Source organism: Streptomyces sp. NPDC044064, from assembly GCF_056434245.1.
The window spans coordinates 1-57,671 of sequence record NZ_JBWKFN010000012.1 but is presented as its reverse complement, the minus strand read 5'-3'; the positions used below and the strand labels follow the sequence as shown (position 1 = coordinate 57,671).

Annotated in this window: 49 protein-coding genes; 30 read left to right on the top strand and 19 right to left on the bottom strand. The window is 70.7% G+C overall.

All coding sequences use genetic code 11. The features are described from left to right. Positions 1-17: 17 nt before the first annotated feature. Positions 18-497, bottom strand: coding sequence for an anthrone oxygenase family protein (locus AC07DS_RS20510; RefSeq protein ID WP_479147516.1), 480 nt, complete (start codon positions 495-497; stop codon positions 18-20). 194 nt (positions 498-691) lie between these two features. Continuing rightward, complete coding sequence (locus AC07DS_RS20505) at positions 692-1,384, bottom strand: DUF2293 domain-containing protein (protein WP_479147216.1); 693 nt, start codon at positions 1,382-1,384, stop codon at positions 692-694. Between the two features lie 291 nt (positions 1,385-1,675). Between AC07DS_RS20505 and AC07DS_RS20500 the strand changes: the two genes are divergently transcribed. Both AC07DS_RS20500 and AC07DS_RS20495 read left to right on the top strand, forming a co-directional pair. Then, positions 1,676-2,308, top strand: coding sequence for a nucleoside/nucleotide kinase family protein (locus AC07DS_RS20500; RefSeq protein ID WP_479147214.1), 633 nt, complete (start codon positions 1,676-1,678; stop codon positions 2,306-2,308). Positions 2,309-2,364: 56 nt separating this feature from the next. After that, positions 2,365-2,778: a PPOX class F420-dependent oxidoreductase gene (locus AC07DS_RS20495; RefSeq protein ID WP_479147212.1), complete on the top strand. Its 414-nt coding sequence runs from the start codon at positions 2,365-2,367 to the stop codon at positions 2,776-2,778. 4 nt (positions 2,779-2,782) lie between these two features. Here the strand turns inward: AC07DS_RS20495 and corA are convergent, their stop codons facing one another. Beyond that, positions 2,783-3,910 carry a magnesium/cobalt transporter CorA gene (gene corA, locus AC07DS_RS20490; RefSeq protein WP_479147211.1) on the bottom strand — a complete coding sequence of 376 codons (1,128 nt, stop codon included), beginning with the start codon at positions 3,908-3,910 and terminating at the stop codon, positions 2,783-2,785. A 204-nt stretch (positions 3,911-4,114) separates the two neighbouring features. On the opposite strand from corA, the gene AC07DS_RS20485 reads away from it, so the two are divergent. Next, positions 4,115-4,909 (top strand): methyltransferase, encoded by a 795-nt coding sequence (locus tag AC07DS_RS20485; protein WP_479147209.1) that lies wholly within the window; start codon positions 4,115-4,117, stop codon positions 4,907-4,909. A 121-nt stretch (positions 4,910-5,030) separates the two neighbouring features. Here AC07DS_RS20485 and AC07DS_RS20480 read toward each other — a convergent pair whose 3' ends face one another. Both AC07DS_RS20480 and AC07DS_RS20475 read right to left on the bottom strand, forming a co-directional pair. Then, the gene (locus AC07DS_RS20480) at positions 5,031-5,966 is read right to left on the bottom strand and encodes a carbohydrate kinase family protein (RefSeq protein ID WP_479147208.1); all 936 of its coding nucleotides are present in this window, start codon (positions 5,964-5,966) and stop codon (positions 5,031-5,033) included. Beyond that, on the bottom strand, positions 5,954-6,859 hold the full coding sequence (locus AC07DS_RS20475; protein ID WP_479147206.1) for a pseudouridine-5'-phosphate glycosidase: 906 nt from the start codon (positions 6,857-6,859) through the stop codon (positions 5,954-5,956). Before AC07DS_RS20475 ends, AC07DS_RS20480 begins: the two co-directional genes overlap by 13 nt. Before the next feature lie 99 nt (positions 6,860-6,958). On the opposite strand from AC07DS_RS20475, the gene AC07DS_RS20470 reads away from it, so the two are divergent. Beyond that, positions 6,959-7,387 (top strand): VOC family protein, encoded by a 429-nt coding sequence (locus AC07DS_RS20470; protein WP_479147204.1) that lies wholly within the window; start codon positions 6,959-6,961, stop codon positions 7,385-7,387. A 29-nt stretch (positions 7,388-7,416) separates the two neighbouring features. Here the strand turns inward: AC07DS_RS20470 and AC07DS_RS20465 are convergent, their stop codons facing one another. Beyond that, complete coding sequence (locus AC07DS_RS20465; protein WP_479147203.1) at positions 7,417-7,971, bottom strand: methylated-DNA--[protein]-cysteine S-methyltransferase; 555 nt, start codon at positions 7,969-7,971, stop codon at positions 7,417-7,419. A gap of 53 nt (positions 7,972-8,024) precedes the next feature. Next, positions 8,025-8,894 (bottom strand): glycerophosphodiester phosphodiesterase, encoded by an 870-nt coding sequence (locus tag AC07DS_RS20460; protein WP_479147201.1) that lies wholly within the window; start codon positions 8,892-8,894, stop codon positions 8,025-8,027. Between the two features lie 278 nt (positions 8,895-9,172). Here AC07DS_RS20460 and AC07DS_RS20455 point away from each other — a divergent pair, with 278 nt between their 5' ends. From AC07DS_RS20455 to AC07DS_RS20430, 6 genes are all read left to right on the top strand, one after another. Beyond that, complete coding sequence (locus AC07DS_RS20455; protein ID WP_479147199.1) at positions 9,173-10,051, top strand: MHYT domain-containing protein; 879 nt, start codon at positions 9,173-9,175, stop codon at positions 10,049-10,051. A 40-nt stretch (positions 10,052-10,091) separates the two neighbouring features. Continuing rightward, a complete protein-coding gene (uvrB, locus tag AC07DS_RS20450; RefSeq protein ID WP_479147197.1) occupies positions 10,092-12,239 on the top strand; it encodes an excinuclease ABC subunit UvrB in 2,148 nt (715 codons plus the stop codon). 157 nt (positions 12,240-12,396) lie between these two features. Continuing rightward, entirely contained in the window at positions 12,397-12,975 is a 579-nt protein-coding gene (locus tag AC07DS_RS20445; protein ID WP_479147195.1) for a TerD family protein, read from the top strand. A 50-nt stretch (positions 12,976-13,025) separates the two neighbouring features. Then, the gene (locus tag AC07DS_RS20440; protein WP_479147193.1) at positions 13,026-14,963 is read left to right on the top strand and encodes a TerD family protein; all 1,938 of its coding nucleotides are present in this window, start codon (positions 13,026-13,028) and stop codon (positions 14,961-14,963) included. Positions 14,964-15,187: 224 nt separating this feature from the next. Next, positions 15,188-16,189: a TerC family protein gene (locus AC07DS_RS20435; protein WP_479147192.1), complete on the top strand. Its 1,002-nt coding sequence runs from the start codon at positions 15,188-15,190 to the stop codon at positions 16,187-16,189. A 157-nt stretch (positions 16,190-16,346) separates the two neighbouring features. Then, positions 16,347-17,447, top strand: coding sequence for a calcium:cation antiporter (locus tag AC07DS_RS20430; protein WP_479147190.1), 1,101 nt, complete (start codon positions 16,347-16,349; stop codon positions 17,445-17,447). 14 nt (positions 17,448-17,461) lie between these two features. On the opposite strand, the gene AC07DS_RS20425 is transcribed toward AC07DS_RS20430, so the two are convergent. Next, positions 17,462-18,733 carry an MFS transporter gene (locus AC07DS_RS20425; RefSeq protein ID WP_479147188.1) on the bottom strand — a complete coding sequence of 424 codons (1,272 nt, stop codon included), beginning with the start codon at positions 18,731-18,733 and terminating at the stop codon, positions 17,462-17,464. A 208-nt stretch (positions 18,734-18,941) separates the two neighbouring features. Here AC07DS_RS20425 and aroQ point away from each other — a divergent pair, with 208 nt between their 5' ends. Beyond that, positions 18,942-19,415, top strand: coding sequence for a type II 3-dehydroquinate dehydratase (gene aroQ / locus AC07DS_RS20420; protein WP_381657986.1), 474 nt, complete (start codon positions 18,942-18,944; stop codon positions 19,413-19,415). Positions 19,416-19,427: 12 nt separating this feature from the next. Here the strand turns inward: aroQ and AC07DS_RS20415 are convergent, their stop codons facing one another. The 5 genes from AC07DS_RS20415 to AC07DS_RS20395 form a co-directional block, all read right to left on the bottom strand. Next, positions 19,428-20,195 carry an amino acid ABC transporter ATP-binding protein gene (locus AC07DS_RS20415; RefSeq protein ID WP_479147187.1) on the bottom strand — a complete coding sequence of 256 codons (768 nt, stop codon included), beginning with the start codon at positions 20,193-20,195 and terminating at the stop codon, positions 19,428-19,430. Further along, positions 20,192-21,133, bottom strand: a complete 942-nt coding sequence (locus tag AC07DS_RS20410) for an amino acid ABC transporter permease (RefSeq protein ID WP_479147185.1) — start codon at positions 21,131-21,133, stop codon at positions 20,192-20,194. The genes AC07DS_RS20415 and AC07DS_RS20410 overlap by 4 nt, the downstream gene beginning before the upstream one ends. Then, positions 21,130-22,005, bottom strand: coding sequence for an ABC transporter substrate-binding protein (locus AC07DS_RS20405; RefSeq protein ID WP_479147183.1), 876 nt, complete (start codon positions 22,003-22,005; stop codon positions 21,130-21,132). Before AC07DS_RS20405 ends, AC07DS_RS20410 begins: the two co-directional genes overlap by 4 nt. Positions 22,006-22,397: 392 nt before the next feature. Beyond that, on the bottom strand, positions 22,398-23,054 hold the full coding sequence (locus tag AC07DS_RS20400; RefSeq protein ID WP_479147181.1) for an MBL fold metallo-hydrolase: 657 nt from the start codon (positions 23,052-23,054) through the stop codon (positions 22,398-22,400). A gap of 46 nt (positions 23,055-23,100) precedes the next feature. Beyond that, entirely contained in the window at positions 23,101-23,787 is a 687-nt protein-coding gene (locus AC07DS_RS20395) for a maleylpyruvate isomerase family mycothiol-dependent enzyme (RefSeq protein WP_479147179.1), read from the bottom strand. 225 nt (positions 23,788-24,012) lie between these two features. On the opposite strand from AC07DS_RS20395, the gene uvrA reads away from it, so the two are divergent. Next, complete coding sequence (gene uvrA, locus AC07DS_RS20390; protein WP_479147177.1) at positions 24,013-27,042, top strand: excinuclease ABC subunit UvrA; 3,030 nt, start codon at positions 24,013-24,015, stop codon at positions 27,040-27,042. A 170-nt stretch (positions 27,043-27,212) separates the two neighbouring features. Here the strand turns inward: uvrA and AC07DS_RS20385 are convergent, their stop codons facing one another. Both AC07DS_RS20385 and AC07DS_RS20380 read right to left on the bottom strand, forming a co-directional pair. Further along, entirely contained in the window at positions 27,213-28,124 is a 912-nt protein-coding gene (locus tag AC07DS_RS20385) for a carbohydrate kinase family protein (RefSeq protein WP_479147175.1), read from the bottom strand. Then, on the bottom strand, positions 28,121-29,257 hold the full coding sequence (locus tag AC07DS_RS20380) for a LacI family DNA-binding transcriptional regulator (protein WP_479147173.1): 1,137 nt from the start codon (positions 29,255-29,257) through the stop codon (positions 28,121-28,123). The genes AC07DS_RS20385 and AC07DS_RS20380 overlap by 4 nt, the downstream gene beginning before the upstream one ends. A gap of 251 nt (positions 29,258-29,508) precedes the next feature. On the opposite strand from AC07DS_RS20380, the gene AC07DS_RS20375 reads away from it, so the two are divergent. Further along, on the top strand, positions 29,509-29,943 hold the full coding sequence (locus AC07DS_RS20375; protein ID WP_479147171.1) for a Rieske (2Fe-2S) protein: 435 nt from the start codon (positions 29,509-29,511) through the stop codon (positions 29,941-29,943). 93 nt (positions 29,944-30,036) lie between these two features. Here AC07DS_RS20375 and AC07DS_RS20370 read toward each other — a convergent pair whose 3' ends face one another. Further along, positions 30,037-30,984 carry a hypothetical protein gene (locus AC07DS_RS20370; protein WP_479147169.1) on the bottom strand — a complete coding sequence of 316 codons (948 nt, stop codon included), beginning with the start codon at positions 30,982-30,984 and terminating at the stop codon, positions 30,037-30,039. Positions 30,985-31,419: 435 nt separating this feature from the next. On the opposite strand from AC07DS_RS20370, the gene uvrC reads away from it, so the two are divergent. The 12 genes from uvrC (at position 31,420) to pgi (ending at position 47,146) form a co-directional block, all read left to right on the top strand. Further along, positions 31,420-33,507 carry an excinuclease ABC subunit UvrC gene (uvrC, locus tag AC07DS_RS20365; protein ID WP_479147167.1) on the top strand — a complete coding sequence of 696 codons (2,088 nt, stop codon included), beginning with the start codon at positions 31,420-31,422 and terminating at the stop codon, positions 33,505-33,507. Beyond that, positions 33,504-34,493 (top strand): RNase adapter RapZ, encoded by a 990-nt coding sequence (rapZ, locus tag AC07DS_RS20360; protein ID WP_479147165.1) that lies wholly within the window; start codon positions 33,504-33,506, stop codon positions 34,491-34,493. The genes uvrC and rapZ overlap by 4 nt, the downstream gene beginning before the upstream one ends. Beyond that, entirely contained in the window at positions 34,490-35,584 is a 1,095-nt protein-coding gene (locus AC07DS_RS20355) for a gluconeogenesis factor YvcK family protein (protein WP_479147163.1), read from the top strand. The genes rapZ and AC07DS_RS20355 overlap by 4 nt, the downstream gene beginning before the upstream one ends. Further along, positions 35,575-36,564: a DNA-binding protein WhiA gene (gene whiA / locus AC07DS_RS20350; protein ID WP_145874946.1), complete on the top strand. Its 990-nt coding sequence runs from the start codon at positions 35,575-35,577 to the stop codon at positions 36,562-36,564. Before AC07DS_RS20355 ends, whiA begins: the two co-directional genes overlap by 10 nt. A 153-nt stretch (positions 36,565-36,717) precedes the next feature. Continuing rightward, entirely contained in the window at positions 36,718-39,672 is a 2,955-nt protein-coding gene (locus AC07DS_RS20345) for a M14 family metallopeptidase (RefSeq protein ID WP_479147161.1), read from the top strand. A gap of 319 nt (positions 39,673-39,991) precedes the next feature. Then, positions 39,992-40,999, top strand: a complete 1,008-nt coding sequence (gene gap / locus AC07DS_RS20340; protein ID WP_479147159.1) for a type I glyceraldehyde-3-phosphate dehydrogenase — start codon at positions 39,992-39,994, stop codon at positions 40,997-40,999. Between the two features lie 147 nt (positions 41,000-41,146). Then, positions 41,147-42,358: a phosphoglycerate kinase gene (locus AC07DS_RS20335; protein WP_479147158.1), complete on the top strand. Its 1,212-nt coding sequence runs from the start codon at positions 41,147-41,149 to the stop codon at positions 42,356-42,358. Between the two features lie 41 nt (positions 42,359-42,399). Further along, complete coding sequence (tpiA, locus tag AC07DS_RS20330) at positions 42,400-43,155, top strand: triose-phosphate isomerase (protein ID WP_479147514.1); 756 nt, start codon at positions 42,400-42,402, stop codon at positions 43,153-43,155. Between the two features lie 102 nt (positions 43,156-43,257). Continuing rightward, positions 43,258-43,488, top strand: a complete 231-nt coding sequence (gene secG / locus AC07DS_RS20325) for a preprotein translocase subunit SecG (protein ID WP_403955762.1) — start codon at positions 43,258-43,260, stop codon at positions 43,486-43,488. Positions 43,489-43,745: 257 nt separating this feature from the next. Then, a complete protein-coding gene (locus AC07DS_RS20320; RefSeq protein ID WP_007448238.1) occupies positions 43,746-44,033 on the top strand; it encodes an RNA polymerase-binding protein RbpA in 288 nt (95 codons plus the stop codon). 122 nt (positions 44,034-44,155) lie between these two features. Further along, positions 44,156-45,418: an MFS transporter gene (locus AC07DS_RS20315; RefSeq protein ID WP_479147156.1), complete on the top strand. Its 1,263-nt coding sequence runs from the start codon at positions 44,156-44,158 to the stop codon at positions 45,416-45,418. A gap of 75 nt (positions 45,419-45,493) precedes the next feature. Continuing rightward, a complete protein-coding gene (pgi, locus tag AC07DS_RS20310; protein ID WP_479147154.1) occupies positions 45,494-47,146 on the top strand; it encodes a glucose-6-phosphate isomerase in 1,653 nt (550 codons plus the stop codon). Between the two features lie 41 nt (positions 47,147-47,187). Here pgi and AC07DS_RS20305 read toward each other — a convergent pair whose 3' ends face one another. Genes AC07DS_RS20305 through AC07DS_RS20295 form a run of 3 tightly spaced genes read right to left on the bottom strand, consistent with a single transcriptional unit; the run spans position 47,188 to position 50,767 of the window. Beyond that, the gene (locus AC07DS_RS20305) at positions 47,188-49,470 is read right to left on the bottom strand and encodes an ABC transporter permease (RefSeq protein WP_479147153.1); all 2,283 of its coding nucleotides are present in this window, start codon (positions 49,468-49,470) and stop codon (positions 47,188-47,190) included. A gap of 35 nt (positions 49,471-49,505) precedes the next feature. Continuing rightward, complete coding sequence (locus AC07DS_RS20300; protein ID WP_145874937.1) at positions 49,506-50,255, bottom strand: ABC transporter ATP-binding protein; 750 nt, start codon at positions 50,253-50,255, stop codon at positions 49,506-49,508. Beyond that, positions 50,252-50,767: a PadR family transcriptional regulator gene (locus tag AC07DS_RS20295; protein ID WP_479147151.1), complete on the bottom strand. Its 516-nt coding sequence runs from the start codon at positions 50,765-50,767 to the stop codon at positions 50,252-50,254. Before AC07DS_RS20295 ends, AC07DS_RS20300 begins: the two co-directional genes overlap by 4 nt. Before the next feature lie 129 nt (positions 50,768-50,896). Between AC07DS_RS20295 and AC07DS_RS20290 the strand changes: the two genes are divergently transcribed. The 5 genes from AC07DS_RS20290 to AC07DS_RS20270 all read left to right on the top strand — a co-directional run bounded on the left by AC07DS_RS20290 (position 50,897) and on the right by AC07DS_RS20270 (position 57,543). After that, positions 50,897-52,162, top strand: a complete 1,266-nt coding sequence (locus AC07DS_RS20290; protein ID WP_479147149.1) for an ABC transporter substrate-binding protein — start codon at positions 50,897-50,899, stop codon at positions 52,160-52,162. A gap of 131 nt (positions 52,163-52,293) precedes the next feature. Then, complete coding sequence (locus AC07DS_RS20285; protein ID WP_479147148.1) at positions 52,294-53,961, top strand: glycoside hydrolase family 13 protein; 1,668 nt, start codon at positions 52,294-52,296, stop codon at positions 53,959-53,961. Between the two features lie 38 nt (positions 53,962-53,999). Then, the gene (locus tag AC07DS_RS20280) at positions 54,000-55,325 is read left to right on the top strand and encodes an ABC transporter substrate-binding protein (protein ID WP_479147146.1); all 1,326 of its coding nucleotides are present in this window, start codon (positions 54,000-54,002) and stop codon (positions 55,323-55,325) included. An 8-nt stretch (positions 55,326-55,333) separates the two neighbouring features. Continuing rightward, positions 55,334-56,695 carry an ABC transporter permease gene (locus AC07DS_RS20275; protein ID WP_479147144.1) on the top strand — a complete coding sequence of 454 codons (1,362 nt, stop codon included), beginning with the start codon at positions 55,334-55,336 and terminating at the stop codon, positions 56,693-56,695. A gap of 8 nt (positions 56,696-56,703) precedes the next feature. Beyond that, positions 56,704-57,543 (top strand): carbohydrate ABC transporter permease, encoded by an 840-nt coding sequence (locus tag AC07DS_RS20270; RefSeq protein ID WP_479147512.1) that lies wholly within the window; start codon positions 56,704-56,706, stop codon positions 57,541-57,543. Positions 57,544-57,671 lie beyond the last annotated feature (128 nt).

The window sequence follows — 57,671 nt, the reverse complement described above, 5'->3', positions numbered from 1 at the left end:
TCCCGTACGGGACAGGCTCAGGCGAGGGCCAGCACGTACACGACGGCGGCCGCGGCGGAGGCGACCGTGCGGACGTGGTTCCAGAACGTCCACTCGCGCACGTACTGCGGCCAGTACGCCGTGGCCTCGGGGCTGCCCGGGGCCATCCGGGCCAGCCTGTCGTTGCGGGGCACGTTCGCGACCATGGTCAGCCCGAAGGAGCCGAGCAGATACAGAGCGCTGCCCAGCAGCAGCTCCGCCTTGCCCTCGTCCGGCCACACCACGAACGTCACCACCGCGGTTGTCGCGCACAGCGCCGCCGAGCCCATGAACACCAGCATGAACGCGGGCCGCACGGCGGCCACGTTGATCGCCTTCATCGCGGCGACGCCCTGCGCCGCAGGCAGCGCGGCCAGCCCTCGCATCACGAAGGTCGAGAACCCGCAGAACACCCCGGCCACCAGCCCGGTCCCCAGCACGCCCAGTACGGCCAGCACGAAGAACGGCCCATCGATCACGGTCACACCCCACTTCCAGCTCGTCCCGGGCCGAGACCCGGCTTCAGTGCTCCTCTCCAGTCAAGGCGCAGCACGCCGAGGCGACCATGGCCGAGGGACGCGGTCGCATACGCGAGCGTCCAGCCCCGCCTCGCCCCGTGTCCGGGCCCGTCCTGCCTCGTGTCCGGCCCCGCCCCACCCTGTGTCCGGCCCCCTCAGCCGACGTCGGCCTCCTCTGCCCACCCCCGCAGCACGCTCTCCACGCCCGCCGCGATCCGCCGCCGCGCCTCGAACCTCGATGCCCCGCCCATGAGCAGCTGGTCGTACGGCGTGTCCACGTGCCGTACGGCCGCCACGACCGCCGAGATCACCGCCCCCTCCGTCAATGCCCGTCCTGCCGCACTGCGCCCGACCCGCCCGCTGCCCCGCGCCGACGCGTGCGCCGCGATCGCCCGGGCGCGGTCGGCCGGGCACCCCGGAAACAGCCGCAGGATCTCCGCCGCGAACGCCGCCGTGAACCGCTCGTCCTCCGCCGCCCTGCGCCGGGCGTCCCGGGCCCGCCGCCGACGCCTCGCCTCCGCGTCCGCCAGGCACCGTGCCTCGGCCCGGGCGAGTGCCGCCTCCTCCACGAGAACGCCCTGCCGTTCGTACCGGCTCCTGCGCCGGTTGAACCGCACGACCACCACCGACAGCGTGCTCTCCTCCCTCGCCCGGCGGGTCAGCGCGGTGTCGCCCCGCGGCAGGAACACCAGGTGCCCCAGGTCGGCGCAGTGGAGGCAGCGCGGTGCCCCGTCCTCCAGCACGAGCAGTGCGAGCGGACCACGCCGGCACCCCGCGCAGCGCTTGCTCCGCAGCGGTTGGACGGCGACAAGTCCACTGGGTACCCGAGGAGTTGAAGAAGGTGCCATACGCCCTTCTTTCCCCGTCTCCGCCCACCGCTCCCACGCCCGACCTGCCGCACCCGCTCCTCCTCCCCGACGCCGAAATCGACACCCGCGCACGGTGCCGCACCGGCGTGGCGACACTTCCGACCGGCGCGGTGTCCGTCGCCCGCCCGGCCGGCCTCGCCACCGGTTTTGGGTCCGCCGACGGCCAGTGGTGTGTGCCGGTGACCTGGGCCTGGGCTCGGAGGGCCGTCCCGGTGGCCGTCGCCGACCCTGCCGACCCTCCCCGCCGACCCCTCCCGGCATCATGGGGCTGTGCGACTCGAAGCGATCACCTGGGACCGGCTCGCCGAGCTGCTCGCCGACCGGCTGCTCGAGCTGGATCCGGCCGACGGGGGTGCCTGGCCGCGCGTCGGCTTCGACGGGGCGCCGGCCGCCAGTCCGGTGGACCTCGCCGAGCGCGTCGCCGAGGCGCTGCGCGTACGCGGCCGGCCGTCACTGGTCGTCGGCGCCGAGGGCTTTCTGCGCCCTGCGTCTCTCCGCCTGGAACACGGGCGACGGGACGCGGAGTCGTACTACGACGGCTGGTTCGACACGGGTGCGCTGTGGCGCGAGGTCTTCGGCCCACTCGACCCCGGTGGCAACGGCCGCGTGCTGCCCGACCTGTGGGACCCGGCAACCGACCGTGCCACCCGCAGCCCCTACGTCCAACTCCCGCCCGGCGGGATCCTGTTGCTCCATGGCCCCCTTCTCCTGCGGCACTGGTTCCCCTTCGATCTGACCGTCCACGTCCTCCTTTCCCAGGGCGCCCTGCGCCGTCGTACCCCGGAGGCCGACCACTGGACGCTCCCCGCCTTCGAGCGCTACGAGGGCGAGACCGACCCGGCCGGCACGGCCGACGTCCTCGTGCGTGCCGACGATCCTCGCCACCCCGCCTGGAGCGGCTGATCCAAGCGGTCCACCCAACCCCTTTACATGCACGCGCATGTAACTAGAGTGGGGTCATGACGATCTCCTCCGGCGCTCCCGTCGCCTTCGACGACTCCGTCCGTGCTCTCCTCGACGGCAAGAACTTCGCCGGCGTCGCCACCCTCGGCCCCGACGGTGCCCCGCAGAACTCGGTGGTCTGGATCAAGCGTGAGGGTGACACCGTGCTCTTCTCGTCCACCGAAGGCCGTCAGAAGGTGCGCAATCTCCGCCGTGACCCGCGCATCAGCCTGACTGTCTTCGACCTGGCCAACCCCTACCACTCCGCCGAGATCCGAGGCGTCGCCGAGATCCTGCCGGACGAGGGCAAGCGGCTCCCGCACGAGCTGTCGCACAAGTACCTCGGCATCGACCCGCCCGCCGAGAAGGACGACGAAGTCCGCGTGATCATCAAGATCGTCCCGCGGAAGGTCGTGGCCTTCTCGGCGTGAGAGGTCACAGCCAGCCGTTGCGCCGGAAGCCCCGGTAGAGCACGAGACAGGCCGCCGCCATCACGCCCATCACGAGCGGATAGCCGAACCGCCAGTGCAGCTCCGGCATGTGGTCGAAGTTCATGCCGTAGACCCCGCACACCATCGTCGGTACGGCGATCACCGCCGCCCAGGCCGTGATCTTCCGCATGTCCTCGTTCTGTGCGACCGTCACCTGCGCGAGGTGTGCCTGCAGGATGGAGTTGAGCAGTTCGTCGAACGCGGCTATCTGCTCCTTGGCCCGCATCAGGTGGTCGAACACGTCCCTGAAGTACGCCTGTATCTCCGCGTCGATCACACGGATCGGCCGGGTCGCCAGATCCTCCACCGGGCGGGCCAGCGGCACCACCGCCCGCTTCAGTTCGAGGAGTTCACGCTTCAGCTGATAGATGCGCCCCGGGTCGGCCCGCGCACCGTTCTCCGAGAACACGTCCGTCTCGACCTGGTCGATGTCGGCCTGCACCGCGTCCGTGACGGTCAGATAGTCGTCCACGACGTGGTCGGCGATCGCGTGCAGCACCGCCGCCGGCCCCTTGGCGAGCTGCTGCGGCTCCGCCTCCAGCTCCTCGCGCAGCGGGCCGAGCGAGCCGTGCCGCCCGTGCCGCACCGTGATGACGAAGTCCTCGCCGACGAACACCATGATCTCGCCTGTGTCGACCACCTCGCTCGTCGCTGTCAGCTGCTCGTGTTCCACGTAACAGACGGTCTTGAACACGGCGAAGAGCGTTTCCCCGTACCGCTCCAGCTTGGGGCGCTGATGGGCCTCCACCGCGTCCTCCACGGCCAGCGGGTGCAGGTCGAACAGCTCGGCGATACCCGCGAACTCGCTGTCCGTCGGCTCGTGCAGCCCCAGCCAGACGAACCCCTCGCCGCTTTTGCGCACCATCTCCACTGCATGCACCAGGTCGGTGCACCCGGGCACCCGGGTGCCGTCCTGGTACGTCACGCAGTTCACCACGGAGGAACCCAGCGGTGACCGGGCGGGGTGGCTCAGGTCCACGCGGGGCCGCCGCCGGGCCAGCCGCGCCACCTTGCGCAGGCTGCCGACCCGGCCCAGCCCCGTGACCTTCCGCAGATTCCCTGCCATGGACATCTGGATCTCCTCGCGTGGATCTCCTCGCACAACGCCTTCACGCCTTGCCCGGCCAGTGTGCCAGCCCGGTGCAAAGTGCGGGTAAGCCTGTGGGAACAGTCCGTTCCGCTTTGTTCCCGCCTGTGGACGGAGCGTCGGCCGGTGCAACCGGTTCGAGTGAGCCGTACAACTTCGAGTGAGCCGCACGACTGGGATGATCACGGTATGACGCCATCCGACGGGTACCTCCTGAACAACCGGCAGGACGAGGCGGGGGAGCGCTTCGACGCCTTCGCCTCCCTCTTCGATCCGGTGACGTTCCGGCACCTCGAAGGGCTCGGGCTCGGCCCCGGCCGCCGCTGCTGGGAAGTGGGGGCCGGCGGCACCTCCGTGGTGTCCTGGCTCGCCCGGCAGGTCGGACCCACCGGCCAGGTCCTGGCCACCGACATCGACACCTCGCGGCTCGCCGCCGTGGCCCGCCCTCCGGTCGAGGTCCGCGTCCACGACGTAGGCGCGGACGAGCCGCCGGGCGACGGCTTCGACCTGGTGCACGCCCGGCTGGTCCTCGTTCATGTCCCGGACCGGGAAAGGGCGTTGCGCTCCATGGTCAGCGCACTGCGGCCCGGCGGAATGCTGCTGATCGAGGACGCCGACCCGGCCCTTCAGCCCCTGATCTGCCCCGACGAGCACGGCCCCGAGCAGCGGCTCGCCAACCGCCTTCGGCAGGGCTTCCGCAAACTGCTCGCCGAGCGCGGCGCCGATCTGTCGTACGGCCGCAAGCTCCCGCGTCTGCTCCGCGAGGCCGGGCTGCGCGACGTCGTTGCGGACGCGTACTTCCCCGTCACCTCGCCCGCCTGCACAGCCCTGGAGTCCGCCACGGTCCGCCAGATCCGTGGCCGGCTCGTGGCCGCAGGCCTCGCCACCGACGAGGACATCGACCGCCACCTGGCCAACGTGGAAGCGGGCGGCATGGACCTGGCCACCGCACCGATGATCTCCGCGTGGGGGCGTAAGGGCTGAGTACCGACGAAGCCACCCGCGTCGCACGGTGGCCGCAATGGTCCAGAAGGCGATGGCCAGGTCAGAAGTCGGTATTTCGGGCAGAAGGTGCCTTCTGTGGCAGGTTGGTCAGAGGCATCCCCTAGCCGTCCTCGCCCCGGTGCGGTGGTCTGCCACCCACCCGTTCCACCGCTCGTGCTCCTGCCCGGCAGCCCTGTGACGCCGCCTCGTCCGGATCCATGCCCGTGAGCAGGGCGGCCAGGAACGCGCCGGTGAAGGCGTCGCCGGCGCCCGTGGTGTCCAGCGGGTTCGCCGGCACGGCCGGAACCCGGGCGGTCACGGCCCCGGAACGGGCCACCAGTGCCCCGGCCACACCCGACTTGGCCACCACCAGTGGGACCAGACGGCTCAACTTGGCCGCCGCGTCCGCCGGTTCGGGCAGCCCGGTCAGCAGACACGCCTCGTCCCGGCTGGGCAGCAGTACGTCCAGGCCCTCCGCGAACGCCAGGAAAGGGTCCACGCCGAACTCCAGCAGGAAGCCCGCCGACGCCGGGTCCAGGCTGACCGGCACCCCACGCCCGCGCGCCGCGGCAAGGGCAACCTCGGCGAGCGCCCGGCTCGGCTCGGAGAACAACAGGTAGCCGGACAGATGCAGCCGGGCGACCCCGTCGAGCAACGCGTCGGACCAGTCGGCGGGTTCGAGCCGCAGAGACGCCCCGCTGTCCGTGAGAAACGTGCGCTCGGCCGAGGCGCCGGTGTCGACGAGGCAGATCACCGTCCCGGTCGTCGCCTCCCGGTCGACCACCAGCCCGGGCCGCACCCCGGCCGCCAGCAGCTCCCGCTCGTGCCACTCCGCCGCGTCCGCGCCCACCCGTCCGAGCAGCCGCACGTCCGCACAGCCCGCATGGGCCGCCCAGCAGGCCACGTTGGCGCCCGCGCCGCCCGGCAGGGTCCGGATGGCGGCGGCCGTGTCGGTGCCGGTCGCGAGCGGCCCCCGGTGCCGGGCGACGACATCGGTGACGACGTCCCCGACGACCAGCAGCGCCCCGCCCCGGGGTGCGGGCACTACCTGGTCCACGCCGCCGCGATCCGCGCCGCCAGCCGCACATTGCCGCGCACCGCCGCCAGGTTGGCGTCCAGCGAAGCGCCGTCCGTGTGCCGGACCAGGAAGTCGAGCAGGAACGGCGTGACCGCCTGCCCGGTGACCCCCTCCTCGTCACAGGCGCGCAGCGCGTCGGCGAGCACGCGCGCGTGCAGCCCCGGATCGAGCTGCTCCTCCTCCGGGACAGGGTTGGCGACGATCAGCGCCGACTCCGGCGCGTTCAGCGCGTCCTGCGCCCGCATGACCTCGGCGACCTCTTCCGGGCTCTGCAGCGTCCAGTCGACCGGATGCCCGGAGTCGGACAGATAGAACCCGGGGAACCGGTCGGTGCGGTACCCGGCGACGGCCACGCCCAGCGTCTCCAGCCGCTGCAGGGTCGCCGGCACGTCCAGGATCGACTTCACGCCCGCGCACACCACCGTGATCCGGGTCCGCGCCAGCAGGCCCAGGTCGGCGGACTCGTCCTGGGTCACCGTCCACTCCCGGTGCACACCGCCCAGCCCGCCCGTGGCGAACACCCGGACGCCCGCCAGCGCGGCCAGTTGCGCCGTCGCCGACACGGTCGTCGCTCCGCTCGCCCTCGCCGCCACGGCAGGCGGCAGATCGCGGTGGCCCAGCTTGCGGATGCCGTCCTCGTTCGCGATCCGCTCCAGCTGCTCCTTGTCCAGGCCCACGTGCGGGCGCCCGTCCAGGACGGCGATGGTCGCGGGGACGGCGCCCTCCTGCCGCACCACGTGCTCCAGCTCCAGCGCCACCTGCAGATTGCGCGGACGCGGCAGCCCGTGCGCGATGATCGTGGACTCCAGGGCCACCACCGGCCGCCGCGCCCCGATCGCTTCCCGGACTTCTTCCGACACCACCAGCACCACGTGCCCGCCTCCTGTCCGTCGGTCCTTCCTCATCTCTGGCGGGCGCCACATCCCGCTAAACGCTTGCCGTCTGTGGGGGACACCACCAGCCTGGACCGCATGACTGACCACACCACGCGTTTCGACCATGTCGTCCTGTGGGTGGCCGACCCGGTCGCAGCCGCGGGCTTCTACGAGAACGCCGTCGGCCTGGAGCCGCTGAAGGTCGCCGAGTACACCGAGGGAAAGGTGTCGTTCGTCTCCGTACGCGTCAACGAGGAGACGATCCTGGACCTCGCGCCGCACAGCCTCGTGGAGCGCATGAACATGCTCCCCGGCTCCGTCGAGAGCGCGGGCCATCCCGTCAACCACGTCTGCCTGGCGCTGTCGTCCGCCGGCTTCGACGCCCTGCGCGCCCGCCTGGCCGAACACGGCGTCCCCGTGTCCGACATCGGCCACGACTCCTCCGGTGCCCGCGGGAACGCGAAGCGGAACTTCTATTTCCGGGACCCGGACGGCAACGTCTTCGAGGCCCGGCACTACGCGTAGCCGTGTTCCGGGCGTGCGGCCCGCCGCCGTCAGAACAGCGGCTCGGGCAGCACGCCCTCCAGTGCGAGCAGCTTCCGCTTGGTCTCCAGACCGCCACCGAAGCCGCCGATGCCGCCGTCGCTCTCCACCACCCGGTGGCACGGAACGACGACCGGCAGCGGATTGGCGCCCATCGCTGCACCCACGGCCTGCGCCCCGCCCGGCTGCCCGACCCGGCCGGCCAGATCGCCGTACCCCACCACCGTGCCGTACGGGACCCCGGAAGCCAGCTCGCGCAGCACCTGCCGGTTGAAGCCCGAGATGAGCGACCAGTCCAGGGGCAGGTCGAAGTCGTGACGCTCACCCGCGAAGTACGCCTCGAGCTGCCGTATCGCCTCGGCCAGCAGCGGCGAGTCCGGGTCCTCGACGGGTGGGGTGCCCAGCCGGGCCGCCAGCCGCTCCAGGGTCCGGTCGCGCACCGCGTCCGTGGCGTGGAAGACGACGTTGACGAGTCCCTCGCGTGTCGCCGCCAGCATCAGCGGGCCGATGCCGGTGCCCACGAGGGCCCATACGACCCGCTGCTCGTCCTGCCCATGGCTGTCCATGCGCCCACCGTACGACCCGCCACTGACAACGCCCGCCGCACCGCGGTCCCGGCTCAGCCCGTTCGCAGTGCCGTCCGGACGACGTCGGGCTTGTTGGTGATGAGCCCGTCGACGCCGTAGCCCGAAGCCTTCCAGGCGCCGGCCGCGTCGTCCACCGTCCAGGCGAACACCCTGAGCCGCCTGCCGTGCGGTCCGGTGACGGCATGCACCGCGGAGACGTAGCGGGCGGAGATCGACCCGTACGAGGGATTGATCAGGTCGCTGAAACGCGCGTACTGGCCCAGCTGCACCACGGGCGGCGTGCCGAGGTAGGCGGTGGTGAGCGCCGGCTTCAGCCTGTGCACGGTACGCACGCTGTCCGCGTCGAAACTCTGCACGATCAGCCGGCCGAGGTGCCGGCGGTCCAGCCAGCCCTCGTCGCCGAGCAGCCGCACGGTCTGCTGCTCGATGCCGGGATACAGCTCCGGGTTCTTCACCTCCAGGAGCAGCTTCTCGCGGTTGTGCTCGACCCGGCGCATGTACTGCTTCAGAGTGGGCACGCGCGTGCCCGCGTACGCCGGGGAGAACCAGCTGCCCGCGTCCAGCCGGGCGATCTCGGCGGCGGTGAAGTCCTTCACCTTCCAGGGCGCCCGGCCCGGGAAGACGTCCTCGACGTTGGTGGTGCGCCGCAGGCTGTCGTCGTGGATGACGACCAGCCGGCCGTCCTTGGTGCGCTGGACGTCGTTCTCGACCCAGGAGAAGCCCAGCTGGGCGGCCTTGTCGATGGAGGCCAGCGTGTTCTCGGGAGCGTAGGCGGAGGCACCGCGGTGGGCGATCACCGTGGGCTCGCCGGCCTCGCCCGCCAGGGCGTCGGAGGCGGGGCTCAGCAGGGCTGCCGTCCCCAGGATCGCGGTTGCCGTGGCGGCGACTGCGCGCGCGTACATGCGGACTCCTCGCGTCGAGCGATTACCGACAGCATCAGCTTGACAGCAGAGAGTCAACGTATGCGGGCGCAGGACGGCCACACGATGAATGGTGTCGCCCAAGTCCGCTCACGAGTGCCGCACAAGTGAGGCAAGGGCGTGTTTCTTTGCCGGAAAATCGTTCGACCATTCCGGTGCGGGTCATACTCTCTGCGTCAACCCTGACCGCCGGCGCGGTCCTGGGACGGGGGCGCATTTCAGAAATTCCGGGACGCAACAGGGCGGAAGGGCAGCCGCGCATGCAGGGCACGGTCGACGGATTCAGCTACGGGGTCGTCACCCCGTTGGTGGCCTTTCTGATGGCCTGCCTCGGTGGCGCCCTCGGCCTGCGCTGCACCACCCGGTCCCTGCTGGTCACGCACTCCTGGCGGCCCGCCTGGCTGGCCCTCGGCTCGGCCGCGATCGGCTCCGGCATATGGACCATGCACTTCGTCGCCATGATGGGCTTCACCATCGAAGAGACGCCGATCCACTACGACGGACCGATCACCTACGCGAGCCTCGGCCTCGCCATCGTCATGGTGGGCGTCGGGATCTTCATCGTCGGCTACCGGGGCGCCACCGGCGCCGCTCTGTTCACCGGCGGCACGATCACCGGTCTGGGCGTCGCCTCGATGCACTACCTCGGCATGGCGGGCATGCACTTCGACGGACGGTTCTCGTACAACACGCTCACCGTCGCCGCCTCCGTCGCCATAGCGGTCGTGGCCGCCACGGCCGCCCTTTGGGCGGCCGGACGCGTACGGGGGTTCCTGTGGAGCGTCGGGGCCAGCATGGTGATGGGCCTCGCCGTCACCGGCATGCACTACACCGGTATGGCCGCCCTCGACGTCCACCTCCACAACACCCCCGGCTCCGCCACCACGGGCTCACCGGCCACGGTGCTCGCGCCGATGCTGATCGGCCCGCTCGCCTTCCTGCTCCTCGCCGGCGTCGTCGTGATGTTCGACCCGCTGATGGTCATGGGCAGGCCCACCCGGCGGGACGTCGAGGACAAGCCGGGTGTCCCGGCCGCCGCCGTGCCCTCCCACCAGCACCGCCCCCCGGCGCTCCACGCCGGCCGCCGGCCGGTCCGCGACTCCCGGCTCCACGGCTCCCGCACCCCGCAGAACCGCTGACCGGGACCCGTTGTCAGTGCGGGGTCGTACGGTGGATCCCATGCGGCCCGTTTCCCACATCGAACGCACGGTGGCGCCCTTCGAGGTCGTCAGCCCCTACCAGCCCAGCGGAGACCAGCCGGCGGCCATCGCCGAGCTGGCCAAGCGCATCGAGGCCGGTGAGAAGGACGTCGTCCTGCTCGGCGCGACCGGCACCGGCAAGTCCGCCACCACCGCGTGGATGATCGAGAAGCTCCAGCGCCCCACCCTCGTGATGGCGCCGAACAAGACGCTGGCCGCCCAGCTGGCCAACGAGTTCCGCGAGCTCCTCCCGAACAACGCGGTCGAGTACTTCGTCTCGTACTACGACTACTACCAGCCCGAGGCCTACGTCCCGCAGTCGGACACCTACATCGAGAAGGACTCCTCGATCAACGAGGAGGTCGAGCGCCTGCGCCACTCGGCGACGAACTCGCTGCTCACCCGCCGCGACGTCATCGTGGTCGCCTCGGTGTCCTGCATCTACGGCCTCGGCACCCCGCAGGAGTACGTGGACCGGATGGTCCCCCTCCGCGTCGGCGACGAGATGGACCGCGACGAACTGCTGCGCCGCTTCGTCGACATCCAGTACACGCGCAACGACATGGCCTTCACCCGCGGCACCTTCCGGGTCCGCGGCGACACCATCGAGATCTTCCCGGTCTACGAGGAGCTGGCCGTCCGCATCGAGATGTTCGGCGACGAGATCGAGGCCCTGTCCACGCTCCACCCGCTCACCGGTGAGATCATCAGCGACGACCAGCAGCTGTACGTCTTCCCCGCCTCGCACTACGTCGCCGGCCCCGAACGCATGGAGCGGGCCGTCAACGACATCGAGAAGGAGCTCGGGGAGCGCCTGTCCGAGCTGGAGAAGCAGGGCAAGCTGCTGGAGGCCCAGCGTCTGCGGATGCGCACCACGTACGACATCGAGATGCTCCGCCAGATCGGCAGCTGTTCCGGTGTGGAGAACTACTCGATGCACTTCGACGGCCGCTTGCCCGGCTCCCCACCCAACACCCTGCTGGACTACTTCCCGGACGATTTCCTGCTCGTCATCGACGAGTCGCACGTCACGGTCCCGCAGATCGGCGCCATGTACGAGGGCGACGCCTCCCGCAAGCGGACCCTGGTCGACCACGGCTTCCGACTGCCCTCCGCCCTGGACAACCGCCCCCTGAAGTGGGAGGAGTTCCAGGAGCGCATCGACCAGACGGTCTACCTGTCGGCGACCCCGGGCACCTACGAACTGTCCCGCGGCGACGGCGTCGTCGAGCAGATCATCCGCCCCACCGGCCTCGTCGACCCGGAGGTCGTGGTCAAGCCCACCGAGGGGCAGATCGACGACCTGGTGCACGAGATCCGCAAGCGCACCGAGAAGGACGAGCGCGTCCTGGTCACCACGCTCACCAAGAAGATGGCCGAGGACCTCACGGACTACTTCCTGGAACTCGGCATCCAGGTGCGCTATCTGCACAGCGACGTCGACACCCTGCGCCGTGTCGAGCTGCTGCGTGAGCTGCGCTCCGGCGAGTTCGACGTCCTGGTCGGCATCAACCTGCTCCGTGAGGGTCTCGACCTGCCAGAGGTGTCCCTGGTGGCGATCCTCGACGCTGACAAGGAGGGCTTCCTGCGCTCCGGCACCTCGCTGATCCAGACCATCGGACGCGCGGCGCGCAACGTCTCCGGCCAGGTCCACATGTACGCCGACAAGATCACCCCGGCGATGGAGAGGGCCATCGAGGAGACCAACCGCCGCCGGGAGAAGCAGGTCGCCTACAACAAGGCCAACGGCATCGATCCGCAGCCGCTGCGCAAGAAGATCAACGACATCGTCGCGCAGATCGCCCGCGAGGAGGTCGACACCGAACAGCTGCTCGGCTCCGGCTACCGCAAGCAGAAGGACGGCAAGGGCGCCAAGGCCCCCGTCCCGTCGCTCGGCGACAAGGCGGCCAAGGGTGCGAAGGGCGGCAAGGCCGCCAAGGGCAAGGCGGGGGCCGCCGTGCCCACGGACCGCCCGGCGGCCGAACTCGCCGAGCAGATCGAGGAGATGACGGAGCGCATGCGCGCCGCCGCCGCCGAGCTGCAGTTCGAGATCGCGGCCCGGCTGCGCGACGAGGTCTCCGAGATGAAGAAGGAACTGCGCCAGATGCGGGAGGCGGGCCTCGCCTGACCCCTTGTGACCCTGCCGGACCTCGGCATACGCGCCTCGTGTTGCAACACCGACACAAAGCGCGAGCCGGGGTTCGGCACTGTCACTGCCCCTGCGTAGGGTTCTGGACAGCCGCCCACTGTGCGGCAACAGGGGACCATCGAGAGGGGAATCAGCCGTGACCGTCAATTTGACCAAGGGTCAGGCCATCAGCCTGGAGAAGAAGGACGGGGCCACCCTGACCGCGGTCCGCATGGGTCTCGGCTGGCAGGCGGCGAAGCGGCGCGGCCTGTTCGGCTCGCGCACCCGCGAGATCGACCTGGACGCCTCCGCGGTTCTCTTCGCCGACAAGGAGCCGGTCGACGTCGTCTTCTTCCGGCACCTGGTGAGCGACGACGGCTCCGTGCGCCACACCGGCGACAACCTCGTCGGCGGCGTCGGCCAGGGCGGTGACGACGAGGCCATCCTCGTGGACCTGCAGCGCGTTCCGGTCCACGTCGACCAGATCATCTTCACCGTGAACTCCTTCACGGGCCAGACCTTCCAGGAGGTGGAGAACGCGTTCTGCCGCCTCGTGGACGAGACCAACGGCCAGGAGCTGGCCCGTTACACGCTGGCGGGCGGCGGCGAGTACACCGCCCAGATCATGGCCAAGGTGCACCGCGTGGGCTCGGGCTGGACGATGACCGCCCTGGGCGAGCCGGCCAGGGGCCGCACCTTCCAGGACCTGATGCCGGCGATCCGGTCGTACCTGTAGGACCGCCTGACGCGGCGCGCACGACAACACGACACAGGGGGGCGTCGGCGATGACGGCCGAGCTGGTGCGGGGACAGAACCACCCGCTGTCGCAGGTCCGGCTGGAGATCCGGATCTCTGCCGGGGTGCCGGTCCTGGCGGGAGCCACGCTCGGCGACGAGCACGGCACGGTCCACGGTGCCGAGTGGGTGGCCCACCCCGGCGCCCCCACGCTGCCCGGGATCGAGGTCTCCCGGCAGGCCGCCGCCGACCACCGGCTCGCCGTCGACCTGGCCGCCCTGCCCGAGGCGATCCACCGCGTCACCGTGCTGCTGGCCCTGCCCACGCAGCCGGGAGGCGCGCTCCGGTTCGGCGCGGTCGCCGCCCCGCGCACGGCGGTCACCGGCCTCGACGGCGCCGAGATCGTCCGCTTCACCCTCACCGGCCTGGACGCCGAGTCGGCCGTCGTCGCCCTGGAGCTGTACCGGCGGCAGGACGCCTGGAAGGTACGTGCGGTCGGCCAGGGCTACGCAGGCGGCCTCGCCGCACTCTTCACCGACCAGGGCCTGCCCCGGCCCGAAGCACTCGCGGCGGGCATCCAGGAGGCGGTGTCCCGAAGCCTCGCCCGCGCGATACCGGTGCCACAGCCGCAGGACACCGTCGGCTCTCCGGCGTCACGGCCGACACAGCCGTACGACGCGCAGGGCGCGCAGGACGCGCACGATGCTCGGACTTCGGGCGGTGCGATCGACGCCCGGGCATCGGGCGGCGCGGTCGACGCCCGAACGCCGGGGGGCCCGATCGACTACACCCACCCCGGCCGCCGTACCCCCACGGCCCCGCCGCCCCCGGCGTCCCCGGTCCCGGACAGGCAGCCTCCCCAGCCCGTAGCCGGTGACGCGGTGGGCTGGTCGATGGAGGAGCGGCTGTACAACCAGGTCTGGGGCATGTTCGAGGACCTGGCCCGCACCACGGCCGCGTACCGCAGTGCCGTGGACTTCGCCGGTGCCCGTCTGGAGAAGGAACTCGACCAGGTCCTCGCCGATCCCCGCAGCCGACTCGGCGCGGCGGGCCAGGCCATGCGCGAGACGGCCCACGCCCGGCACTCCCAGCTGGTCGACCAGGCACGGGCGGTTTTCGACCGGGATCTCGCTCAGCTCACCGCCGAGTCCGAGGTCGTCGAGCCCGCGCTGCCGCCGGCGTACGCCGGCTGGGACAACCCCGTCTGGCACGGCTACCGGGTGCCGGACGAGCCGCCCATGGCCGTGCGGCTCGGCGATCTCCACCTGCCCGAGAGCGTGCCGCTGCGCATTCCCATGCTGGTCAGGCTGCCGCTGGAACGCGGGCTGTGGATCGACAGCGGCCCGGTGGAAGGACCCGATGACACCTTCCTGGACTCCGTCGAGGCCCGCCGGCTGGCCATGGACGCCGCGGTGGCGCTCGCGGTCCGGCTGCTCGCAGTCCACCCGGTGGGGGAGTTTGCCGTGCAGGTCGTCGACCCGGCCGGTGCAGGGGCTCAGGCGCTGCTGCCGTTGACGCGGGCGGGGGCTGTGGCGGTGCCCACCGCGAGCGGCGCGGCGGGCGTGACGGACATGCTGGGACGGCTCACCCGTCGTGTCGACCTGACGCAGATGGCGGTGCGCGGCGGCGCGGCCGAATCGCTGCCACCCGACGTCGACCCCGCCCAGCAGCTGCTGATCGTGAACGACTTCCCGCACGGCTTCGACGACCGGGCGGTGACCCAGCTGCGCTACCTCGCCGACGAGGGCCCGGCCGTCGGCGTGCATCTGCTGATGGTCGCGGACCGCGCGGACGCCGAGGCCTACGGCCCGTTGCTCGACCCGCTGTGGCGTTCGCTCATGCGACTCACCCCCGTACCGGACGATCATCTCGCCGACCCCTGGGTCGGCCACACCTGGACCTACGAACCCTCACTCGTGCCGCCCGGCAGCGAGATCCTCCAGCAGGTGCTCGCCGCGGTGGCGGCGGCCCGTACCAAGTATCAGTAAAGCGCCACTGAGCAGGGTATTTGGTCTTTCTTTTACTAATCACTTTACCTTTCTTTGGTGATTGGGGTACTGTCTTCCCAACGGAGGGGAGTACTCCCTGACTGCGACGCACCCGTCAGTACGGATCGATGTGGATCCCGGGGCGTCGGCCCATCGCGGGTGGAAGAGACCTCCGGCAGCGACAACGCTGAGAGTGTTTGCCGTTACGAAATGCCGGAGGTGCAGTGGAAGTCTCTGTGACCCTGTGGGTCCTGACCATCGCGGGTCTCGCCGCCCTGATCGCGGTCGATTTCTTCATCGGGCGCAAGCCCCATGACGTGTCGATCAAAGAAGCCGGCATCTGGACCGTCGTCTGGATCGCCCTCGCCGGACTCTTCGGCCTCGGTCTACTCGTCTTCGGTGGCGGTCAGCCGGCCGGTGAGTTCTTCGCGGGCTTCATCACCGAGAAGTCGCTGAGCGTCGACAACCTCTTCGTCTTCGTCCTGATCATGGCGAAGTTCGCGGTGCCCTCGCAGTACCAGCAGCGGGTCCTGCTCGTCGGTGTCCTCATAGCCCTGGTCCTCCGGGCCGTCTTCATCGCGGCCGGAGCCGCGATCATCGCCAGCTTCTCCTGGGTCTTCTTCCTCTTCGGTGCCTTCCTGATCTGGACCGCCTGGAAGCTCGTCCAGGAGGCCCGCGCCGACGAGGACGACGAGGAGTACGAGGAGAACAAGCTGCTGAAGGCCGCGGAGCGCCGGTTCGGAGTGGCCGACCGGTACCACGGCACCAAGCTCTGGATCCAGGAGAACGGCAAGCGGGTCATGACCCCGATGCTGGTCGTGATGCTCGCCATCGGCACCACCGACGTGCTGTTCGCGCTGGACTCCATCCCCGCGATCTTCGGCCTGACCCAGGACCCGTACATCGTCTTCACCGCCAACGCCTTCGCCCTGATGGGTCTGCGCCAGCTGTACTTCCTCATCGGCGGCCTGCTCAAGAAGCTGGTCCACCTGTCCTACGGACTGTCGATCATCCTCGGCTTCATCGGCGTCAAGCTGGTGCTGCACGCACTGCACGAGTCCGGCGTCCATGTCCCCGAGATCAGCATCCCGGTCTCGCTCGGCGTGATCTGTGCGGTCCTCGTCGTGACCACCGTCACCAGCCTCATGGCCACCAGGAAACAGGCGGCTGCCGAGGCGGCGCACGGCGAGAGCGAGGGTGCCGCGAAGGACAGCGTCGACGCCTGACGTAAGAGGGCGACGCCGGACCGCACGGGACGCGAGAACCATCGATCGACCCGCGGGGCACCAGCCGGATCGGCGCTGGTGCCCCGCACGGAAAGGATGAGAAGGGATCCGAAAAGAGCGGAATGCGAACCATGCACGTGTCTGTCACGATCGCTTCATGATCGCTAGGCTCAGGTCGCTCACCACCCAGTGGACGCTCCTCGTGCCGGTGCTCGCGGTCGTCCTCCTGATCTTCACCTGGGGCCGTCATCTGCCCGGCGCGGTCGTCGCGCTGGTGACCCTGGTCCTCGCCGGGTCCGTCCTCGCGGCGGTGCACCACGCGGAGGTGATCGCCCACCGCGTCGGTGAACCCTTCGGCTCCCTGGTGCTCGCCATCGCCGTCACCGTCATCGAGGTGGCCCTGATCGTCACCCTCATGGCCGACGGCGGCGACAAGACTTCCACGCTGGCCCGCGACACGGTCTTCGCCGCCGTGATGATCACCTGCAACGGCATCGTCGGGCTCTGCCTCCTCGTCGCCTCCCTGCGCCACGGGACCGCGGTCTTCAACCCCGAGGGCACCGGTGCCGCCCTGGCGACCGTCGCGACGCTGGCCACGCTCAGCCTGGTGCTGCCGACCTTCACCACCAGCAAGCCGGGCCCCGAGTTCTCCACCGTGCAGCTGACGTTCGCGGCGCTGTCCTCACTGATCCTCTACGGCCTGTTCGTCGCCACCCAGACCGTGCGGCACCGCGACTACTTCCTGCCGATCACCCGGCAGGGCGAGGTCATCACCGGCAACGACCATGCCACGCCTCCTTCCGCGCGCGCCGCCCGGACCAGCCTCGGCCTGCTCGGCCTCGCCCTGATCGGCGTGGTGGGCCTGGCCAAGGGCGTGTCGCCCACCATCGAGTCCGGCGTGGAGGCGGCCGGCCTCAATCAGGCGGTCGTCGGCGTGATCATCGCCCTGCTCGTCCTGCTGCCCGAGACGATCGCCGCGCTGCGCTCCGCCCGGCGCGACCGTGTGCAGACCAGCCTCAACCTCGCGCTCGGCTCGGCCATGGCCAGCATCGGTCTGACCATCCCGGCCGTCGCCCTCGCCTCCATCTGGCTGTCCGGGCCGCTCGTCCTCGGTCTTGGACCGACGCACATGCTGCTGCTCGCGCTGACCGTGATCGTCAGTTCCCTGACGGTCGTGCCGGGCCGGGCCACCCCCCTGCAGGGCGGCGTGCACCTGGTGGTGTTCGCGGCCTACCTGGAGCTGGCGATCAACCCGTAGCGCGGCCGTCCCCGTCAGCCTGTGACCGGCTCCACCGCCGGCACGGGCGCGGGCCGTGTCTCCGGCAGCAGCGCGAAGCAGGCCAGGCTCAGCAGGGCGATGCCCGTCAGATACACGCCTACGCCCCATGGAACGCGCCCGCCGTGCTCCGCCAGGGCCGTGGCCACGATCGGGGTGAGGGCGCCGCCCAGGACCCCGCCGAGGTTGTAGCCGACGGCGGCCCCCGTGCAGCGCACCCGCGCCTCGAACAGCTCCGGCAGATACGCGGCGATCACCGAGAACATGATGACGAAGGCGATCAGCGCGCCCAGGATGCCGAGGAACATCAGCAGCGGCTCGCCCGTCGCCAGCAGGGCGACCATCGGCAGCATCCACAGGGCGCATGCCGTGCACCCCACCAGGCACATCGGCCGGCGTCCGTAGCGGTCGCCCAGCAGTGCCATGAGGGGCGTGAGCGCGCCCTTCACCACCACGGCGGCCATGACGCACGTCAGCATGACAGTGCGGCTCACCCCGAGCCGTTCGGTCGCGTACGCCAGAGACCACGTCGTCACCGCGTAGAACACGGCGTACCCGACGGCCAGCGCCCCGGCCGTCAGCAGCACCAGCCGTCCGTGGTGCCGTACGACCTCCACGAGCGGCACGCGCGCGTGGTCGTCGATCTCCAGGAACCCGGGAGTCTCGGTGAGCGACGAGCGCAGCCACAGCCCGGCCAGGGCCAGCACACCGGCCGCCCAGAACGGAACCCGCCAGCCCCACTGCGCGAACTGCGCGTCGGACAGCGCCGCCGACAGCGCGAGCATCACCCCGTTGGCGAGCACGAAGCCGAACGCGGGCCCCACCTGCGGGAAGCTCGACCACAGGGCGCGCCGTCCCGCGGGCGCGTGCTCGGCGGTCAGCAGTACCGCCCCGCCCCATTCACCGCCGAGCCCGAGCCCCTGGAGGAAGCGCAGGACGAGCAGCAGCACGGGGGCGGCCGTGCCGATGGACCCGTACGTAGGCACGCACCCGACGGCGACCGTCGAAGCGCCCGTCAGCAGCAGGGAGATGACCAGCACCGGCCGCCGTCCGCGCCGGTCGCCGAGGTGCCCGAACAGCACCGAGCCCAGCGGCCGGGCCACGAACCCCACCCCGAACGTCACGAACGCCGCCAGGGTCCCCGCCACCGGCGAGAACGTCGGAAAGAACAGGGGCCCCAGGACCAGGGCCGCCGCGGTCCCGTAGACGAAGAAGTCGTAGAACTCGATCGCGGTCCCGGCGAGCGAGGCGGCCGCGAGCCGTGGCATGGAAGGGGCCCTTACGGCCTGTACATCGTGCACATCGCGTCAACTACCCACCGTGATCAAGGGTTACGGGGGCGCGTGGAGGTGATCAACAAGCCGCGGCGCGCGCCGAGGCGGCCGGAGCGGGCGCACCTCGCCCGCGCCACGCGCCGTGATAGACCGGGTTCGAGCGAGCGGTCATAGAAGCCGCCCCGAACGGACCGGAGGACCCGTGCCCCGCACCCTGGCCAACGCCCCGATCATGATCCTCAACGGGCCCAACCTGAACCTCCTCGGCCAGCGCCAGCCCGAGATCTACGGCAAGGACACGCTCGCCGACGTCGAGGCGATGTGCGCGAAGGCGGCGGCGGCACACGGCGGCACGGTGGACTTCCGGCAGTCCAACCACGAGGGCGAGCTGGTCGACTGGATCCACGAGGCGCGGCTCACCCACTGCGGGATCGTCATCAACCCCGGCGCCTACTCGCACACCTCGGTCGCGATCCTGGACGCACTCAACACCTGCGACGGCATGCCCGTGCTGGAGGTGCACATCTCCAACATCCACCAGCGCGAGTCGTTCCGGCACCACTCGTACGTCTCGCTGCGCGCCGACGGCGTGATCGCAGGCTGCGGCGTGCAGGGCTACGTGTTCGGCGTGGAGCGGGTCGCCGCCCTGGTGGGGGCGGCGCAGGCCGACGCGTAGCCTCCACCGGCCCTACAGGCGGCCGGACTCCACGATCCGCCGCAGGAAGCGCCGGGTGCGCTCCTGCTGCGGATCGCCGAACACCTGCTCGGCGGTGCCGCGCTCCAGCACGACCCCTCCGTCCAGAAAGCAAACCTGGTCGGCGACGTCCCGGGCGAAGCCCATCTCGTGCGTCGCCAGCACCATGGTCATGCCCTCGTCCTTCAGACCACGGACCACTTCCAGGACCTCACCGACGAGTTCGGGGTCCAGCGCGGCGGTGATCTCGTCGAGCAGCAGCAGCCGGGGCCGTGCGGCGAGGGCCCGTACGATCGCCACACGCTGCTGCTGGCCGCCGCTCAGCCGATCCGGGTAGTCGGCCGCCTTTTCGCCCAGTCCGAGGCGCTCGAGCAGCTCCCTGGCCCGCTCCTCGGCCTCCGCGCGAGAGACGCCGTGCACCCGGCGCGGGGCGAGCGTGATGTTGTCCAGCACGGTCATGTGCGGGAAGAGGTTGTACGCCTGGAAGACCACGCCGATACGGCGGCGTACCGCGTCCTGGTCGACGCGCGGGTCGGTGATCTCCTCGCCGTCCAGCCAGATCGCGCCGTCGTCGATCTCCTCCAGGAGGTTGGCGCAGCGCAGCAGCGTGGACTTGCCCGAGCCGGAGGCGCCGATCAGCGCGGTCACCGTGTGCGGGGCGACCTCCAGATCGACGTCCCGCAGCACGACGGAACCCCCGAAGGTCTTGCGGACGGACTCCATCCGCAGCACCGGCGAGCCGTCCTCGCGTGCCGTACTCATATCGATCCTCCCTGGGCCCGCTGCCGGTCCATCCTGGCCGTCACCCAGTCCGTGAAACGCGTCATCGGGATGGTCAGCGCGACGAAGACCAGGCCCGCGACGATGTACGGCGTGTAGTTGAGGCTCCGGCCCACGATGATGTCGGCGGCCCGAACCGCGTCCACCGCGCCGCCGATCGACACCAGGCCGGTGTCCTTCTGCAGCGACACCAGGTCGTTGAGCAGCGGCGGCACCTGACGGCGCACCGCCTGCGGCAGCACGACGTAGCGCAGGGCCTGCCGGTTGGTGAGGCCCAGCGAGCGGGCCGCGGCGCGCTGCGAGGGGTGGACGGACTCGATGCCGGCCCGGAACACCTCGGCCACGTACGCCGAGTACGTCAGCGTCAGCGCCGTACCGCCGAGCAGCACCGGATCCACCGTCACGCCCTGCAGTCGCAGCGCGGGCACGCCCAGCACCACGATCATCAGGTTGATGATGAGCGGCAGACCGCGGAAGAAGTCCGTGTAAGCCGCAGCCAGCACGCGCAGCGGGAAGAACACCGGGCCGCGCAGGGTGCGGGCCACGGCGATGAGCATGCCGAGGACCAGTACGGCGGCACCGCACACGATCAGGAGGCGGACGTTCAGCCACAGGCCCTCGATGACCTTGGGGAACGCCTCACGCGCGTACTGTGCGCTGAAGAACGTCTCCTTGGTGCGCGGCCAGCCGGGCGCGTTGACGACGACCAGGTAGAGCACGGCGGCCGTGACCAGGGTGGAGAGCGCCGCGACGGCCGTGGCGCGGCGGGCCCGCACCCGCTTGTGGCGCTCGCGCTCCAGCCGCCGTCCGGAGGGCACGTAGCCGTCACCGGCGCCGGGAACCGCGTCCCCGGCGCCGCCGGTCATGTCACCCTTGTCGTCCGCCCCCTCCGCCGCGGACTCGTCCTTGGCGACCGTCACTTGAGCACCGGAGCGTCGACGGCGTCGGAGAGCCACTGCTTCTCGATCCGCGCCAGCGTGCCGTCCTTGCGCAGCGCGTCGACGGCGCCGGTCACGCACGAGGTCAGCGCGCTGCCCTTGTCGAGCACGAGCCCGAACTGCTCGGGTGTGCCGCCCTGGTTCTCGAACTGGCCGACGATCTTCGCGTTCGTCACCTCGGCAGCGGTGATGTAGAACGCGGTCGGCAGGTCCGTGACGACCGCGTCGACCTGACCGTTCTTCAGCGCGGACTTGGCCTGGTCGTTCTTCGCGTACACGGCGGGCTCCTGCTTCGGCTTCACCACGTCGGTGATGTAGTCGAGGCTCGTGGTGCCCACCTGGGCGCCCAGCTTGAGGTTCTTCAGATCCGCGATGCTCGTCGCCTTGGCGGCCTTGCTGCCCTTGAGCGCGATGACGGCCTGGCGCACGTCGTAGTAACCGGAGGAGAAGTCCACGGCCTTCTTGCGCTCCGTGCTGATCGACACCTGGTTGATGTCGAAGTCGAAGGTCTTCACGCCGGGTGCGAACGCCTTGTTGAAGGGCACGCTCTGCCAGACCACGGCGCTCTTGCCGTAGCCCAACTGCTGTGCCACGGCGTAGGCCACCGCTGACTCGAAACCCTTGCCGTTCGCGGGCTTGTCGTCCTTGAACCATGGCTCGTACGCGGGCTCGTCCGTCGCGATCGTCAGCTTTCCGGACGTCTTGGTGGCCAACTTGCCCTTGGCGCAGCTCTTCCCGGCGGACCCGGACGACGCCTTGACCTCGGGCTGCGGAGCACAGCCGACAGCGGTGGCGAGCAGGGCTATGGTGGCGGCGGCTACCGCGCGGCGCAGTGCGCGAGGGGCAAGGTGCATGGCGGGAGATTGGCAGCGAACCCCATGTTTGTCCAGGTCACGGCGTTCATTGTCCGCATAGTGGGAACGGGTGTTGCGTTCGTGTGAACGGTGCCACCCGAGGTGGCCCTGGCCTGGGCCGCCGGCCGAGGGCGGGGTTGGAAGACCGGCGGCCCATCCGCGCAGGAGCCGTCATCCTGTGCGGGGCTGCCACCAGTTGACTGCGTGACACGGCGCGAAGGGAGCGCGCATGCGCGCCCGGCGTGTGCGAACAGTTCACACGGGGCGCGCGCCCGGCGCGCAGTCGGCGACTTCCCGGGCTACGCCCGCTTCACCATGCACCCGCACCCACACCCGCACGACCGCACCCGGACATGAACCAGGCGCCCTCAGCTGTCGGGCGCCCCGGCGATTCACCACCCGCGCGCGTGCCACTCCGGCAGATGCGGCCGTTCCGCCCCCAGCGTGGTGTCGTTGCCGTGCCCCGGGTACACCCAGGTCTCGTCCGGCAGCACATCGAAGATCTTGGTCTCCACGTCGCGGATCAGACTCGCGAACGCCTCAGGGTTCTTGCGCGTGTTACCGACACCGCCCGGGAAGAGGCAGTCACCGGTGAAGACGTGCGGGTGGCCGTGCGGGTCGTCGTAGACCAGCGCGATGGAGCCCGGAGTGTGCCCCACGAGGTGGCGTGCGGTGAGTTCCACGCGCCCCACCGTGATGACGTCACCGTCGTCGACCAGGACGTCTGTGGGCACCGGGATGCCCGTGGCGTCCTCCCGGCCGGCGTACGTACGGGCACCCGTGGCGGCGGCGACCTCGGCGAGTGCCTGCCAGTGGTCGCCGTGCTGATGCGTGGTGACCACGGACGCGATGCCGTCGTCGCCGATCATGGCGAGCAGGGTCTGTGCCTCGTTGGCGGCGTCGATCAGCAGTTGTTCGTCGGTGGCCCGGCAGCGCAGCAGATAGGCGTTGTTGTCCATCGGGCCGACCGCGATCTTCGTGATCATCAGGTCTTTCAGCTCGTGCACGTCCGCCGGGCCGCCGACCTTGACCTCTCCGCTGTACGTCATGGTGATCAGCCTATAGCGGGGGAGTGTCCGGCGGGCCGTCCTCGCGCTACAGCGGAGGCAGCTTCGGGAGCGCCCCGCCCACCGCCTCCAGTGCGGCGCCCTCGCGGCGTCCGGCGAGCCAGCCCAGCAGGTCCGCCGGAGACCCGGTGACCGTGATCTCGGGCTCGGCGGCCTCGCGTCCCGTGCTCCACGCGCGCGTGCCGTCCGTGACGCGGGTCGCCGGGACGTCGGGGTGCCCGGAGAACCGCTGTGCCAGGAACTCGATCTCCCGCTCGGTGAACTCCGCCGGCAGGTCCTCAAGCTCGTACCCGGTCCCGAGGTCCACATGGTGCAGGTCGACCTCGGCCCAGCGCCGGAACGGCACCCGGGACGCGGAGTCGGTGACCCCGTTGCGCAGCTCCACCGTGCGCGTCCAGTCCGCCGGCGCGGCCCCCGTCCCCTGGAACCGGGCCCCGCTCTCGCGCACGTCGGCGAGCTGGACGTCCAGGAGGCGCGGGGCGTCCCGCTCGATGTCGGTGTCACGGGCCTCGGCGCTCGCGTACATGGGACGGCCCTCGAGGACGTTCACGAGCGCGTCCGCGTTGCGGGCGAGGTGGGCGAGGACGTGTCCGCGGGTCCAGCCGGGCAGGCGTGACGGCTCGGCGAGAGACGCGTTGTCCAGCTTGGCGACAGCGGTGAGGAGCCGCTCGGTCGCTTCGTGTACACAGGCCAGGTCATGAGCGTGATCAATCATGGGCCTGACCTTAGCCCCGCCACACCTTTGGGTGAAGGTGGTGAACCTCCACCGAAAATCGAAAGCACGTGCTATATCGTCGGGGGTGGCGTCGGGCATGCTGGATGACCGGGGGTTGTTATGCAACCGGGAAATCCGACCGGCGTTGTCAGTGGCTCCCCCTAGTCTCGAAGAAGCACGGGGGCCCCGCCCCTGTCACTTCTCTCAAGAAAGGTGCGGACCGGCGTGGCCGACCGTCTTATCGTCCGTGGCGCGCGCGAGCACAACCTGAAGAATGTCTCGCTCGACCTGCCGCGTGACTCGCTCATCGTCTTCACGGGCCTGTCGGGGTCGGGCAAGTCCTCGCTGGCCTTCGACACAATCTTCGCCGAGGGCCAGCGTCGCTACGTGGAGTCGCTCTCCTCGTACGCCCGCCAGTTCCTCGGCCAGATGGACAAGCCGGACGTCGACTTCATCGAGGGTCTGTCCCCGGCGGTCTCCATCGACCAGAAGTCGACCTCGCGCAACCCGCGCTCGACGGTCGGCACCATCACCGAGGTCTACGACTACCTGCGTCTGCTCTTCGCGCGCATCGGCAAGCCGCACTGTCCCGAGTGCGGCCGCCCGATCTCGCGCCAGTCGCCGCAGGCCATCGTCGACAAGGTCCTGGAGCTGCCGGAGGGGAGCCGCTTCCAGGTGCTCTCGCCGCTGGTGCGCGAGCGCAAGGGCGAGTTCGTCGACCTCTTCGCCGACCTGCAGACCAAGGGCTACTCACGCGCGCGTGTGGACGGCGAGACCATCCAGCTGTCCGACCCGCCGACCCTGAAGAAGCAGGAGAAGCACACCATCGAGGTGGTCATCGACCGCCTCACGGTGAAGGACTCCGCCAAGCGCCGCCTCACCGACTCCGTCGAGACCGCCCTCGGCCTGTCCGGCGGCATGGTCGTGCTCGACTTCGTGGACCTCCCCGAGGACGACCCCGAGCGCGAGCGCATGTACTCGGAACACCTGTACTGCGCGTACGACGACCTGTCCTTCGAAGAGCTGGAGCCCCGCTCCTTCTCCTTCAACTCGCCGTTCGGCGCCTGCCCCGAGTGCACGGGCATCGGCACGCGCATGGAGGTCGACCCGGAGCTGATCGTCCCGGACGAGGACAAGTCCCTGGACGAGGGCGCCATCCACCCCTGGTCGCACGGACACACCAAGGACTATTTCGGCCGCCTGATCGGCGCCCTCGCGGACGCGCTCGGCTTCCGTACCGACATCCCCTTCGCCGGCCTGCCGCAGCGGGCGAAGAAGGCCCTGCTCTACGGCCACAAGACCCAGATCGAGGTCCGGTACCGCAACCGGTACGGCCGCGAGCGCGTGTACACCACGCCCTTCGAGGGCGCGGTGCCCTTCGTGAAGCGCCGGCACAGCGAGGCCGAGAGCGACGCCAGCCGCGAGCGCTTCGAGGGCTACATGCGCGAGGTGCCCTGCCCCTCCTGCGAGGGCACACGCCTGAAGCCGATCGTCCTCGCCGTCACGATCATGGAGAAGTCGATCGCCGAGGTCTCCGCGATGTCGATCAGCGACTGCGCGGACTTCCTGGGCCGGCTGACGCTGAGCGCCCGGGACAAGAAGATCGCCGAGCGCGTCCTGAAGGAGGTCAACGAGCGGCTGCGCTTCCTGGTCGACGTCGGCCTCGACTACCTCTCCCTCAACCGTGCGGCCGGCACCCTCTCCGGCGGCGAGGCCCAGCGCATCCGCCTGGCCACCCAGATCGGCTCCGGCCTCGTCGGTGTCCTGTACGTCCTGGACGAGCCGTCCATCGGCCTGCACCAGCGTGACAACCACCGGCTGATCGAGACCCTGGTCCGGCTGCGCGACATGGGCAACACGCTCATTGTCGTCGAGCACGACGAGGACACGATCAAGGTCGCCGACTGGATCGTCGACATCGGTCCGGGCGCCGGTGAGCACGGCGGCAAGGTCGTGCACAGCGGCTCCCTGAAGGAACTGCTCGCCAACACCGAGTCGCAGACCGGCCAGTACCTCTCGGGCCGCAAGTCCATCCCGCTGCCGGACGTACGGCGCCCGCAGGACCCGACCCGCCGGCTGACCGTGCACGGCGCCCGGGAGAACAACCTGCAGGACATCGACGTGTCCTTCCCGCTCGGCGTGTTCACGGCCGTCACGGGTGTGTCGGGGTCCGGCAAGTCGACGCTGGTCAACGACATCCTCTACACGCACCTGGCCCGCGAGCTGAACGGCGCGCGCAGCGTCCCCGGACGGCACACGCGCGTGGACGGCGACGACCTGGTCGACAAGGTCGTGCACGTCGACCAGTCGCCCATCGGCCGCACCCCGCGGTCCAACCCGGCGACGTACACCGGCGTCTTCGACCACATCCGCAAGCTGTTCGCGGAGACCACCGAGGCGAAGGTCCGCGGCTATCTGCCCGGGCGGTTCTCCTTCAACGTCAAGGGTGGCCGCTGCGAGAACTGCGCGGGCGACGGCACCATCAAGATCGAGATGAACTTCCTCCCGGACGTCTACGTCCCGTGCGAGGTCTGCCACGGCGCCCGGTACAACCGGGAGACCCTGGAGGTCCACTACAAGGGCAAGTCCATCGCCGACGTGCTGAACATGCCGATCGAGGAGGCGACCGAGTTCTTCGAGGCGGTCCCGGCCATCTCCCGGCACCTGCGGACGCTGAAGGACGTCGGCCTCGGGTACGTGCGGCTCGGTCAGTCCGCGACCACCCTGTCCGGCGGTGAGGCGCAGCGTGTGAAGCTCGCCAGCGAGCTGCAGAAGCGCTCCACCGGACGCACGGTCTACGTCCTGGACGAGCCGACCACCGGTCTGCACTTCGAGGACATCAGCAAGCTGCTGACGGTCCTCGCCGGCCTGGTGGACAAGGGCAACACGGTCATCGTCATCGAGCACAACCTCGACGTGATCAAGACCGCCGACTGGATTGTCGACATGGGTCCGGAAGGCGGGGCCGGAGGTGGCCTCGTGGTCGCCGAGGGCACGCCCGAGGAGGTTGCCGGAGTTCCGGCCAGCCACACCGGCAAGTTTCTGCGCGAGGTCCTCGGCGCCGACCGCATCAGCGACGCGGCACCGGTGAAGGCACCGCGCGGCGCTGCGGCAAAGAAGACGGCCGCGGCCAGGTCGACGGCGAAGAAGACGGTGACGGCCAAGGCCAACAACACGGCGGCCAAGAAGGCCGCCGCGGCCACGAAGAAGACGACACCGGCCAAGAAGACGACGACGCGGGCCCGCAAGGCCTGAGGCCGGTTCGGGGCATGCCCTGACATGTCATCAAAAAAGCGGCGCCCCGCGGGAACTCCTCGCGGGGCGCCGCTCGTTCCATCATCAGCCACCCCGGCTCCGCGGTTCGGCCGTCCCCCGAACCGCGAATCCGGCCGAACCTTGATACGAGCACAGTGGAAAGAGACCGCTCACAACTCACCCAGCTCGGCCGCGTACGGCGGCTCCGCACCCGCGCGTGAGCAGGTGATCGCCGCCGCGCGTGCCGCGAACCGCAGCAGTCGCCGCCAGCCGTCCCGTCCCAGGGCGGCGATTCCCTCCGGTGACAGCGCCTCCTGAGCGGACAGGCCGTGCAGCAGGGCCGCGTTCACCGTGTCACCGGCGCCGATGGTGTCCACGACCTCGACCTTCTCGCCCGGTACGGAGTACTCCGCGCCGTCCCGGGTGTGGACGGTCAGACCGTCGCCGCCCCGGGTCACCACGACGGCCGCCGGTCCCGCGGCCAGCCACTCGCGCGGGGTGCCGCCCAGCCACTCCGCGTCCTCTGCGGACAGCTTCAGCAGCGTCACCGAGGGCAGCCAGCTCTTGAAACGGGCCCGGTAGGCGTCCGCGTCCGGGATGAGACCCGCCCGGATGTTGGGGTCGAGGGCGGTGAACAGGCCCTGTGCGGCCGCCGTCCGCATCAGCTCCTCGTACGCGCTCGCCCCCGGTTCCAGGACGAGCGAGCATGTACCGAAGGACACCGCGCGCGTGCCGGCGGGGAGACCGGCGGGGGAGCTGAAGAGACGGTCGGCGGTGCCGTCGACATAGAAGGAATAGGCGGCCGAGCCGCCGCCATCGATCGTGGCGACCGCGAGCGTGGTCGGCTCGGGACCGCGCTGCACGCCGGACACATCCACCCCGGCCCGGCGCAGCCCGTCCAGCAGGGCCTCGCCGAAGGCGTCCTGCGAGGTGCGGGAGCAGAACGCCGTCGGCGAGCCGAGGCGGCCGAGGGCCACGGCGGTGTTGTACGGGCCGCCGCCGAGCGCCGGCTTCAGGTCCGCCAGGGCACCCGGGCCGTGCGGTACCAGGTCGATCAGTGCCTCACCGGCGACGACGATCACGAGGCGGTTCCCTTCTCGGACAGCGCGGACTGCGCGGACGGTGCGGAATGTGCGGAGAACACGGACGGTTCGGTCTTCCCGTCGCCCCCGGCCGGCCTTGCGCCTGTTGCGCCTGCGGCCCCGTCCAGGACCTCCGGGCACCCGCAGGAGGTGCGGTGGACGAGGGTGCAGGGCAGCCGGACGGTCCGGGCCGGCCGGCCGGGGTCTTCCAGCCGGTCCAGGAGCACCCGGACGGCCTCGGCGCCGATCTCCCTGCTGGGCTGGGCGACGGCGGTGAGCCGGGGCGAGAACAGGTCGGCCCAGGCGAAGTCGTCGAAGCAGCACAGGGCGATGTCGTCCGGGACGGTCAGGCCCTCCCGGCGCAGGGCCCGCAGTGCGCCGATGGTCATGGCGTTGTTGGCGGTGACCAGCGCCGTGGGCGGGACCGGCAGGGAGAGCAGGGCGGCAGTGGCCCGCTCGGCACCCGCCGACTCGGAGTTGCCGGACACCACGAGGTTCTCGTCGTGGGCCAGTCCGGCGGCGGCGAGGCCCTGCCGGTAGCCGGTGATCCGCTCACCGGTGGTGCTGAGCCCGGGCAGGCCCGCGACCAGGCCGATCCGGCGATGGCCGAGCCCGGCGAGATGGGTGACGAGGCGGGCCGTCGGGCTCTCGTTCTCGGCGCAGACCTGATCGAAACGGCCCTGCTCGGGGAGTACCCGGTCCAGGAACACCGTCGGAACCTTGTGGCGGCCGAGGTAGGTAACGAGGTCGTGCGGATGTGCGGAGAGGGCGACGATCATGCCGTCCACCCGGCGTTCGTGAAGAAGCTGGACGACCTTCCGTTCGTGCGCGGGGTCGTCGTGCGGGTCGGCGATGAGCAGGCTGTAGCCCGCCTCCAGCGCGGCGGCCTCGACGCCCTGCAGGATCTCCGTGAAGTACGGGTTGCTGATCGCCGACACCGCGAGGCCGATGGAGCGGGTGCGGGAGGTCACCAGGGAGCGGGCGAGGGTGTTGGGCGTGTAGCCGAGGGCGTCGACGGCGTCCAGTACGGCCTGGCGGGTGTGGGGCAGCACCGGACGCGTGCCGTTGAGTACGTGGGAGACGGTCGCCACGGAGACTCCGGCACTCCGGGCGACGTCAGCCATGGTGGCCATCGCGTTTTCCTCTCCCTGAGCCGCTGAGCCGCTGAGCCGCTGAGCCGCTGAGCCGCTGAGCCGCTGAGCCGCTGAGCCGCGGGACTGTCGAACGCCGGGAAGGTATCCCATCCACCGCCTCCGCGTAAACGCTTACGCAAACGTTTACGCGTCCGGATTCACTCCCCCCTCTGCTCACCACCCCCACCCCGGAGCCGCTCGTTCCGTCCGGGTATGGTCGGCCTGCGCACCCCCTGACCAGTGGAGACCTGATGTCCGCCCGATCGGCCCGCCCGTCCACGAGTCGTCGTACCGTCCTTCGAGGAGCCGCCGTGGCTCCGGTGGCAGGGCTCGGGCTGGCCGCCTGCTCGGCGCCGGGTGGCGCCACCGCCGACGCGACGCCGACCGCGCCGGTCGACCTCGGTGCCGAGAGCGAGGTCGCCGAGGGCGGCGCGAAGCTCTACCGGGAGCACAACGTGGTGGTCAGCCGGGACGGGAGCGGGGCCCTCAAGGCGTACAGCACCATCTGCACACACGCGGGGTGCCCCATCAACAAGCTGCAGGGGACGACCCTGACCTGCCCCTGCCACGGCAGCCAGTTCGACGCCGTGACGGGCAAGGTGGTCCAGACGCCGGCCACCGAGCCGTTGAACGAGCTGCCGGTGAAGGCGTCGAAGGGCAGGATCATCGCCGGTCCGGGCGCCTGACCGGCCCACCCCGCCGAGAGGCGCCCGGGTACCTGCACTCGGCGCCCGCCACACCGGCGCCCGCCACACCGGCTCCGGGCGTCCGGCCTCGCGTCACTCCCAGTCCCAGGCGATGCCGACCAGGCCCGGACGTATCCGGGGTTCGACCACATGGACGCTGTGGTGCGGCCCGCTGACCGTCAGCTCGTGGCGGCCGCTGCGCGGGGCCGCGGGAGAGTGCTGGGTGAAGCGGTGACAGCGGGCCGGCAGCGCTGCCCGGTCGAAGCGCACCTGGAGCGCGTACTGTCCGCCCGGGAAGCCGAACCCGTGGACGTACTCGCGCGAGACCCCCGCCGTGCCGTCCTCGATGCCGTACCGGAAGAGAAAGGTGTCGCCCGCGCGCAGCCGGGTGCCGAAGAGGAGTTCGGCCACCAGCACGCCGGTGTCCTGGTCCAGGCGGACGCGCCCGGTCCGGCAGTTCTCCAGGGCGTGCACCGCCATGGCGCGGGGGCTGCAGCCGGGGTCGCCGTGGTGGACGGCGAGGAAGCGGTCGACTCCGTCGCGGTGGGCCCGCACGATGTGGTGGGATTCGAGACCGGCCAGTTCGCGGCGGGGGCCGATCCGGACCCGCTCGTGGTGGCCGAGGGTGTGCAGGCCCCCGTCGAGGGACCAGCCCAGGTCGCCCTGGAGCCGGCTCAGGGCGTCGGACGCCTCGAGCAGGGAGCGGTAGGAGCGGGCCGACGTGCGGCGGCCGGAGACGGGCTCGCCGGACTCGGTGAGCAGCCGGATCAGGGACTCGTCCGGCAGTTGGAGGATCTCCTCCAGGGCCCGGACGGCGCGCAGCGACTCGGGGCGCTGCGGACGGCGGGCGCCCTGCTGCCAGTAACTCAGGCTGGTGACACCGACCTTGACCCCGTGGCGCGACAGATGGTGCTGCACGCGCTGGAGCGGCAGTCCGCGGGCGGCGATCGCGGCGCGCAGCGCCACGTGGAAGGGGCCGCCCCGCAGGGCCGTGTCCAGTTCCGCGGTGGGGACGTCCGCGTGCTCGGTGGCGTGCCGCATGCACAGGGGCCTTTCTATGAGGTGTCGCGACGGCTGGTCAGACCGCTGGCGCAGGTGTGCGGGGCCACCCCCGTGGGCGTCGGGAGACGCCCCTGTACGCGCACACCGCATCCGTAGGCCGGTGTGCACGGCCCCGAGTTCCCCCGCATTGAAGCGTGTTGACCAGACCCCGACAACACCTCCGACCCGGTCACGGCGTACTCCTGGCCGAGCCGCGACCCCCACATGTGCGGGCCGGGGCCGCCACGGGCCGCAGGAGTGCAGCCCGGGTGCCCTGCCGGGCAGGTTCTCGGGGGCCGACACGGCCGGAAATGCAGCCCTCGGGGGCAGTGTGGCGAGGGACCGCGCCGATCGGGCCTGACCGGGGGATCCGCGCCGGTGGGCGTTGTCCACAGGCGCGACGCGGTGTCGGTGCTCGCCAGTAGGGTGTGAGACATGGCCGACCCCTCCAGCTACCGCCCCAGGCCGGGTGAGATCCCGGACTCCCCGGGGGTGTACAGGTTCCGTGACGAGCACCGCCGGGTGATCTACGTCGGAAAGGCGAAGAGCCTGCGTCAGCGCCTGGCGAACTACTTCCAGGACCTGGCGAACCTGCACCCGCGCACCCGGACGATGGTGACCACCGCCGCGTCCGTGGAGTGGACCGTGGTGTCCACGGAGGTCGAGGCGCTGCAGCTGGAGTACTCCTGGATCAAGGAGTACGACCCCCGGTTCAACGTCAAGTACCGCGACGACAAGAGCTACCCGTACCTCGCGGTGACGATGAACGAGGAGTTCCCGCGCGTCCAGGTGATGCGCGGTCACAAGAAGAAGGGCGTCAGGTACTTCGGCCCGTACGGCCACGCCTGGGCCATCCGGGACACCGTCGATCTGCTGCTGCGGGTCTTCCCGGTGCGCACCTGCTCGGCCGGCGTCTTCAAGAACGCCTCCCGCACCGGCCGCCCCTGCCTGCTCGGCTACATCGGCAAGTGCTCCGCCCCCTGCGTCGGCCGGATCGCCCCCGAGGACCACCGGGATCTGGCCGATGACTTCTGCGACTTCATGGCGGGCCGCACCGGCACCTACCTCCGCCGTCTGGAGACGCAGATGATGGAGGCGGCCGAGGAGATGGAGTACGAGCGGGCCGCCCGCCTGCGCGACGACATCGGGGCCCTGAAGAAGGCCATGGAGAAGAGCGCGGTCGTGCTCGCCGACGCGACCGACGCTGACCTCATCGCCGTCGCCGAGGACGAGCTGGAGGCGGCCGTCCAGATCTTCCACGTGCGCGGCGGCCGGGTGCGCGGCCAGCGCGGCTGGGTGACCGACAAGGTCGAGGAGGTCACCACGGGTGCCCTTGTCGAGCACGCTCTGCAGCAGCTGTACGGCGAGGAGACCGGGGACGCCGTCCCCAAGGAGGTCCTGGTCCCGGCCCTGCCCGAGCCGGTCGAGCCGGTCCAGGAGTGGCTGACCGGCCGCCGCGGGTCGAACGTCTCGTTGCGGATCCCGCAGCGCGGCGACAAAAAGGCGCTCATGGAGACCGTGGAGCGCAACGCCCAGCAGGCCCTCGCCCTGCACAAGACCAAGCGCGCCTCCGACCTGACGACGCGCTCCCGTGCGCTGGAGGAGATCGCCGACGCCCTCGACCTGGACAGCGCCCCCCTGCGGATCGAGTGCTACGACATCTCCCACCTGCAGGGGGACGACGTGGTCGCCTCCATGGTCGTGTTCGAGGACGGCCTGCAGCGCAAGAGCGAGTACCGCCGCTTCCAGATCAAGGGCTTCGCCGGTCAGGACGACGTCCGCTCCATGCACGAGGTGATCAGCCGCCGCTTCAGGCGCTATCTCGCCGAGAAGGAGAAGACGGGGGAGTGGACCGACGGCGAGGAAGCGCTCACCGACGGCGAGCCGGTCCTCGGCGACGGCGATCCCCTCACGAGCTCCCTCAAGGACGACGACGGCCGCCCCAGGAAGTTCGCCTACCCGCCGCAGCTCGTCGTGGTCGACGGCGGGCAGCCGCAGGTCGCGGCGGCCCGCCGGGCGCTGGACGAGCTGGGCATCGACGACATCGCCGTGTGCGGCCTCGCCAAGCGCCTGGAGGAGGTCTGGGTGCCCGGCGACGACGACCCGGTGGTCCTGCCCCGCTCCAGTGAGGGCCTCTATCTGCTCCAGCGAGTCCGCGACGAGGCGCACCGCTTCGCGATCACCTACCAGCGCACCAAGCGTGCCAAGCGCTTCCGCGCCGGCCCCCTGGACGACGTGCCCGGCCTCGGCGAGACCCGCAAACAGGCGCTCATCAAGCATTTCGGTTCGGTGAAGAAGCTGCGGTCCGCCACAATCGAGGAGATCCAGGAGGTGCCCGGGATAGGCCGGAAGACGGCCGAGACCATCGCAGTGGCCCTCGCTCAGGCGGCTCCGGCCGCACCCGCCGTGAACACGGCGACCGGAGAGATCATTGATGACGAGGAACCCGATACGACGGCGGGTTCCTCGGGGGAGCCCGTGTCCGCGGGTCTCCCGGACGAACGACGGGGGCAGGAGAGATGACCGAGCACGACGCACAGCCCGCAGCGGACCGAGATCAGGCGGCCGCGGGGGAGCCGCAGCAGGCGGCTGAGGAAAACGGAGCACAGGTGAGTACGGATGCCACGCCGGCCGGGGCGCCCGAAGCGGCCATCCCCGAGCTGGTGATCATCTCCGGCATGTCCGGAGCGGGCCGGTCGACGGCCGCGAAGTGTCTGGAGGACCTCGGCTGGTTCGTCGTGGACAACCTCCCGCCCGCCCTGATCCCCACCATGGTGGAGCTGGGTGCCCGCTCGCAGGGCAACGTGGCGCGGATCGCGGTCGTCGTCGACGTCCGCGGGCGGAGGTTCTTCGACAACCTGCGCGAATCCCTCGCCGACCTCGACAGCAGGGGCGTCACGCGCCGGATCGTCTTCCTGGAGTCCTCGGACGACGCCCTGGTGCGCCGTTTCGAGTCGGTGCGCCGCCCGCACCCCCTCCAGGGCGACGGCCGCATCGTCGACGGCATCGCCGCCGAGCGTGAGCTGCTGCGCGAGCTGCGCGGCGACGCGGACCTGGTGATCGACACCTCCAGCCTCAACGTGCACGAGCTGCGCGCCAAGATGGATGCCCAGTTCGCGGGCGAGGAGGAGCCCGAGCTGCGGGCGACCGTGATGTCCTTCGGCTTCAAGTACGGCCTGCCGGTCGACGCCGACCTGGTCGCGGACATGCGGTTCCTGCCCAACCCGCACTGGGTCCCGGAGCTGCGCCCGTACACCGGCCTCAACGAGGAGGTCGCCGCCTACGTCTTCAACCAGCCCGGCGCCAAGGAGTTCCTCGACCGCTACGCCGAGCTGCTGCGGCTCATCGCGGCCGGGTACCGGCGCGAGGGCAAGCGGTATGTGACCATCGCCATCGGCTGCACCGGCGGCAAGCACCGCTCGGTCGCGATGTCGGAGAAGCTCGCCGCACGTCTCGCGGCCGAGGGTGTGGAGACGGTGCTCGTACACCGGGACATGGGACGGGAATGACGGAACGTACATCGCGGCTGAGCAGGCTGCGCCGGGTGGTGCCGGAGGGCCGTTCGAGCCGTGCCGCGACGGACGCGCGGGCGGCTCGCCCCGTCGAGGTCCGCGGCGGCCGGGTCCGCCGGCGCGGCGCCCAGCCCAAGGTCGTCGCCCTGGGCGGCGGCATGGGCCTGTCCGCCTCGCTCGCCGCGCTGCGCCGGATCACCGGCGATCTCACCGCCGTCGTCACGGTGGCCGACGACGGTGGCTCCAGCGGGCGCCTGCGCGACGAGCTGGGGGTGCTTCCCCCGGGCGATCTGCGCAAGGCCCTGGCCGCGCTGTGCGGCGACGACGACTGGGGCCAGACCTGGGCCCGGGTCATCCAGCACCGGTTCCAGTCCCAGGGCGAGATGCACGGCCACGCGGTCGGCAACCTGCTGATCGTGGCCCTGTGGGAGCAGCTCGGCGACCACGTCCAGGCCCTGGACCTGGTCGGCAAGCTGCTCGGCGCGCACGGCCGCGTGCTGCCCATGTCCGCCGTGCCGCTGGAGCTGCAGGCCCTGGTCAAGGGGCACGACCCGGAGCGCCCGGACGAGGTCGACACCGTGCGCGGGCAGGCGACCGTCGCCCTCACCCCCGGTGAGGTGCAGTCCGTGCACCTCGTGCCGCACGACCCGCCCGCCGTCCCCGAGGCCGTCGCGGCGGTCCTGGACGCGGACTGGGTGGTGCTCGGCCCCGGCTCCTGGTTCTCCTCGGTGATCCCGCACCTGCTCGTCCCGGACCTGCTGGACGCCCTCACCGAGACCAAGGCGCGCAAGGTCCTGTCCCTGAACCTCGCCCCGCAGCCCGGAGAAACCGAGGGCTTCTCCCCGCAGCGTCATTTGGAGGTTTTGGGGCGACACGCCCCTAAACTCGCCCTGGACGTGGTGCTGGCCGACGAGGCCGCGGTGCCCGACCGCGACTCGCTCACCGAGGCTGCCAAGCGGCTGGGAGCCGCGGTCGAGCTGGCGCCGGTGGCCCGGACCGACGGCAGCCCCCGGCACGACCCGGAGCTGCTGGCCGCCGCGTACGACCGTATTTTTCGGATGCATGGAAGGATCGGCCCATGGCGATGACGGCAGCGGTGAAGGACGAGATCTCCCGGCTCCCCGTCACCCGGACCTGCTGCAGGAAGGCGGAGGTCTCCGCCATTCTGCGGTTCGCCGGCGGCCTCCACCTGGTGAGCGGGCGCATCGTGATCGAGGCGGAGCTGGACACGGCGATGGCGGCCCGCCGGCTCAAGCGGGACATCCTGGAGATCTTCGGCCACAGTTCGGAACTGATCGTGATGGCGCCCGGCGGCCTGCGCCGCGGCTCGCGCTACGTGGTGCGCGTGGTCGCGGGCGGCGACCAGCTGGCCCGCCAGACCGGCCTGGTCGACGGCCGGGGCCGCCCGATCCGCGGCCTGCCCCCGCAGGTGGTCTCCGGGGCCACCTGTGACGCGGAGGCGGCCTGGCGCGGGGCCTTCCTGGCGCACGGCTCGCTGACCGAGCCCGGTCGCTCCTCGTCCCTCGAGGTGACCTGCCCGGGCCCGGAGGCCGCGCTCGCGCTGGTGGGCGCCGCCCGTCGGCTGTCCATCGCGGCGAAGGCCCGCGAGGTGCGCGGCGTGGACCGGGTCGTCGTACGCGACGGTGACGCGATCGGTGCCCTGCTGACCCGGCTCGGCGCGCACGAGTCCGTGCTGGCCTGGGAGGAGCGCCGGATGCGGCGCGAGGTGCGGGCCACCGCCAACCGGCTCGCCAACTTCGACGACGCCAACCTGCGCCGCTCGGCCCGTGCCGCCGTGGCCGCGGGTGCCCGCGTCCAGCGCGCTCTGGAGATCCTCGGTGACGAGGTGCCCGATCATCTCGCGGCCGCCGGGCGGCTGCGCATGGAGCACAAGCAGGCCTCCCTGGAGGAGCTGGGCGCTCTCGCCGACCCGCCGCTGACCAAGGACGCGGTCGCCGGCCGGATCCGCCGTCTGCTGGCGATGGCCGACAAGCGCGCCGCCGATCTGGGCATCCCGAGCACGGAGGCCAACCTCAGCGAGGAGCTGGCGGACAACCTGGCGGGCTGACCCGAAACACCGTCAACTCGCCGGTGCCGACGTCCATTCGGGTGGTCGGCACCGGCGTTTTCGTGTCCATGAGGCACCCTTGACTCGATCATGAAGTGACATGAGCCTGGCAACCTGTTCCGCCGCTGTGGCGGACCACCGGTAGGGGGGTTCATGAGACCCAGAGCGAGATCGATCCTCGCTGTCGGCGCGCTCCTGATCGGGGGAGCGAGCCTTGCACCCATCGCCCAGGCGCATAGCGCAGGACCGGGCCCGTCCGACCCCGACGCGGTCAAGGTCTTCCGGGCAGACGTCACCCAGAAACAGATTCCCCTGCTCCTCGAGGCCGGGCAGGACGGCCAGGAACTCGGCGAGCAGGTGGCCGGGCACGGGAAGACCACCGTCGAGGTCTACCTCACCGACAAGCAGGCGAGGAAGCTGGAGAAGCAGGGCGTCCGGCTCACCGAGCACGCCCTCTCGGCCAGGGCCGAGGCACGCGTCGAGGGCGCCGCCCAGGGCGTGTTCCGGCCCTACGGCGGAAGCGGAGGCCTGGAACAGGAGATCGTCCGGACCGCACAGGCCCACCCCGGCCTCACCAAGGTCGAGTCCATCGGCAAGACCATCAACGGCCAGGACGTCCTCGCGCTCAAACTGACCAGGAACGCGAAGAAGTCGAAGGACGGCTCCAAACCGGCCGTGCTGTACATGTCCAACCAGCACGCGCGCGAGTGGATCACGCCGGAGATGACCCGGCGTCTGATGCACTACTACCTGGACAACTACGGGACGGACCGGCGCGTCAAGAAGATCGTCGACTCCACCGAGCTGTGGTTCGTCCTGTCGGCCAACCCCGACGGCTACGACTACACGTTCAAGGACTCCTCGACCCGCCTGTGGCGCAAGAACCTGCGGGACGTCAACGGCGACGGCGTCATCAGCACGGGTGACGGCGTCGACCTCAACCGCAACTTCCCCTACAAGTGGGGCTACGACGACGAGGGTTCGTCCCCGAACCCCACCAGCCAGACCTACCGCGGCGCGAGCCCCGAGTCCGAGCCGGAGACCAAGGCCCTCGACGCCTTCGAGAAGCGCATCGGATTCACCTACGGCATCAACTACCACTCCGCCGCCGAACTCCTCCTCTACGGCGTCGGCTGGCAGGTCGCCACCCCCACCCCGGACGACGTGCTCTACAAGGCGCTCGCCGGCACGCCCGACAAGCCGGCGATCCCCGGCTACCGCTCGCAGGTCTCCTCGGAGCTGTACACCACCAACGGCGAAGCGGACGGCCACGCCTCGAACGTCAACGGCATGGCGATGTTCACCCCCGAGATGTCGACCTGTCAGACCGCGTCGGACATCGACCCGAACGACGCCTGGAAGCCGGACGACTGTCAGTCGGTCTTCAACTTCCCCGACGACGAGAAGCTGATCCGGCAGGAGTTCGAGAAGAACGTCCCGTTCGCGCTCTCGGTCGCCGAGACCGCCGCGCACCCGGACCGGCCGGTCTCCTCGGTCGGCCTGAGCGCCGCCGACTTCACCCCGGCCGCGTTCTCCACGTCGTACGCGCGGGGCGCGGACCAGGAGGTCTCGGTCGTCGTCCGCAAGGCCGTGCGCGACAAGGAACTCAAGTACCGCGTCAACGGCGGCCGTACGTGGGACCGGACGCTCAGGCACTGGAAGGGCGGCGAGACCTACGGCGGCGAGGACGACCTCTACTTCGACGAGTACCGGGCCAAGGTCCAGCACGGCGAACCGGGCGACAAGGTCGAGGTGTGGTTCACCGGTGAGACCAGGAACGGCAGGAAGGTCTCCAGCTCCCACTTCACCTACACCGTCGCCGAGCGGCCCAGGGCCGACACCCTCGTCGTCGCCGAGGAGGGCGCGGCCGCCGCACAGGCGCAGACGTACGTGGACGCGCTGAAGGCGGCCGGGCACAAGGCGATCGTCTGGGACGTCGCCACCCAGGGCGCGCCCGACGCGCTCGGCGTGCTGGGGCACTTCAGGACCGTCGTGCACTACTCGGGCGCGAACGGCCCGGGCAACGCCACCCAGCTCCAGCTGCGCGCCTACCTCAACGAGGGCGGCCGGCTGATCGAGGCTGGCGAGCAGGCCGGCGGCAGCGTCGACCTCGGCGGCGGCACCCTCTCGGACGACTTCAGCCAGTACTACCTGGGCGCCTACAGCCGTACGTCGACCAAGGGGGCCACCGCCTTCACCGGCTCCGGCGGCCTCGACGGCTACACCGGCGCCCTCGGTGACGCGCCCGGCAACCCGCTCGATGGGGCCGGTACCTACGGCGTCACCTCGGACGAGCTGCCCGCCGCCGCGTACCCGCAGTTCAAGAGCGCGGGGGCGGGCCGGTTCGCCGGGACCGTCAGCCCGTACGGCCCGTACTCCGGGTCCTACATGGCAGCGGCCCTGCACACCGACGACGCCTACAAGCGCCTCACCCGCACCATCGACCTCACCGGGGTCACCGCCGCCGACCAGCCGGCCCTGCGCGCCCGCCTGTTGTGGGACACCGAGCCCGGCTACGACCACGCGGTCGTCGAGGCCCACACCGTGGGCGCCGACGACTGGACGACACTCCCGGAGGCCGGCGGCGCCACGAAGACGGCCGTACCGGCCGAGTGCGGGGCCGGGTTCCTGATCGGGGAGCACCCCTGGCTCAGGCACTACCTCACGCTCGCGAACAACGCCTGCACCGCGACCGGCACCACCGGTTCGTGGCACAGCCTCACCGGCAGCTCCGGCGGCTGGCAGCAGGTGAGCTTCGATCTGAGCGCGTACGCCGGCAAGTCCGTCGAGATCTCGGTCGGCTACGTCACCGACCCGGGCAGCGGCGGGCACGGCGTCCTCGTCGACGACGCCTCGCTCGTGGTGGGCGGCACGGCGAAGGAGACCGAGGGCTTCGAGTCGTCCCTGGGCGCCTGGAAGGCGGCCGGACCGCCCGCGGGCAGCCCGGCGGTCCTGAAGGACTGGACGCGCACCGGAACGCTCTTCCAGACGTACGGAGCGGTCACCACCGCGGACACCGTTCTGCTCGGCTTCGGACTGGAACAGGTGCCGTCGGCGGCCGACCGGGCGGCCCTGCTGAGGAAGGCCTTCGGCTCGCTCGACAGATGAGACAGCCGTATTCAACATGTGAGCGGGACCCCCACTCAACGGTGCGCGAAAGTGGCACTCATCAGGTGAGCCGACCCGCTCACGAACGAGTGAAAAGAGCGTCAACAGGCGGCGGCATTACGTAACAAAGAGCGGCAAAACAACCGCCGATCCGAGGTGGTCCGTACCCTACTGGCCGGTACGGACCGCCTGCCCTTTTATGCGGCATCTCGATGTCACCGCGGGGCCCCCAGAGGGGTAGGGTCGGGGGTGGTCGGGGACATCCCAAATACAGCTCGCCGGCACCGCATGGCCGGCGTACCAACGAGGAGATCGGTTCGTGACGATCCGCGTAGGCATCAACGGCTTCGGCCGTATCGGGCGCAACTACTTCCGTGCACTGCTGGAGCAGGGTGCCGACATCGAGATTGTGGCTGTCAACGACCTGGGTGACACCGCGACCACCGCTCACCTGCTGAAGTACGACACCATCCTGGGTCGTCTGAAGCAGGAGGTGTCCCACACCGCCGACACCATCACCGTCGACGGTCACACCATCAAGGTGCTCTCCGAGCGCAACCCGGCCGACATCCCCTGGGGCGAGCTGGGCGTCGACATCGTCATCGAGTCGACCGGCATCTTCACCAAGAAGGAAGACGCCGCGAAGCACATCGCCGGCGGCGCCAAGAAGGTCCTCATCTCGGCTCCGGCCTCCGGCGAGGACATCACCATCGTGATGGGCGTCAACCAGGACAAGTACGACGCGGCCAGCCACCACGTCATCTCCAACGCCTCCTGCACCACCAACTGTGTGGCGCCGATGGCGAAGGTCCTCGACGAGAACTTCGGCATCGTCAAGGGTCTGATGACCACGGTGCACGCGTACACGAACGACCAGCGCATCCTGGACTTCCCGCACAAGGACCTGCGCCGCGCCCGTGCCGCCGCCGAGAACATCATCCCGACCACCACCGGTGCCGCCAAGGCCACCGCCCTGGTCCTCCCGCAGCTCAAGGGCAAGCTGGACGGCATCGCCATGCGCGTCCCGGTCCCCACCGGCTCGGTCACCGACCTCGTCCTGGAGCTCGGCCGCGAGGTCACCAAGGAAGAGATCAACGCCGCCTTCCAGAAGGCCGCCGAGGGCGAGCTCAAGGGCATCCTGGACTACACCGAGGACCCGATCGTCTCCTCCGACATCGTCAACGCCCCGGCGTCCTGCACCTTCGACTCCTCCCTGACCATGGTCCAGGAGGGCAAGAACGTGAAGGTCATCGGTTGGTACGACAACGAGTGGGGCTACTCCAACCGCCTCGTGGACCTGACGGTCTTCGTCGGCAACCAGCTCTGATCGGCCGCAGCAGGCCGCTGATGCGTCACGCAGGGCTCGGGCAGCGCACCGTCGCGCTGCCCGAGCCCTGATGCGCGTGCAGGCCGCCCCGGCCGACCTGCGAAGATCGGCCCTCGTAGGAACAAGAGCCCTCAGGAGTCTCCTCTCATGAAGACCATCGACGAACTTCTCTCCGCGGGCGTGGACGGCAAGCGGGTCTTCGTCCGTGCCGACCTCAACGTCCCGCTCGCCGACGGCGTCATCACCGACGACGGCCGCATCCGCGCCGTCCTGCCCACCGTCAAGGCCCTCGCCGAGGCGGGCGCCAAGGTGGTCGTCGCCTCGCACCTGGGCCGCCCCAAGGGCGCCCCGGACCCCGCCTTCTCGCTGCTGCCCGCCGCCGAGCGGCTCGGTGAACTCCTCGGCGCGCCGGTCGCGTTCGCCCAGGACACCGTCGGCCCCGCCGCCCACGACGCCGTGAACGGCCTGCAGCCCGGCCAGGTCGCGGTCATCGAGAACCTGCGCTTCAACGCCGGCGAGACCTCCAAGGACGACACCGAGCGCGGTGAGTTCGCCGACCGGCTCGCGGCCCTCGCCGACGTCTACGTCGGTGACGGCTTCGGCGCGGTGCACCGCAAGCACGCCTCGGTCTACGACCTCCCGGCCCGGCTGCCGCACTACGCCGGCTATCTGATCGCCACCGAGGTCGGCGTCCTGAAGAAGCTCACCGAGGATGTCGAGCGCCCCTACGTCGTCGCGCTCGGCGGCGCCAAGGTCTCCGACAAGCTCGCCGTCATCGACGAGCTGCTCGGCAAGGCCGACCGCCTGCTCATCGGCGGCGGCATGGCCTACACCTTCCTCAAGGCCAAGGGCTACGAGGTCGGCATCTCCCTCCTCCAGGCGGACCAGGTCCCGGCCGTCACCGAGTACATGGAGCGCGCGGAGAAGCTCGGCGTCGAGCTGCTGCTCCCCGTGGACGTCGTGGTCTCCCCGGAGTTCCCGGACCTGAAGGCCAAGGCTCCCACCGAGCACACCGTGGTCGACGCGGACAAGATCCCCGCCGACCAGGAGGGGCTGGACATCGGCCCCAGGACCCGAGAGCTGTACGCCTCGAAGCTCGCCGACGCCCGGACCGTCTTCTGGAACGGTCCCATGGGAGTCTTCGAGCACCCCGACTACGCCGAGGGCACCAAGGCGGTCGCCCAGGCCCTCGTCGAATCGGACGGCTTCACCGTCGTCGGTGGCGGTGACTCCGCCGCGGCCGTGCGTACGCTCGGCTTCGACGAGAACGCATTCGGCCACATCTCGACCGGTGGCGGCGCCTCCCTCGAATACCTCGAGGGCAAGACGCTCCCCGGCCTCGCCGCACTGGAGGACTGACCTCAATGGCTGCATCTAATTTTTCCGGGCGCACGCCGCTGATGGCGGGCAACTGGAAGATGAACCTCAACCACCTCGAGGCCATCGCACACGTCCAGAAGCTCGCCTTCGCCCTGGCCGACAAGGACTACGAGGCCGTCGAGGTCGCCGTCCTGCCGCCCTTCACCGACCTGCGCTCCGTGCAGACCCTGGTCGACGGCGACAAGCTCAAGATCAAGTACGGTGCCCAGGACCTCTCGGCGCACGACTCCGGCGCCTACACGGGCGAGATCTCCGGCCCGATGCTGGCCAAGCTGAAGTGCACGTATGTGACCATCGGGCACTCCGAGCGCCGCCAGTACCACAACGAGACCGACGAGGTCGTGAACGCCAAGGTCAAGGCCGCCTACAAGCACGGTCTGACCCCGATCATGTGCGTCGGCGAGGAGCTGGACGTCCGCGAGGCGGGCAACCACGTCTCCCACACCCTCGCCCAGGTCGAGGGCGGTCTCAAGGACCTCCCGGCCGAGCAGGCCGAGACCGTCGTGATCGCCTACGAGCCCGTCTGGGCCATCGGCACCGGCAAGGTCTGCGGTGCCGCGGACGCCCAGGAGGTCTGCGCCGCCATCCGCGCCAAGATCGCCGAGCTGTACTCCCAGGAGCTGGCCGACCAGGTCCGCATCCAGTACGGCGGCTCCGTGAAGTCCGGCAACGTCGCCGAGATCATGGCGCAGGCCGACATCGACGGCGCCCTGGTGGGCGGTGCCTCGCTGGACGCCGACGAGTTCGTCAAGATCGTGCGCTTCCGCGACCAGTGAGTATGCGCTAGACGCGATCCGTCGTACCCTGGCGGGGGCACAGCCGTGGTGCTGTGTCCCCGTCGTTTATCCGAATCCGAGGAAGTTGGTCCAGCCGTGGTTTTGGGGTTCTCGATCGCCCTGATCGTCTTCAGCCTGCTGATGATGCTGCTGGTGCTGATGCACAAGGGGAAGGGCGGCGGCCTCTCCGACATGTTCGGTGGCGGCATGCAGTCGTCCGTCGGCGGCTCCTCGGTCGCCGAGCGCAACCTCGACCGCATCACCATCGTGATCGGTCTGCTCTGGTTCGCGTGCATCGTCGTCCTCGGCATCCTGATGAAGACGAACAGCTGATCGGCGTCTCGCAAGCACATACATTCCGTACGTAAGGCCCCATGTTCGGTACGCGCCCGTGAGCGCGGCCTATCATGGGGCTTGCGTCTAGGTGTGGGGGTTGTAACTCCAATCACTGGACGCGCGTTGGGCCTTACGTAGACTGAGGCGCTCGCGGCGAAGCGGAACGCCGACTCGCTTCGCGGCACCATTACGCAGGGAGTTACACCGTGGCAAGTGGCAACGCGATCCGAGGAAGTCGGGTCGGGGCGGGGCCGATGGGCGAGGCCGAGCGCGGCGAGTCCGCGCCGCGTCTGCGCATCTCCTTCTGGTGCTCCAACGGGCACGAGACGCAGCCGAGCTTCGCCAGCGACGCGCAGGTGCCCGAGACCTGGGACTGCCCGCGCTGCGGCTTCCCGGCCGGCCAGGACCGGGACAACCCGCCGGACCCGCCGCGCACCGAGCCGTACAAGACGCACCTCGCGTACGTACGGGAGCGGCGCAGCGACGCGGACGGCGAGGCGATCCTCGCGGAGGCGCTCGCGAAACTGCGCGGCGAGATCTAGGACTTGTCATCGGCCGGGTGCCCCAGGGTGCCTGGCCGAAGCCGTTCCTCCCCGCGCGTCCGGCCGACTGTCAGTGGCACCCCCTACGGTTTTCGTGAAGGCGTGAACCGCGAGGGGGAGTTGTGACGGGGGCCGAGGTGGCGGAGCCGGGTGCGCCGGCGTGGCGCGGGGGATTCGGACGGTTGTGGAGTGCCGCGGTGCTCTCCAGCTTCGGCGACGCGCTGCGTACGGCCGCGCTCCCGCTGCTGGCCGCCTCGCTGACGGACGAGCCCCTGCTCATCGCGTCGGTCACCGCCTGCGGCTATCTGCCCTGGATCGTCTTCGGTCTGCTCGGCGGCGCCGTCGCCGACCGGGTGGACCAGCGGCGGGCCATGTGGACGGTGGACACGCTGCGGGGCCTCCTGGTCGCGGGCTTCGCGGTGGCCGTCGCGCTGGGGCAGGCCTCGATCGGCCTGCTGATCCTGCTGGCCTTCACCCTGACCACGCTCCAGACACTGTTCGACAACGCGTCGACCGCCCTGCTGCCCGCCCTGGTGGAGACCGAGGCCCTCGGCAGCGCGAACGCCCGGCTGATGACCGGACAGCGGATCGCCGGCGGACTGCTCGGCGCGCCGGCCGTGCCGCTGCTGATCGCAGCCGGGGCTGCCCTCCCCTTCGCCGTCGACGCGGCCACGTTCCTGGTGGCCGCCGCCCTGGCCGCCACCCTCCCGGTCACCCGGCGGGCGGCCGGCCCCGGGGGCGGCACCCTGCGCCGGGACATCGCCGACGGACTGCGCACGCTGTGGCGAGACGGCGCCCTGCGCGGACTCTGCGCCGCCACCGCCCTGTGCAACATCGGCATGGGCGCGCTGCTCGCCACCCTGGTCCTCCTGGTCACCGGCTGGCTGGACGCGGGACCCGCGGGATTCGCGGCGGCGGGTACCGCCGTCACCCTGGGCAATCTGGCCGGAGGGCTGCTGAACCGCCGGCTGGTGGACCGCCTCGGCCGGACGGGCTCGGTCCTGCTCGCCGGCGCGGTGCAGACCGGGGCGCTCGTCGTCATGGGCACCGTGCGCAGCCTGGCCGTGCTGGTGGGGGCGCTCGCCGTCTTCGGGGTCATGGGCATGGTGTGGAACGTGAACACGACGACCCTGATGCAGGAGCGCAGCCCCGCCGGAATGCTCGGCCGGGTGGCTGCGGCCTTCCGGACCCTGGCCTGCGCCGGCGTGCCCCTGGGCGCCCTGCTGGGCGGCGCCGTCGCGACCGCCTGGGGCGTCAGCACCCCGCCGCTGCTCACGGCCGGATTCTTCGTTCTCGCCGTCATCGCGCTGATACCCGTGCGCAAGCCGGACGTACCTGTTGTTGCCCCGCAGGACGGCGCCGTAACAGCTCAGGGCACCCACTGATCATCTAGGTTGGAACCGGCAGCGGGGCAAGGTACGCAGCAGGACAGGTCGCAGGAAAGAAGGCTGAAGTCGGATATGAACGCAGACGGACGCACCAGGCTCAACCAGACGCCCGAGTGGACCGCTCTCACGAAGCACCGGGAGGAGCTGGCCGACACTCATCTGCGGGAGCTGTTCGCCGCCGATCCGGAGCGTGGCGCCGGGTACACCCTGCAGGTCGGCGACCTGTACATCGACTACTCGAAGCACCTGGTCACCGACGAGACGCTGCGGCTGCTGCGCGAGCTGGCCGCCGCCACGGACGTCTTCGGGCTGCGCGACGCCATGTTCCGCGGCGAGAAGATCAACGTCACCGAGAACCGGGCGGTGCTGCACACCGCGCTGCGCGCTCCGCGGGACGTGGTGGTCGAGGTCGACGGGGAGAACGTCGTCCCGGCCGTGCACGCCGTGCTGGACAAGATGAGCGGCTTCGCCGAGCGCGTGCGTTCGGGTGCCTGGACCGGCCACACCGGCAAGCGCATCAAGAACGTGATCAACATCGGCATCGGCGGCTCCGACCTGGGTCCCGCGATGGCCTACGAGGTGCTGCGCAGCTTCACCGACCGCGACCTCACCGTCCGCTTCGTCTCCAACGTGGACGGCGCCGACCTGCACGAGGCCACCCGCGGCCTGGACCCGGCCGAGACGCTGTTCATCATCGCCTCCAAGACCTTCACCACCATCGAGACGATCACCAACGCGACCTCGGCCCGGAAGTGGCTGCTCGACGCGCTCGATGCCGAGTCCGCTGTGGCCAAGCACTTCGTGGCCCTGTCGACCAACGCCGAGAAGGTCGCCGAGTTCGGCATCGACACGGCCAACATGTTCGGGTTCTGGGACTGGGTCGGCGGCCGTTACTCGTACGACTCCGCGATCGGCCTGTCCCTGATGATCGCCATCGGCCCGGACCGGTTCCGGGAGATGCTCGACGGCTTCCGCCTGATCGACGACCACTTCCGCACCGCGCCCGCCGAGGACAACGTGCCTTTGCTCCTGGGCCTGTTGGGCATCTGGTACGACAACTTCCACGACGCCCAGTCGCACGCGGTGCTGCCGTACAGCCACTACCTGTCCAAGTTCACGGCGTACCTGCAGCAGCTGGACATGGAGTCCAACGGCAAGTACGTGGCGCGGGACGGCAAGCGGGTCGAATGGCAGACCGGCCCGGTGGTCTGGGGCACGCCCGGCACCAACGGGCAGCACGCCTACTACCAGCTCATCCACCAGGGCACCAAGCTGATCCCGGCGGACTTCATCGGCTTCGCCGAGCCGGTCGCCGAGCTGAGCGGTGAACTCAAGGCCCAGCACGACCTGTTGATGGCCAACTTCTTCGCCCAGACCCAGGCCCTCGCCTTCGGCAAGACGGCCGAGGAGGTCCGTGCGGAGGGCGTGCCCGAGGAGCTGGTCCCGCACAAGACGTTCCCGGGCAACCGGCCGACGACCACGATCCTCGCCCGCGAGCTGACCCCGTCCGTGCTCGGCCAGCTGGTCGCCCTCTACGAGCACAAGGTGTTCGTCCAGGGCGCGGTCTGGAACATCGACTCCTTCGACCAGTGGGGCGTGGAACTGGGCAAGGTCCTCGCCAAGCGCGTCGAACCGGCCCTGACCGAGGGCGCCGACGTGCCCGGCCTGGACGCCTCCACGAAGGCGCTGGTCGCCAAGTACCGGGAGCTGCGCGACCGTAGCTGACCCACACGCAAAAGGGCTGCCGCGGACATGCGGAACCGGGCTCAGGCCACCGCGCTCAGGGTGTCCGCCAGGCGGCGGCGTGCCGCCCGGGCCGCGGGGAGGGCGGCCAGGGCCGCGGCTCCCAGTACGGCGCCCGCGTCCAGCAGGAGCAGCAGGCCGGGCGAGGGCGACTCGGCGATGCCGGCGCCGATGCCGTTGGAGCTGCCCTGGGCGTCGATCAGCCGGTGCGCCAGCGGCAGCCCCAGGGCCGTGGCGGCGAGGACCGCGGCCAGGGCCGTGCAGGTCGTCGCCGTGACGGTGATCGCGGTGATCTGCCGAGGGGACATACCGATCGCTCTGAGGGCGAGCATGTCCCGCTCGCCCTCCCGGACGCTTCCGCCGATCGCGGTGAGCAGCTCGACGAGCCCGATGAGGGCGAGCACGGCGGTCAGCCCGGCGACGACCGCGCGCAGCGGGGAGAGCCCGTCGGCCGGGTTGGTCACGGCGTGCACGTCCAGATGGCCGTTCCCGGCGGTGGTCAGGGCGGAGGCGACCCGCTGCGGGTCGGTGCCCGGGCGCAGCCGCAGCTGGTAGAAGGCCGGGGACAGCCGCGGGTCGTTCTCGCGCAGGGTGTCCAGGGAGGTCGTCACGACCCGGCCGGCGTTCTGCGGTTCGATGCTGCGGCCCACGATGTGCAGGATCTGCGGCTGCTCGCCGACCGTCATCCGCACCCAGTCGCCGACCCGCACATGCAGCAGGTCCAGCAGGCCCTGGCCGGCCACGGCCTCGTCCGGTCCGTGCGCGGCCCGGCCCTCGGCGAGGGTGTAGGGGTACGGCTGCGAGCGGGTGCCGAGGCCGCGCAGGGCGATCGTCCCGGTCTGGCCGGGGACCAGCGCGGCGAGCTCGACGCCCGGATAGGCGGCGGTGACCTGGTCGTTCGCCGCCAGCAGGGCCCGTACGTCCGGGTCGCTCAGGTCGCCGTCCGAGCGGAGCGTGAGCGCCGTCGGCAGGCCCACCCGTTCCGGGCTGCCGTGGAAGCGGTCGATGGTGGTCCACGCGCTGAGCGCCACCACGATCAGCAGCAGCGGCAGCGTCAGCCGGGCCACACCGGCCAGCGACCGGCCGCGGCCCGCGAACGCCTTGTGGCAGCCCAGGACCAGCGCGGCGGGCAGCCGCAGCCCGAGGGCGCGGCGGGCCAGGCCGGTCAGCCGGCCGCCCGCCGGAGCCGACGGGCGGGGCACCGGCACCGGGGGCACCCGGCCCGCTCGCCAGGCCGCGAGTCCCGTGGTCAGGCCGATGAACAGCACCGCTGCCACGGGCACGGCGGACAGCGTCACGGTGTGCCCCGGCAACCCCTGCCACACGCCCACCGCGTCGCCGAGCCGCCCCGGGATCCGGGTGCCGAGGCTCTCGGTCACGGCGGCCGCGGCCGCCGCACCCAGCACGGCGTACGCCAGGTGCTGGAGCAGGAAGATCCGTACGACCTGGCCCGGCGTGAAGCCGATCGCCTTCAGCACCGAGATGTCCCGCAGATGGCCGCGGATGCGGGTGCCGATCGCCCCGTGCACGGCGAATCCCGCGGCTACCAGGGCGCCGAGCCCGAAGAGGCCGAGCACCTGGCCGAGGAGCCGGTTCTCGCCCTGGGCGTCGGCCCGTGCCTGCTGCCAGGTGGAGACCTCGCCGACCGCGCCCGCGCCCAGCACGGTGACGGCACGCTGGACGGCGTAGTCCGTGTCGGAAGGGTCCTTCAGGCGCAGCCCGGTCACCTGGCCGCCGGGGGCCCGCACGGCGGACGGCAGTGCCCAGACGAGCCCCGGCTGGGCGCCCGGGCTGTAGCCGGGCTCCGCGCTGTCGGCGATGCCCTCGACGGTGAGGGTGCGGGCGGTACCGGGGAGGGTGAGGGTGTCGCCGGGCTCGGCCAGCAGGGCCCGGGCCAGGCGGGTCTCCAGGACCACGCCGTCCGGCCGCGCCGGGTCCAGCCAGTGGCCGGCGGTGAGCAGCGGGCGCCCGACGGAGGGCAGGCGCGGGGTGCCGCGCAGCTCCACGGCGGCGCGGGTGCCGCGCGAGGCGACGGTGGCGGCCTCGGTCCGGTAGGGGCCTGCGACGGACTCGACGCCGTCCAGCCGGGCGAGCCGGCGGGCGTCGGTGGAGGCGGCCGTGTGGATCCAGACATGGGCCCCGCGTGCCTGGGTGAAGGTTCGCTGCCACGGGTTGGTGGCGTAGCCGAAGAGGGCGGCGGCCAGCAGCAGCGAGGCGACGATCCCGGCGGTGGCGAGCGTGATGAACAGCGCCTCGCCGCGGTGCGTGCGCAGATCGGAGTGGGCCCAGCGCAGGGTGGCTCGCACGGCTCAGTCCCCGGCCGCGGGCAGTCGGCGCGCCATCAGTCCCTCAGCTCCAGCACACCCGAGGTCCCAGGCCTGCGGGACGGGGAGCCGTCCAGCGCGGCGTCGTCGGCTATGCGGCCGTCGAAGAAGCTGATCACGCGGTCGGCGGCGCTGGCCAGCCGGGCGTCGTGGGTGACGAGGACGATGCTCTGCCCGCGCCCGTGGAAGCGGGACAGCAGCCGCATCACCTCACGGGTGCCCTTGCTGTCGAGGCTGCCGGCGGGCTCGTCGGCGAGCAGCAGCGGCGGGTGGTTGACCAGGGCGCGGGCGAGTGCGACCCGCTGCTGTTCGCCGCCGGACAGCTCGCCCGGCATGCTGCGCTCCTTGCCCTCGAGGCCCAGCTCGGAAAGGAGCGTCTCGCGCTCGGCCCGGGCCCGCTTCGGCGGGACGCCGGCGAGCAGGGCGGGCAGCTCGACGTTGTCGGCGACCGACAGGTTCGACACCAGGTTGAAGAACTGGAAGACGATCCCGATGGCCTTCCTGCGCTCCACCGCCCAGCGCGCCTCGCTGAAGGAGTCCGTGCACCGGCCGTCGAGCCAGATGCTGCCCTCGTCCGGCCGCTGCAGGCCGCCGAGCAGGTGCAGCAGTGTGGACTTGCCGGCGCCGGACGGCCCGGTGATCGCCACGAACTCGCCCCGCTCGACGCTCAGGCCGACCCCGCGGACGGCACGCGCGGGCGCGCCCTCGCCGTGGTGGGTCTTCACCAGACCCTCGGCGCGCAGCACAGGAGCGTGGGCGTCGCTCACTCCAGCTCCTCCAGTTCCTCCTGGCACCGCTCCAGCCAGTCGAGGTCGGCCTGCAGGTGCAGCATCGCGCCCTCTATGAGCAGATGGGCGATTCGGTTGTCCCGGTTCTCGGCCGCGGCCAGCTTCGACAGGTTGCGCATGGTGTTGAGGTACTGGCGCCGCTGCTTGTTGATGAGGGCGATCTGCTCGGTGAGACCGGTCTGCGGGGCGAGCGCGAGCTTCATGAAGAACTCGTCCCGGACCCGTGGCTCGTCCTCGGTCTCCTCGAACCAGGCGTGCAGCGCCTCGCGCCCGGCGTCGGTGAGGTGGTAGACCTTCTTGTTGGGCCGGCTGGACTGCTCGACATCCTCGCCCTCGATCAGTCCCGACTTCTCGAGGCGGCCGAGGGTCACGTAGATCTGGCCGACGTTCGGCTGAGGGTACGCGGAGCCCAGCAGTAGCTCAAGGTCCTGCTTCAGCTCGTAGCCGTGGGCCGGGCCGCGTGCGAGGAGTGCCAGGAGGGGCAGACGCACTCGTGCTGTCCTCCTGTTCTCGTAATGTGCTCCAGGCCCTAGTATCGCCCATACCTAACAGGTATACATGGCCTCTGACCGTCGGGCGAGGGTGCCCATGGCCGGGTGTACGTGTTCAGGGAGGAACCTATGCGGTGGATGCGCGCCGCCGGTAGGGGGCTCCTCGTTCTGACCGTGGTCCTGACCGGGTACACGGCCTCGGGGGCGCACGCCGACGAGCGCGACCGGAGCGGTCCGCTCACCCTGGCCACCGCCGGTGACCTCACCGGCTACCTCGGTCCGCTCCTGGAGGGCTGGAACCGTACGCATCCCGCGGAGAAGGTCACGCTCGTCGAGCTGCCGGACTCCGCCGACGAGACCCACGCGCAGATGACCACCGACCTGCGCGGCGGCGACCGGGGCCGGTTCGACGTGCTCAACATCGACGTCAACTGGACCTCGGAGTTCGCGGCCGCCGGCTGGATCCGCCCGCTGCCGCGCGACCGCTTCCCGCTGAAGAGCTTCCTGCAGCCGGTCGTGGACACGGCCACGTACGACGGGCGGCTGTACGCCGTGCCGTACGTCACCAACGCCGGGCTGCTGCTGTACCGCAAGGACGTCCTCGCCAAGGCGGGCGTGCCGCCGCCGCGCACCTGGGCCGAGCTGGAGCGCGATGCGAAGACCATCGCGCCGAAGTACGGCCTGGACGGCTACGCGGGCCAGTTCCTGCCCTACGAGGGCCTGACCGTCAATGCGGCCGAGGCCGTGTACTCGGCGGGCGGCTCCATCCTCGGCGACGAGGGCACCCGCGTCACCGTCGACTCGGACGCGGCCCGTGAGGGCATCGGCTTCCTGGCCCGCGGTCTGCGCGAGGGCTGGATCCCGAAGGCGGCGCTGACGTACAAGGAAGAGGAGTCCAAACAGGCCTTCCAGGACGGCCGGCTGCTCTTCCTGCGCAACTGGCCCTACGCCTACGCCGTCGCCTCGGCCCCGGGGTCCAGGGTCGCCGGCCGGATCGGCGCCGTACCGCTGCCCGGGCCCGACGGGCCGGGCAAGAGTGTCCTCGGCGGCTCCAACCTGGCCGTCAACACCCACGCCCGGCACCCCGACTCGGCCGCACGCCTGATCGCGTACCTCACCAGCGAGGGCGTCCAGCGTCAGGTGCTCACCCGGGGTTCGCTGCCTCCTGTACGCGCCGCGCTCTACGAAGATCCCGCGCTCGTACGGAAGTTCCCCTATCTGCCGACCCTGCGCACGGCCGTCCTCACGGCCGAGCCGCGCCCCAAGAGCCCGCACTACGACCAGGTCAGCCTGGTCGTGCAGGCGGTCGTGCAGGACGCGCTGACCGGGCACGAGACGCCCGAGGCCGCGGTGCGACGACTCGCGCGCGAGCTGGCAGCCGTCTCCAACCGCTAGTTACTTGTTAGGTAACGCGGACGTCTCATCTGGCTTCATAGTGTCCTGGTAAGTCCGTATTTGTGACCCCAACTCCCCAGTAGCCTGCGTTCTTTTCATTGACACCCTCGCGACACGTCTACCTAACATGCATGCATAACTGCTGCCCTTCACAGAGACAGGCCACAGGGTTGAACAGGCATCATTGGTGGCGTGACGCGGTGATCTACCAGGTCTACGTCCGCAGCTTCCTCGACAGCACCGGCGACGGCATCGGCGATCTCGCCGGAGTCCGCGCGGGACTGCCGTACCTGAAGAAGCTCGGCGTCGACGGGATCTGGCTGAGCCCCTTCTACCCCTCGCCCCAGCACGACCACGGCTACGACGTCGCCGACTACTGCGGCGTCGACCCGCTCTTCGGCGACCTCGCCGAGTTCGACCTGCTGGTGGCGGCCGCCCGGCGGCTCGGCGTCAGGGTGCTCCTGGACATCGTCCCCAACCACTGCTCCAGCGAGCACCCGTGGTTCCGCGAGGCCCTCGCCGCCGAGCCCGGCAGCCCGGCCCGCGCCCGCTTCCACTTCGCCGACGGCCGTGGCCCGGACGGCAGCGAACCGCCCAACAACTGGCACGCCATGTTCGGCGGCCCGGCCTGGACCCGGGTCACGGAGGCGGACGGCCGCCCCGGCCAGTGGTACCTGCACATGTTCACGCCCGAACAGCCCGACTGGAACTGGCGCAACCCCGAGATCCCCGCCGAGTTCGACCGCGTCCTGCGCTTCTGGCTGGACCGCGGGGTGGACGGCTTCCGCATCGACGTCGCCGCCGGCCTCTACAAGCACCCCGCACTGCCCGACTCCGACGACCCGGAGGCCGACGCCCGCACCCGCGACTCGGTCAACCCGCTCGCCTGGAACCAGCCCGAGGTGCACGACGTGTGGCGGCACTGGCGTGGGGTGTGCGAGGAGTACACGGCACGCGACGGACGCGAGCGGCTGCTGGTCGGCGAGGTCTCGGTCCCCACCGCCCGCGAACACGCCCGGTACGTCCGCCCGGACGAACTCCACCAGGCCTTCTTCTTCGACCTGCTCGGCGCGGCCTGGGAAGCCGACGCCTTCCGCAAGGTCATCTCCGAGGCCATGCAGGACATAGCCGGCACGGGTTCCACCGTCACCTGGGTCCTCAACAACCACGACCAGGTCCGCACCGTCACCCGCTACGGCGAACCCGCCACCGAGGGCAGCGGCCTCGGCGCCGCCCGCGCCCGCGCCGCCGCGCTGCTGATGCTGGCGCTGCCCGGAGCCGCGTACATCTACCAGGGCGAGGAGCTGGGCCTGCCCGAGGTCGTCGACCTGCCCGACGACGTGCTCACCGACCCGATCTTCCACCGCACCGGAAACCGCGCCCGCATCCGCGACGGCTGCCGGGTGCCCCTGCCCTGGTCCGGGCAGGCCTCCCCGTTCGGCTTCACCTCCGGCGCGGAGAGCGCCAAGCCGTGGCTGCCGCAGCCCGAGTACTTCGCCGAGTACGCCACCGACCGCGCCCTCGCCGACACCCGCTCCTTCTGGCACCTGTACCGAGACGGTCTCCAGCTCCGGGCCTCGCTGCCCCAGCTGGGCGAGGGCGCGCTGCGCTGGCTGGACACCCCGCCGGGCGTCCTCGCCTTCGTCCGCGGCGACGGCCTCGTCTGCGCCGTCAACTTCGGTACGTCCCCCACACCCGCGCCGGTCTCCGGCACCCCCCTGTTGTCCAGCGGTCCCTGCACGGCCGGGGTGCTGCCCGGCTCGACGGCCGCCTGGTGGCTGAGCGACTCCGACCTCTGATCCTCCGTCAACTCACACCCCTCGAAGGGACATCAACGATGATGCGACGCCGTACCACCCTGCTCACCAGCTGCACCGCCCTCGCCCTGGCCCTCGGCGCGACCGCCTGTGGCGGCGGCCCGGTCACCGCGGGAGGTGGCGACAAGGCCCTCAGCGGCCAGACGGTCACCGTGGCCGGCGTCTGGTCCGGCAGCGAGCAGAAGAACTTCCAGAAGGTGCTCGACGCGTTCACCGCGAAGACCGGCGCCAAGACGCAGTTCGTCTCCACCGGTGACAACGTCTCCACGGTCGTCGGCAGCAAGATCGAGGGCGGCAACGCGCCCGACGTCGTGATGGTCCCGCAGGTCGGCGTGCTCCAGCAGTTCGCACAGAAGGGCTGGCTCAAGCCGCTGTCCCCGACCGCAGGGCAGACGGTCGACGCCGACTTCGCACCCGTGTGGAAGAAGTACGGCAGCGTCGGCGGCACCCTCTACGGCCTCTACTTCAAGGCCGCCCACAAGTCGACCGTCTGGTACAGCCCCGACGCCCTCGCCCAGGCCGGCGTCAAGCCGCCCAAGACCTACGACGAGATGCTCAAGGCCGGGCACACCGTCTCCGACTCCGGGCTCTCGGCCTTCGCCGTCGCAGGCCAGGACGGCTGGACGCTCACCGACTGGTTCGAGAACATCTACCTCTCCCAGGCCGGACCGGAGAAGTACGACGCCCTCGCCGCCCACAAGCTGAAGTGGACGGATGCCTCGGTCGTCAGGGCGCTCACCACGCTCGGCAAGCTCTTCAAGGACAAGCAGCTGATCGCCGGCGGCCAGAAGGAGGCGCTGAACACCGACTTCCCCAGCTCCGTCGAGAAGGTCTTCGGGCCCAAGCCCGAGGCCGGCATGGTCTACGAGGGCGACTTCGTCGCCGGTGTGGCCCACGACCAGTTCCAGAAGACCATCGGCAAGGACGCCAACTTCTTCCCGTTCCCCGCGGTCGGCGGCGGCACGGCACCGGTGGTCAGCGGCGGCGACGCGGCCGTCGTCCTCAAGGACGGCAAGAACGCCAAGGCCGGCATGAAGCTCCTGGAGTACCTGGCCACCCCGGAGGCGGCGGCCGTGTGGGCGAAGGTGGGCGGCTTCCTGTCCCCGAACAAGAAGCTCGACCTCGCCTCCTACAGCGACGACGTCACCCGGGCCACCGCCAGGTCCCTCGTCTCGGCCGGGGACTCGGTCCGCTTCGACATGTCCGACCAGGCACCGGCCGCCTTCGGCGGCACCAAGGGCGCCGGTGAGTGGAAGCTGCTCCAGGACTTCCTGCGCGACCCCTCCGACCCGAAGGGCACCGCGGCGAAGCTGGAGTCCGCGGCGGCCAAGGCCTACCAGGGCTGAGCGGACAGATGACCGCCACCTCACTCGCCGAGCGACAGGCGAACCCGCGGGCCGCAGGCGCGGCCCGCGGGCGCCGCGGCCGGCGCCGCGCCCGGACCGTCGCCCTGCTCTTCGTCTTCCCCGCCCTGCTCCTGCTCGGAGCCCTCGTCGTCTACCCGGTGCTGTTCTCCGTCGGCCGCAGCTTCTTCGACGCCTCCGGCACCCGGTTCGTCGGCGGCGACAACTACACCGAGATGTTCCGCGACCCGGCCACCCTGAAGGCCATCCGCAACACCACCATCTGGGTCGTCGTGGCCCCGGCCCTGCTCACCGGCCTCGGCCTGATCCTGGCCGTTCTGGTGGAGAAGGTGCGCTGGGCCACCGCCTTCAAACTCCTGCTGTTCATGCCGATGGCCGTGTCCTTCCTCGCCGCCGGCATCATCTTCCGGCTCGCCTACGACGAGGACCCGGACAAGGGTGTCCTCGACGCAGCCGTGGTCTCCGTCCACGACGCCTTCACGGGGACCTCGTCGTACCCGACGGCCCGGGCGCGTGACGGGCACGGCCTGAGCCGGGGCCGGGACGGCTCGTACCTGACGGACGCGGGCCTGTCCCCGGGGCACTCGGTCGCCCTCGGCCTGGTGGGCGTACTGCCCAAGGACCTGCCGAAGGGCACCTCGCCCGCCTACCCGGCCGCGGCCCGCACGGCGGCAGCCGACGAACTGCGCGGCGTGGTCTACCTGGACTTCACGCCCGGCGGGGGAGGGAAGCAGGGCAGGGTCGACCCGAAGGAGAGCGGCCTGCCCGGCATGAAGGTCGAGGCGCTGCGCGACGGAAGGACGGTCGCGAGCACCACGTCCGCCTCCGACGGCTCCTTCCGCTTCTCCGGGCTCGGCCAGGGCTCGTACACCGTGGAGCTGCCCGCCTCGAACTTCGCCCCGCCCTACCAGGGAATCTCCTGGCTCGGCCCGACGCTCGTCACACCGGCCATCATCGGCGCGTACCTGTGGATCTGGACCGGCTTCGCGATGGTGCTGATCGGCGCGGGTCTGTCGGCCCTCCCGCGGGATGCGCTGGAAGCCGCCCGGATCGACGGCGCGAACGAGTGGCAGATCTTCCGCAGGATCACGGTCCCGCTGCTCGCCCCCGTGCTGACCGTCGTGTTCGTGACCCTCGTGATCAACGTGATGAAGGTCTTCGACCTCGTCTACATCATCGCGCCCGGACCGGTGCAGGAGGACGCCACCGTCCTCGCGACCCAGATGTGGCTGGTGTCCTTCGGCGGCGGCAACAACCAGGGCCTGGGCAGTGCCCTCGGCGTGCTGCTCCTGCTCCTGGTGATCCCCGCGATGGTCTTCAACGTCCGCCGCTTCCGAAGGAGCCAGCGATGAACTCGGCCATGAACACGGTCAGGCGCGGCCTGGGCAACAGTCTGGTCCAGGCGTTCCTCGTGGTGATCGGCCTGGTCTGGCTGACTCCGCTGGCGGGACTGTTCGTGTCGTCGATGCGGTCGGCCCAGGACACGGCGAAGGGCGGCTGGTGGACCGCCCTGGCGAGCCCGGGCCAGCTGTCCTTCGACAACTACTCGGCGCTGCTGAAGAACTCCGGGATGACCCAGGCGTTCTGGAACACCGTGCTGATCTCGGTGCCGACGACCACCCTGGTCGTCGTCATCGCGGCGCTCGCCGGATACGCCTTCGCCTGGCTGGACTTCCCCGGCCGCGAAGCGCTGTTCCTGCTGGTGGTGGCCCTGCTGGTGGTGCCGGTGCAGATCGGCCTGCTGCCGGTGGCCAAACTCTTCGGCCAGCTGGGCCTGTTCGGCACGATCCCCGGTGTGGTCCTCTTCCACGTCGCCTACGGTCTGCCGTTCGCGGTGTTCCTGCTGCGGAACTACTTCGCGGAGATGCCGAAGGAGATGCTGGAGGCCGCGCGCATGGACGGCGGCAGCGAGTGGCGCATCTTCACCCGTCTGGTCCTGCCGGTGGGCCGTCCGGCCATCGCCAGCCTCGCCATCTTCCAGTTCCTGTGGGTCTGGAACGACATGCTGGTCGCCCTGCTCTTCGCCGACAGCTCGTCTCAGCCGCTGACGGTCGAACTCCAGTCCCAGATCCGCCAGTTCGGCAGCAACATCGACGTCCTGGCCCCGGGCGCGTTCCTGTCCCTGATCGTGCCGGTGGTGGTGTTCTTCGCCTTCCAGCGGCACTTCGTGCAGGGGGTGATGGCGGGGTCGGTGAAGTAGGGGGGGGGGGGGGGGGGGGGGCCACCCCCCCCCCCCCCCCGCCACCCACGGGAGGGAAGAACACAAAAACCGCGGAAAACACCAAACCACCCCACCACACACAGGGGGCCGCGTCTCGCCTCATCCCC

What these genes read in the sequence shown, in the direction of transcription:
- AC07DS_RS20505 (WP_479147216.1), bottom strand. Translation starts at nt 1,384, where the DNA reads ATGGCACCTTCTTCAACTCCTCGGGTACCCAGTGGACTTGTCGCCGTC.
- AC07DS_RS20495 (WP_479147212.1), top strand. Translation starts at nt 2,365, where the DNA reads ATGACGATCTCCTCCGGCGCTCCCGTCGCCTTCGACGACTCCGTCCGT.
- corA (WP_479147211.1), bottom strand. Translation starts at nt 3,910, where the DNA reads ATGTCCATGGCAGGGAATCTGCGGAAGGTCACGGGGCTGGGCCGGGTC.
- AC07DS_RS20485 (WP_479147209.1), top strand. Translation starts at nt 4,115, where the DNA reads ATGACGCCATCCGACGGGTACCTCCTGAACAACCGGCAGGACGAGGCG.
- AC07DS_RS20470 (WP_479147204.1), top strand. Translation starts at nt 6,959, where the DNA reads ATGACTGACCACACCACGCGTTTCGACCATGTCGTCCTGTGGGTGGCC.
- AC07DS_RS20465 (WP_479147203.1), bottom strand. Translation starts at nt 7,971, where the DNA reads ATGGACAGCCATGGGCAGGACGAGCAGCGGGTCGTATGGGCCCTCGTG.
- AC07DS_RS20460 (WP_479147201.1), bottom strand. Translation starts at nt 8,894, where the DNA reads ATGTACGCGCGCGCAGTCGCCGCCACGGCAACCGCGATCCTGGGGACG.
- AC07DS_RS20455 (WP_479147199.1), top strand. Translation starts at nt 9,173, where the DNA reads ATGCAGGGCACGGTCGACGGATTCAGCTACGGGGTCGTCACCCCGTTG.
- uvrB (WP_479147197.1), top strand. Translation starts at nt 10,092, where the DNA reads ATGCGGCCCGTTTCCCACATCGAACGCACGGTGGCGCCCTTCGAGGTC.
- AC07DS_RS20440 (WP_479147193.1), top strand. Translation starts at nt 13,026, where the DNA reads ATGACGGCCGAGCTGGTGCGGGGACAGAACCACCCGCTGTCGCAGGTC.
- AC07DS_RS20430 (WP_479147190.1), top strand. Translation starts at nt 16,347, where the DNA reads ATGATCGCTAGGCTCAGGTCGCTCACCACCCAGTGGACGCTCCTCGTG.
- AC07DS_RS20425 (WP_479147188.1), bottom strand. Translation starts at nt 18,733, where the DNA reads ATGCCACGGCTCGCGGCCGCCTCGCTCGCCGGGACCGCGATCGAGTTC.
- AC07DS_RS20415 (WP_479147187.1), bottom strand. Translation starts at nt 20,195, where the DNA reads ATGAGTACGGCACGCGAGGACGGCTCGCCGGTGCTGCGGATGGAGTCC.
- AC07DS_RS20405 (WP_479147183.1), bottom strand. Translation starts at nt 22,005, where the DNA reads ATGCACCTTGCCCCTCGCGCACTGCGCCGCGCGGTAGCCGCCGCCACC.
- AC07DS_RS20400 (WP_479147181.1), bottom strand. Translation starts at nt 23,054, where the DNA reads ATGACGTACAGCGGAGAGGTCAAGGTCGGCGGCCCGGCGGACGTGCAC.
- AC07DS_RS20395 (WP_479147179.1), bottom strand. Translation starts at nt 23,787, where the DNA reads ATGATTGATCACGCTCATGACCTGGCCTGTGTACACGAAGCGACCGAG.
- AC07DS_RS20380 (WP_479147173.1), bottom strand. Translation starts at nt 29,257, where the DNA reads ATGGCCACCATGGCTGACGTCGCCCGGAGTGCCGGAGTCTCCGTGGCG.
- AC07DS_RS20375 (WP_479147171.1), top strand. Translation starts at nt 29,509, where the DNA reads ATGTCCGCCCGATCGGCCCGCCCGTCCACGAGTCGTCGTACCGTCCTT.
- AC07DS_RS20370 (WP_479147169.1), bottom strand. Translation starts at nt 30,984, where the DNA reads ATGCGGCACGCCACCGAGCACGCGGACGTCCCCACCGCGGAACTGGAC.
- uvrC (WP_479147167.1), top strand. Translation starts at nt 31,420, where the DNA reads ATGGCCGACCCCTCCAGCTACCGCCCCAGGCCGGGTGAGATCCCGGAC.
- rapZ (WP_479147165.1), top strand. Translation starts at nt 33,504, where the DNA reads ATGACCGAGCACGACGCACAGCCCGCAGCGGACCGAGATCAGGCGGCC.
- AC07DS_RS20355 (WP_479147163.1), top strand. Translation starts at nt 34,490, where the DNA reads ATGACGGAACGTACATCGCGGCTGAGCAGGCTGCGCCGGGTGGTGCCG.
- whiA (WP_145874946.1), top strand. Translation starts at nt 35,575, where the DNA reads ATGGCGATGACGGCAGCGGTGAAGGACGAGATCTCCCGGCTCCCCGTC.
- AC07DS_RS20345 (WP_479147161.1), top strand. Translation starts at nt 36,718, where the DNA reads ATGAGACCCAGAGCGAGATCGATCCTCGCTGTCGGCGCGCTCCTGATC.
- AC07DS_RS20335 (WP_479147158.1), top strand. Translation starts at nt 41,147, where the DNA reads ATGAAGACCATCGACGAACTTCTCTCCGCGGGCGTGGACGGCAAGCGG.
- tpiA (WP_479147514.1), top strand. Translation starts at nt 42,400, where the DNA reads ATGGCGGGCAACTGGAAGATGAACCTCAACCACCTCGAGGCCATCGCA.
- AC07DS_RS20320 (WP_007448238.1), top strand. Translation starts at nt 43,746, where the DNA reads ATGGGCGAGGCCGAGCGCGGCGAGTCCGCGCCGCGTCTGCGCATCTCC.
- pgi (WP_479147154.1), top strand. Translation starts at nt 45,494, where the DNA reads ATGAACGCAGACGGACGCACCAGGCTCAACCAGACGCCCGAGTGGACC.
- AC07DS_RS20290 (WP_479147149.1), top strand. Translation starts at nt 50,897, where the DNA reads ATGCGGTGGATGCGCGCCGCCGGTAGGGGGCTCCTCGTTCTGACCGTG.
- AC07DS_RS20285 (WP_479147148.1), top strand. Translation starts at nt 52,294, where the DNA reads ATGCATAACTGCTGCCCTTCACAGAGACAGGCCACAGGGTTGAACAGG.
- AC07DS_RS20280 (WP_479147146.1), top strand. Translation starts at nt 54,000, where the DNA reads ATGATGCGACGCCGTACCACCCTGCTCACCAGCTGCACCGCCCTCGCC.
- AC07DS_RS20275 (WP_479147144.1), top strand. Translation starts at nt 55,334, where the DNA reads ATGACCGCCACCTCACTCGCCGAGCGACAGGCGAACCCGCGGGCCGCA.
- AC07DS_RS20270 (WP_479147512.1), top strand. Translation starts at nt 56,704, where the DNA reads ATGAACACGGTCAGGCGCGGCCTGGGCAACAGTCTGGTCCAGGCGTTC.